This is a genomic window from Bacillus cereus group sp. Bce041 (assembly GCF_052646455.1).
The window spans coordinates 803574-861244 of the sequence record NZ_JBQXON010000002.1 but is presented as its reverse complement, the minus strand read 5'-3'; the positions used below and the strand labels follow the sequence as shown (position 1 = coordinate 861244).

Below are 57671 nucleotides of genomic sequence, written 5' to 3'. Positions count from 1 at the left end.
GAAAAAAGTAATTATTAGGTATATAGATGAAACGCTCAAATGAGCGTTTTTTTTATTTATATATTCGCAAGTAAAATAACATAATATTACTATGAATCCTTATAACAATATGAATTTTTGCATATTTTAAAATTTAATATATCCCTTAAAAACTTTTAATTGTATAATATATTTTGTCATATTTTTAGATTTTTCGACATAAACCAACAAAAATAGAGAACGTATTGGGAGAAGACATTATGTACACAAAACTATTAAAATCAATTACATCATTATCACTTATTGGTGGTGCGTTGTTATATACAAATGGCAGTGATGTGAAAGCTGCTGAAGTGGGTGTTTTTTCTGATGTGCCGACATCACATTGGTCATATCCTGCGATTAAAGATTTAGCAAGTAAGAATATTATTTCTGGTTATGGAAATGGGATATTTGGTTTTGGAGATGTTGCGACAAGGGAGCAAGTTGCGGCTTTAATTTATCGAGTGTTAGTACCGAATAAACAAGGCGGTTCGTTTAGTAATGATGGAACTCGTTACGTATTAAAGGATGGATCTACGTTTAAAAATCCTTACGGTGATATTAATCAAAATTCTACAATGTTCCCAGAAGAGGTATTAACTTTAACGAATTTAGGAGTTTTTAAAGGTGATGAAAATGGCCAATTTAGACCGAAAGCTTCTGTGAATCGTGCGGAAATGGCACAAATTCTTACGAATGCTTTCCATCTTGCGGCAAAACAAAAACATACCTTTAAGGATGTTCCAAATCCATTTTGGGCAGAAAATGCAATTAGTGCGGTGCAGTCAAATGGAATCGCAGATGGCACAGGGAACGGGAATTTTGAACCGTATGGCACAGTAACACGTGAACAGTATGCGCAGTTTTTATATAAAACTTTGAAGTATAAAAATGCTGATGTGAAAGATACAGGAGATGCGGCATTATTAACAGCGTTTAAAGAGGAAGTACAAAAGCGTATTAATACATACGAGACAAATATTACATTGCCATATAAAACGAAAAATAATAATACAAACGAAGTGATGAATACACTTTTTAACGCATATAAAGAAGTGGCAAGTAAAAATGAGTATACAAATAATAATAGATCGAATGTTTCATATGGGCTTTCTGGATCACCTGGAAATTATACGTTTACGCTTAAGATTACATATCGTGAAACGAAAGAACAGACGGAATATGTCATGAAACAAGCGAAAGCAATCGTTTCTTCTATTACTCAAGTTGGAATGGATGATCATGAAAAAGTGAAGGCGATTCATGATTACGTAGTAAAGCATGTTTCTTATGATACGTCTTATAAAGCTTACACAGCATATGAAGCACTTGTAAATCGTTCTGCGGTTTGCCAAGGTTACGCACTATTAACTTATCAATTATTAAAAGAAGCAGGAATTGAAAATCATTTCGTGACAGGAACTGGGGACGGACAACCTCATGCTTGGAATTTAGTAAAAATCGAAAACAAATGGTATCACCTTGATACAACATTCGATGATCCGGTTCCAGATGAGCAGGGCCGCGTAACGTATTCGTATTTCAATTTATCAGATGAACAAATCGCAAGAAATCATGAGTGGAACCGCGGAGACTATCCGCAAGCGACAACAAACTATTATAGTACACTGACAAATAAAATTGCGGCAGGTAGTAAGAAAACGCCTGCATATCAGCAAATATTAAAAGATACAAAGTTAAACTATCTAGGAAATGAATATATTGCAAATAACTATACTGAATTAAAAAATAAAATGCAGCAACGCTATAGTGCAAAACCAGAAAAGATAGAAGTACTTTATAAGCAATCAATGAACGGTGCTCTGCAAGATGTGAAAAATGCAATTGGGGAAATCGGTTATCCGCAAGGGTCCAACCGTGTTTCTTATAAAGCGGAGCCTTACAATGCGAAAGAAGGGTATTCTTTAGTGACGATTACGTTTACGTATTAAGAATGAGAAAAAGCATCTGTTTCAGATGCTTTTTTTATTATATTGATTCGACAAAATATGACAGGTGAAAGCGAATTGGTCTGTTATGATAATTTTTGGAATTTTACATTTTAGAGGATTAATCATGAATAAAAAGAAGATTTTCGCTGTGTTATTAGGAATTGTAGCCTTATTTGTAATTATTAATGTAGTTGTTACGAAAGAGAAAACGACATCAACCAGTGAAAAAATGTACTCTGAGAAAGAATATAATAAATTAGTAGATGAACATTTTGAAGAAACGCAAAAGTTGAAAAGTGATATGAGTGTGTTAGAAACTGAAAAAAAATCTCTTGAAGAGCAAATGAAGGCGAAGAATAAGCAAGGGTAAAACAAAAACGCTATCTTTTAAAAAGGTAGCGTTTTTGTTTTGGGTTATAAAGTTATTCCTACATTTGACATATACAGTCTGACTGTATAAAATTAAACTATACAGTTTAACTATATAGTTTAGCTATATAGTTATCGTTACATTGGAGGTCTTTATGAATAGAGATAAAAATTTACCATTAACGGAAACAACGTATTACGTTCTTTTAGCTTTATTAGAGCCAGCTCATGGATATTTAATTATGCAAAAGGTGGAGGAACTGAGTAATCATCAAGTGAAAATCGCAGCGGGTACATTGTATGGTGCGGTGGAAAATTTATTAAAACAAGGGTTAATAGAATCGGTAAAAAGTGAAGATAAAAGAAGAAAAGTGTATGTCATTACGGAACGCGGGAAAGAAGTATTGCATTTAGATTTTATGAGAATGCAGCACATTATTGCGGTTACAAAAAGTTTATTACACGTATAGTTAGGAGGAAACGATGATGTGGAGATTAAAATTCTTTTTAGACTTTGAGAAAGAGGAAAAATGGTTAGAAGAGATGGCTTGGAAAGGCTATCAACTAGAAAGCAATACATTTGGTTATACATTTAGATATACAGAACCGGAAGATGCGACGATTAAAATAGACCATAGAGTATTTAGTAGAAAAAGTGATTTTATTAATTACTGCACATTATTTGAAGATAGTGGTTGGGAGCATATAGCTGGTAATCGGTGGTCAGGTACGCAATATTTTAAAAAGGTAGATGAAGAAAGTGAAGATGACATTTTTTCAGATCCAATGTCACGAGCAGGGAAGTATAAGCGTCTATCTAAAACATTTTTAGAATTAGCGATCTGTTATTTGCCGATATTATTTTTATTTATGTATAGTAATACAATGAATTTAGGAGCCTTTGTAAATCCGAAAGAACTATACTTGACGCCAGGATTATGGGATAAGCAAGGTGCATCATTTCTATGGTCATTCTTATTTGAAACGCCATTTGCATTAATGAGAGGACTTTTTTTGATATTTATCCCCGTTGCGACATGTATGTTTTTCGTTTGCTCGTATAAAGCAAATCGATTGTATGAAGAGAGAAGATGATAGGAGAAATCCCCTTAAAGTAGCTGCTTTGAGGGTTTTTTGAATTTGTAAATGACTCTTCTTAAAATAGATATGAGATTAGAGAAGGACAATGATGTATTGGAGGTCACTATATCAAAAAAGAAAATTGTATGTCTAGACGCATTTTAAATACAAAATAACCGATTCCTTATATGTTAAGAAATCGGTTATTTATTTCCCCACTTTTTTAGAGATCTTTTTCTAGTAATGGTTTTAAATGATTGATTTAAGGTTATAAACTTAAATCATAAATAAAAGATAAAATAAAAACTATATAAGAAATAAATGTAACGAAAACAAGGAAACATATAAACTGAGAATTAGATACATATTGTTCTATTCTTTTTTTCATGTTAATTCGTATTATTTTTCAAATGTGAAGTATCAATTGGAATTTGAGCTTTCCAAGAACCAATTACTTTTCCAATTCTAGTTATATTTACGTCTAAAGTAAGAGGCTGTTTAAAAACGTCTTTTTCTTCAGTAGTTATAACAAATGTAGCAACACCTTCAGGTCTATCATTATCACGAATGCCTATTTTATCTAACTTTTTACCTGCTGCCATAAGTTCAAAAGGAAGATAATCATCTGAATCATGGATAAATGATAGTCTCCCGTCATTTTTAATCTCAGGGTTTTCCTCTTGTTGCCCATTAATTTTACCATCATTCTCAAGATCTAATCCTGATGTATCAAATTCAAATGGTACTAAACTTCCGTCCGCTTTTTCCATTCTATAATGAACTGATATACGTGAATCTGCGATAAATACTTCTTTGAGATGTACAGTAATACCTTGATCTGTAATTTTTTCATCAATAGGAATATATTTACCATTCTTCATCATATCTTGTGTGATACCATTTTCATCTTTTATTCCTTCATTTACAACCTTATCGTTTGTAACTGCATTAGAAAAATACGAGGCAACATTTGTAGCCGCCACTTGTACTTGTGGAATCATTGCTGTTGTGAAAAGTGCTGCTGCAGCTACTGCTGTATAAATAAAACGTTTTGATTTTTTACTCATGTTTGTAAAGAGTCCCTTCTTTTGTTGTTTTTTGTGATTTATATTAGAAACATTGTCTAACTTGGAACGACTTTCAAATGTTTTCCATGCTTGTTCTATATCAATTTTGATTTCTTGTGGTGAATTTGCAGATTCTTCATCTAGCATTACGTTTTCCCATTGATTTAATTTACTAATTTCTATTAATAAATCTTGGCATGCTTCACATGTATCTAGGTGTTTTGTGAATTCCTTTCTTATATCATGAGAAAGTTCTCCATCAATATATGTTTGAATAAACCCGATATCATAACATTTCATTTGTTATGCCTCCTCCATTTGTTTATAAATCTTGCGAAATTTCATTTTGGCTCGGACCAATAATGTTCCAATAGAAGATATTTCAATTTGAAGTACTTCTGCAATTTCTTTATATTGAAAACCAGAGAATTTCATTAGTAAAAGGGTTCGTTCTCGATCATTCATTTTATTTAGTATTGTTTGGACCTTTGTAATTTCTTCTTTTCTTATCCAATCATCGTCTAATGATGAAACATTTTGTACTTCATGGTATTGTATTTCTTTATCAATCTTCGCTTGCTGCCTTTTTTCAGATCGAAAATGGTTATAGGCTACATAAGTAGAAGATTTAATCAACCATCCAGGTATGTTTTCAATCCCTTTCCAATCACTACGATATAATTGTAAAAATACTTCTTGTGCTAACTCTTCAGCGATAGATTGATCTTTAACGATCCAGATGATTTGTTTCACAGCGTAAGCATAGTACTGCTTAAATAAATCTTCAAAGGTCATATCAGAAGCATGACTTTCTTCATTTTCTATGGTTAACATGTTCGTTTAAACCTCACTTTCAATTTGATACCTGTATTATAGAGAAACCAGAAAAACGGATTTTGTGACAGTTTTTCTGGATATTTTTTATTATGTACTAAAAAAAGCATTCGTCTAATTAAAAGAGAAATGCAAAAAGGAAATGAAAACATAAAAACTATAACTCTTGCAGTAGTTGTCTATTAATGCACAAGAAAACAGTTAGTTTGTTGCCAAACTGTATCTAAACGTACAATTTCACTTCTTCTATTTTCATGAATATGTATAATTACATAAAATTTCAAAGAAAAAGAGAGTATACTTTCATATTGTGTAATAAAGATAAAGCCCGCCTACGGAAATAGGCGGGCTTTTTTTACTTATAAAGAAAAGACAACCTTTAAGGTGTCTTCCTTTTGAAATCTAGGTTGTCCAGTTTGTTTTACTTTGGTGCAATAGCAATATTGTTTGGAATAAAGTTTCACCATATTGCTATTAAACTAAAATATTAAGATTGCACTTAAACGAAATTTATAGCATCGAAGTTCATTTTGGAGGGGGGAATGTAATACTACATTTTTAAAGTATTCGTTACACTTGAACCTCTGCACATTACGTAGGGCTTTTTTCATGAAGAAAGGACACTCACGTGAGTGTCCTTTCGATAGTTTTTAGCAGAAGCAAGCAGCTCCAACGATGATTAATAAAATAAACAATACAACTAATAAAGCAAATCCTCCAGCGAAGCCACAGCCGCCACAACTACCACCAAAGCCCATAACAGTTCCTCCTTTAAATAGGAGGAGAAAAACAAAGGTTCACTCATGTGTTTTAACGGATTCCATTTACTTTATGCTTTTTACGAATAAATGGAGCAGGTCCTTTTCAAAATATATTTATTCTTAGCAGGAGTTCAAAGGAAAAACAGGAGAATCCATATTATTCTTTAAGAGCGAATAGATAGAAATCCGCTTTTATACCTTTCATTAAAATAATACTAGCATTATATATTATAAGGAATACTTGTCCTTAATTGTAAATGAAAGGGGGGAATTGATATGAGCTATGGCTATGGTCATCCTCCTGGAAGATGTCATAAACATCACAATGAAACTTTGTCAACGGGTGTATTACGTAGACATTCCGCTACGTTATTTCTTACTGTTGAAGCTATGAATGTTGATCCAGATGATACTCGTAGAGTAACAGTTGAAATGTTTGATTGGTCATCTGGTTCTCCGGTATTGTTACCATTAATAGACCCTTCAACACAAACATTGCCACCTAATCGATATGTTACTTTTCGTTCAGCAGCTCTTCCTCCAGCACTTTTTGCTTATGAAGTAAGAATCATTCGTCCGAAAGATAGAGATGTTGTTACGAATGTTTTTGGTCTTAGTGCAATCGTATTTAACCCACAAGAAGGAAACAATGTTTTACAACATGATTTAGCAAAATTAGACCTTAAATAGATTTTATAAAGGTCTATTTATTGAGCATGATTAAAAAAAGAGTAGGATGTAATCCTACTTTTTTTTAACGTTAATTAGAATTTTAAAAGAAATCCTTCATTATTTTAGCATCTTTAATATTCACTATCACACCTTCTACCTTATCTTTCTTCTCATCTTTAGCAATCGAAATTTGCTCCTTATTATCAGCCCACACAAGAAATTCTTCTTTTGAGTCATCTTTATATGTAACAGTAATAGTAGAATGTGCAGATTCTCTCTTTTTTTGATCTAGTGTGATTTGTTTAGGAGTGCCTTTTTGGACTGCTGAAACGATAGATTGTATCATTTTTTCGTTGTCTGTTTGAGATTTGGAAGTAGTATGATTTGTTGTTTTCAGTATTTCAATGTCTGTAATATTAGCAGAATTTAATTGAAAGGTATTTTGTTTATGTTCTTGCTTAACTTGTGAAGCTTTATCTGTAGCCGAGGTACTTGTACAACCTATTAAAGTGAAAGATAAAGCGGTTAGAGCGCATATAGATATGATTTTTTTCATAGTATCCCTCCTTAAGTTTAATTATAACAATTTTCTGTTAATTTAGGTAGTTATTGTAAGGAGAAGATGTTTTAAAGTGGTAAATGATGATGTTCATTCTCTATTAAAATCAAAATTCACATAACTTTTTTCATATTTTATGTTTAACATTTCGAAAATGGGTGTACTACATATAATATAACAAATAATTCATTTTAAAGGAGGAAGTTAAAGATGGAAACGAAGTATAGTAAACCTTTTGTATATGAATTTATTACGGAGAAAGAGGTCATGAATGCGGCGAATGATCTCGTGAAAAAAGGAATAGACCAAAAAGATATTTACGTATTAACGCATGAGAAAGATAGGACAGATAGAATTGCGGACAATGCAGACGTGAATACAATTGGGATAAAAGAGGAGGGACTTGGGACAAGCATTATTAACGTCTTTCAAAAAACAGGAGATCAGTTAAGAAATAAAATGCAAGAGTTAGGGCTTAATGAGGAAGAAGCGAACTTTTATGAAGAAAAACTGGATGAAGGGAAAATCTTGTTATTCGTTAAGGATTTAGAAAGAGTCGGTGAATGGTTACAAGAAAGAAGATGCATGTATTCTATTTAAATTTGTGTCCTTTAAATCTATAAATCTATTACGAAAAGGAGATTGTAAATATGAGTGAGAACGGACTAAAAGAACAAGTTAAAGGTAAAGTTGAAAAGAAAAAAGGACAAGTAAAAGAAGGAATTGGTGAAGTTACAGAAGATAGAGAGTTGAAAAATGAAGGTAAGTGGGAAAAAACGAAGGGAACGATAAAAGAAAAAGTCGGAAAAGTGAAACAAAAGATAAGTAATGAATTGGATAATAAAGAATAATATATGTTCATTAAGCTTTAGTTACATACTAAAGCTTGATGAATTCAATATAAAACGAATATAGGAGGTTTAATTGTGGGACTTATTATTACGTGTATTGTAGGTGGACTTATTGGTGCGTTAGCTGGAATGATTACAGGAAAAGACTTTCCGTTAGGTATAGTTGGTAACGTGATTGCCGGATTAATCGGATCTTGGGTAGGTAGTGCGTTATTTGGTCATTGGGGTCCTGAATGGGGAGGCATTTTTGTTCTTCCAGCGTTATTAGGTGCAATCGTCTTTATTTTAATCGTTACATTCTTCTCTAGAATGCTGCGCAAAGCGTAAGTATGATAATAAATAGTAATCTTAAGTTTATTATATATAGTTATAAAGTTAATGAACTGATAAAAATACATAAAAAAGCATTCAATTAAACTAATTTGGATGCTTTTTTATGTATTTTACATAGGAATGAGTGGAGGATGAAGAACCCCCCACTCATTAACATTACACTTTCTATTATGTATTAAGCCATCGTTACCTTTTTACAATTATTTATTCTTACGACTTGCCTTGGTTCTATATGAGATAAGTCCTCGCTATTACTTATATCAACTACAATTGTATTCGTTAGTATGTTAATAATGGAACCAACTAATTTTGTAGCATGATCGTGTCGATAAGAAAATTGAACGAAATCTCCCTTTTTAAAGTTGTGCTCTTCCATAGATAGATCCCCCTAAAAATAATGTTTATACATTATACATACACAAAATTATAAGTTTTAAACATTTATTAGTACGATTTAAGTGTTAAGCCGAGAAAGGTGTAGAAAATTTATTTATAATGAAAATAAAAAAATATGTTTAAAACTAATTTTTATGGGTAATTAAATAGTAAAAGTTCGAGATAAGGGGGCGGAAATGATGAATTTGGCAATAAATATTTTGCAAAATGATGTAGGTTATACGGTACAACTTAATGGTGAGATTGATGCGTATACGGCATCAGATTTAAAAAATAAGGTAATGCCTATTACAAGCGAAAAAGAGGTTCATATTGTAGTAGATTTTCATAACGTAGATTATATGGATAGTACAGGCTTAGGAGTTTTTATAGCTTTATTAAAAGCAGTTAAGAAAAATGATGGGAAGCTAGAGTTTACTGGTGTGTCTAAAAGGCTAAAAAGATTATTTGATATTACAGGGCTAACAGAAATATTAAATTTGAATTCCGATTTTGAAAAAGTAGAAAGAAGGTGACTAGGGATGATGGAGAGATTTGAAAAGATAGAAATGAAAATTCCTGCAAAAGCAGAATATGTGGCTATTATTCGTTTAACAATGGCTGGTGTTGCGAATCGAATGGGCTTTGCTTATGACGATATAGAAGATATGAAAATTGCTATTAGTGAAGCTTGTACAAACATTGTACAACATGCATATAAAGAAGACGTTGGAGAAATTACAATTGTCTTTGGCTTATATGAAGATCGATTAGAAATTATGGCTGCGGATAATGGAGTTAGCTTTGATTTTAATAGCTTAAAAAGTAAAGTTGGTCCGTATGATATTAATAAACCAGTAGAACATTTGCCAGAAAATGGTTTAGGTTTATATTTAATCAATACGTTAATGGATGATATACAAATTATGCATGATGAGGGCATGACAGTTTTAATGACAAAATATATACAAAGAGAGCAGGTGGAGAATGATGGAAATCCAATCTCAACCTACAAATCTTACTAAAGAAGACGTTATTAAACTAATTGCAGACTTCCAACAAAACCAATGTGATGAAGCACAGGAAAGATTGGTTAATCACTATAAAAATCTTGTATACTCCATTGCATATCGCTATTCAAAAGGTGGGCCGATGCATGAAGATATTATACAAGTAGGAATGTTAGGGCTCTTAGGTGCAATAAGAAGGTATGATTATTCGATAGGGAATGCTTTTGAGCCGTTTGCAATACCTACAATAGTAGGCGAAATAAAGAAATATTTACGTGATAAAACTTGGGGTATTCACGTTCCAAGGCGAATTAAAGATTTAGGCGGGAAGATTAAACTTGCGATAGAGGAGCTAACAGATCGTTTCCAGCGTTCACCGAAGATTATAGAGATTGCAGATCATTTAGGACTATCCGAAGAGGAAGTGCTAGAAATTATGGATGCGAAAAATAATTATCGCGTATCTTCCTTAGATGATGTAGTTGAAAATTCATCTGATGGCAGTTCGGTAGCGAGGATTGAATCTGTAGGTGAAGTAGAGCAAGGATATGAAGAGACAGAAAGGCGTCTCGTTTTAAAGGATATTTTCAACGTATTAAATGACACAGAAAAGAGTGTTATTCATTATATATTTGGAGAAAATTTAAATCAAAAAGATACAGGGGAACGGTTAGGTATTTCACAAATGCACGTTTCTCGTATTAAAAGACAAGCGATAAGTAAATTGAAGCAAGCAGCATTTTTAGATACATAAAAATTTAAAATCATTATGTTTAAAACATGAGAAAAGGGGTAGTTATTAAATATAGGAGGAGATATAAAAATGTCACACGATGTGAAAGAACTAATCGAAGGATTGAATGAAGATTTAGCAGGAGAATACTCAGCAATTATTATGTATAACCATAATGCAGCTACAGTTTCTGGTATATATAGACCAGTGTTAAAACCTTTCTTTGAATCTGAAATTAGTGATGAACAAGGACATGCCCTATATTTAGCGGAGAAAATTAAGACGTTAGGTGGTACACCTACTACAATCCCTTTACCAGTGAAACAAGTAGAAGATGTTAGAGAAATGTTAGAGTCGGCTAGACAATCAGAATATGAGACAATAAAGCGTTATGAAACGAGAAAAGAACAGGCAGCGAAATTAAATATGACAGAGTTAGTTGTAAAGTTAGAAGATATGATTGCAGATGAAACAAATCATATGGAAGAATTAGATCGTCTTTTAAATGACAAAGCAATGGTGTTAAATTAATAGTGGAAATTTATAGAATGAAAGAACAAACTCTCATTTCTGGGGGTTTGTTCTTTTGCTGTATAAAAATTATGTTAGAGTAGGAAATTTTCATTTTGTAACTGAGTATGCAATACTAGAAAAATAGAAAATGATAATAGATTTACATTTTAAATAAGAAAAGGGGAAATAACTTGTGTCCATTTTAATTGTCGATGATAATCCGGTTAACATCTTTGTAATTGAAAAAATTTTAAAACAAGCCGGATATCAGGATCTTGTATCGCTGAATTCTGCACAAGAGCTTTTCGAATATATTCAATTTGGAGAAGATTCTTCCAGGTATAATGAAATTGATTTAATCTTATTAGATATTATGATGCCTGAAATTGATGGACTTGAAGTTTGTAGGCGATTACAAAAAGAGGAGCAGTTTAAAGATATTCCTATTATTTTTGTTACAGCTTTAGAGGATGCCAATAAATTGGCCGAAGCTCTTGATATGGGGGCAATGGATTATATTACGAAACCTATAAATAAAGTTGAACTATTAGCACGTATGCGTGTAGCGTTACGCTTGAAATCGGAATTAAATTGGCATAAAGAACAAGAAGAAAATCTTCGGAATGAACTAGATTTAGCTACGCAAGTACAAAGAAACTTATTAAGTACCCCATTAAGAGAAGATTATATAAAAATTGAAGCAAGTTACTTACCTTCATTTAAATTAGCTGGAGATATGTATTATTGGTATAAAATCGATGAAAACCGCTACGGTATTATATTATTAGACGTGATGGGACATGGTATATCTGCTTCATTAGTTTGTATGTTTATTTCGTCTGTATTACGTGAAACGATTAAATCTTTAATCGATCCAGAACTTGTCATTAAAGACTTAAATAAATATATGACTCTTTTACATAATGAGAATGACGATATTCCATATTATTTTACAGCGATATATTTAGTAGTAGATACAGAAAAGAGAACGATTGAATATGTAAATGCAGGGCATCCTTCTGGATACGTTTTAGTTGATGAAACAAATATGGTTGAACTAAATCGCGGGAGTTGTGCGGTAGGATTTTTTGATGAAATAAAAGTTAAAAAGACAGTTATACCTTTTGAGAAGAACGCTCAAATCGTATTGTTTACAGATGGTGTTCTTGAAGCAATTGCAAATGATGAATTTGAGGCTGAAGAGAAATTACGTACTTTTACAGAAAGAAAATGGGGAGATTTAGAAGGCGAGATAGAAGGGTTTTACAAGGAAGAACAAAAGAAAGCGCAATCAGATGATATGTGTCTAATTATGATACAAACGAATGCGAAATAAAAAGCGTATGAAATCCAAACAGAGGATTTCATACGCTTTTTATTGTATTTTTTGATAAATTTGTTCGCTAGGATTAAATTGGGTATAATGCGGCATTATATTTGAAAAACGAAGAGTTTCTTTATTTCCTAAACATAGAAAACCATTGTGACCTAAGCTTTCATAAAATAGTTGCTGCACTTGATTTTGAAGTTTACTTGTAAAGTAAATTAAAACGTTACGACAAAGTATAATATGAAACTCGTTAAAAGATTGATCGGTTACTAAATTATGCTGTGCAAAAATAATGTTTTGTAAAAGTGATGGATTAAAATAAGCAAAACGATTATCTGTTGAATAATAGTTAGAAAATGCTTGTGTACCGCCAGCTTGTAAATAATTTTTCGTATAAGTTTGCATTTTATTTAACGGGAGGATAGCTTGTTTTGCTTTTTCTAACACATTTGTATTCATATCTGTTGCGTAAATAACCGACTTTTCACTTAATCCTTCTTCGTGAAGTAAGATGGACATTGATAATACTTCTTCACCAGTTGCGCATCCAGCATGCCAAATTCTAATTTCAGGTTGCTTTTTTAATTCAGGAATAACATGCTCTCTAAGCGCTTTAAAAAAGGCAGGGTTACGGAACATCTCAGTTACATTAATCGAGAAATCATTTAATAACTGTTCTAAAACCCCTTCCTCGTGAATTACTTTTTCAATTAATTTTGAAATGGTAGGGATATTAGAGAGCTGCATTCTATTACAAATTCTTCTATAAATAGATGTGCGAGCATATTGGCGAAAATCAAATCCTGATAGTTTAAATACCGCTTCCAATAGTAATTCAATTTCTAAGTTCGTGCGCTCATCCGTATCTACTGATGGATCAAAATTATAATACTTATTTTCCACTCCAACTAAACCTCACTTATTTTATTAACCATACACTCATTACCGAATAGAGTTGATGTAGATTTAATGGTTTACTTATATAATCTGAAGCGCCAGCAGATAAACATTTTTCCTTATCATTTGGCATTGCTTTAGCAGTTAATGCGATAATAGGTATTTCATTTAACCCTAAGTTCATTCGGATATTTTCCATCGTTTCATAACCGTCCATATTAGGCATCATAATATCCATTAAAATAAGGTCAATATTTGTATTACTTTTTAGTATTTCTAAACACTCTAAGCCGTTTTGGGCAGTAATAATGTTGGCATTTTGTTTTTTTAATGCGTTTTGTAACGCAAATATATTTCGATGATCATCATCGACAATTAAAATGGTTTTCTCTTGGAAGACGTTATTTGTTTCGGGAGTAACGATAGTTTCTTCAACAACTTCAGCAGGAATAACATCTTCTATCGTTGCTGCGACTTCTAAATTGGATAACTGTATATCATGTAATCCATTTGGCAGGTTAGGAATATATACAGTGAAAGTACTACCTTCTCCTACATTACTCTCTAACGTAATCCAACCACCTAACAATCTAGCAAACTCTTTACAAATAGATAAACCTAATCCTGTACCACCATACTTCCGAATCGTTGCGCCATCTGCCTGTTGAAAGGCTTCGAAAATAAGTTGATGCTGTTCTTTAGCGATACCAATACCAGTATCTTTTACTGAAATTGTAATCCAATCTTTACTTATAGACTGCATATCATGACTTAAATTACTTGTTTCTATCGAATCGAAATGTAAAGAAACGGATCCTTTTTCTGTAAATTTAAATGCATTGGATAATAAGTTTTTAATAATTTGCTCAATCCGTTTTGCATCTGTATAAAACAGATCAGGAATCGTATCACTGTCTTCAATAGTAAATTCGACATTTTTTTGTGCAGCTATATGTAAAAAGTTTTGATGCATATTGGCTGCCATGTCACTTATGTTCGTTGCTTCAAAAATGATGTCTAGTTTGCCTGCTTCTACTTTAGATAAATCGAGTATGTCATTAATTAAAGTAAGTAAGTCTTTCCCTGATGAATGAATGACAGTTGCTAATTCAATCTCATCGTCGGATAAATTGTTATCATGATTTTCTCTTAACATTTCAGATAATAGTAAAATACTATTTAACGGTGTGCGTAATTCATGTGACATATTTGCTAGGAACTCAGATTTGTATTTTGAGCTGCGTAACAACTCGCTTGCTTTTTCTTCTAATTCTGATTTAGTAATTTGTAAGTCAGCTGTCTTCTGCTCAGCCTCTTCAGTTCTAGACTCTAATTGTTCATTCGTTGTTCGTAATTCTTCTGCTTGCATTTGTAGTTCTTCCGCTTGCGTTTGCAATTCTTCTGATTGAACTTGTAACTCTTCTGTCATTGCTTGTGATTCATGTAAAAGAGTTTGAATTCGCATACGTCCCATAATGCTATGGATTGTTAAACCTAGATTATCAACGGTTTGTTGAATTAAATCTTGATGTAAATCTGAAATCTCAGTTACACTTACTAACTCCATTACTGCGATTACTTCATCCTCAAATAAGATAGGGATGATTAATAGATTTTTAGGACGTATTTCTAATACTCCGCTAGTGACATAACGAAACTCTTCGGGTATATCCCTGAGAATAAAACTTTTCTTTTCTAAGGCAGACTGTCCAATGAAACCTTCACCCATTTGAATGGATTGTTTCCCAATATCAGCACCTTGATCGGCGAAAGAAGCTTTTTTCACATAGTAGACAGTTTCTTCATATTCTTCACGTACATAAAATGCACCGCAAGAAGTTTGCGTTTTTTGTATAATTCCACTAAGAATTTTTTTACCTAACATCTCAATAGAAGATACACCTTGATACATTAAAATTAATTCTGCAAGCTCCGTTTGTAACCACTCTCTTTTCGATATTTCGTCTAGTAGGTGATTCGTTGTATGAGCAAGATCTTTTATTTCATCACGTGTGTTTACATGAATTCTTTCCGTGATTTTTTCTTTAGAAGAAATGGATTTAATAGCTTGAATTACATTTTTAATCGTTTTTGTAATGGAATTCGAAATATAGAGTGAAATGATAATAGAAATACAAGAAAGTAAGAACAATAAACTGTATAACCAAATCTCTAATTTATTATTTTCAGTATCTAATTGTGCTGCTCTTTTTTTCGTTAATTGCTCCTCAGTGCTACGGAAGTTAGTTACCTGTGACTGTAATGACTGAATTTGAGTCGTGTCGATTGTTTGTACATTATTACTATTATGATTTGCAATTAACGGGTGAATCTCTTTATTTATCCAACTAATAATATTTTCGTTAATCTGTTTTAATTTTTCTTGCTGAGATGGGTTATCCTCTAATAATGAGAAAAGATCTTGATAATGCTTTTCGTAATCCTTTTCCGCAGAATTAAGAGATTGTACGTAATTTGGATTATTAGAAATGATAAACCCTTTCGCTTTATTTTCAATTGTTAGTAAATCTTTCTCCACTTGATTTGTTAAATTGAGAACTTTAAAATCGTGATCAATAATAAAATTACGAGATTTTTGTAAATTAGAAATCTCATTGTTCAACATAATGAAAGAAACAAGTAAGAACAAAATGATAACTAAATAACCAGCCATAATTTTGTAGCGAATACTAAATTTTGCTTTCGAGTTCATTAAAAATTCCTACCTTCAAGGTTATTAAAACTTTTCTATTTTAAAGAATGAAAAACGTAATATATATTATATCAGTTTTCATAAGGCTAAACTAGAAATCCCCCTATTGTATTAGGGGGTTCTTTTTTAATAGAGGAAATCATTTTGAAATATAAAACTATATATGAAAAGTAACAATCGAGGGAATAGGGGATAACAAAACTTTTAAGAAGGGAAGAGTGTTCTTAAAGCTCTTTTTGCATCTATTCCTTCAAAAATAAATAATACAAGATCTCTCTTTTTTACAGTAAGGAAAAAGGATACTAGAGTGCTTAAGTTTTTAATAGAAGTAAGTGTTCCGTGTTTACTTATAAATACATTCGTTTGAAATGTTGTCATTAAAGCATAAAAATGATGAATTTGAGTTATTGTAGGTGTTTCATTATAAGAAATAGTAGTAGAGTGAATGGCGTTCATCGTAATATTCCTTTCCATATAGTAAGCATAACAATATAAACATACCCGTTTTAAAAAATGTTAAACATATAAATAAGAAAAAATATAATTATAGTTTTTTACGTTTAGAAAAGGTTAGGAAGGGTATACATATACTACAAAGAGATTGACTGAAGATGAATTGTAGGATGTCTATGTTTAGTAGATTAGTCTATCAAAATATACTTTTACTTTAAATAAAAAGGAGCCTGGTATACATGAATGAAATGATGATTAATATTACATTTGATTTAATTTACTTGTTAAGTAGTTCACTTGTAGTGCTTTTACTATTCGCTTTTTTCATAAATGGTTATGTTAATAAGAAAATTAGTGTATACAGAAATGAAGAAAAATAAAAATACATTATATAAAACTTTAGGAGGTTAATAGTTATGAATGTAGATAGAAAAATAGTAGGTGTTTTTAGAACAATTGATGATGCGGCACTCGTTATTAATGAATTAAATGATAAAGGATATTCAGCAGATAACATTTCAGCTATTGCGAAAGATCAAAAGGAAATTGAACATCTAGAAGAAAAATCGGGTGAAAAAGTGAATAGCGAAACTGCACATAAAGCAGATATCTTTTCAGCGACAGGGCTTGTGGCTGGAGGAGTAGCAGGCGGGCTCGGTGGTTTATTAACAGGTCTTGGTATACTTGCCGTTTCTGGAATGGGTCCAATTGTAGCAGCAGGACCAATCGCAGCAGCTATTGGAGGAGCTGGTATTGGCGGAGGAGCTGGAAGTTTAATAGGAGCATTTATCGGCTTAGGAATCCCTGAAGACCATGCTAAAAAGTATGAAGAATATATTTACGATGGAAATATATTAATTTTAGTAGATGCAAAATTAGATGATAAGTTAGAAATCTATAAAATATTTGATAAGCATAATGCCTATAACTCTGATTTCTTTAAATAAAATGTAAACAAAGTGAATATCGTTTTTGATCTTACAACTTTGGCGCGGCCGAGGAGTCGTATGACTATAAGAGAGGAAGGGCTTATAGTAAAAGATCAAGTCCTATTATGATATTGAGAAGGGAAGAGGTGTCTATTCGTGATTGTAAAAATATTAAAGGATAGTAGTAATAGTTTCCTTTGCACAGTTCAAAGTAAAAATGGAGATCGGTATGTGAAAAAATGGTTTAGTAAACATGAAAATAATAAAGAATTAGGGCGACCAACTTTTAAAGAAGTAGAAAAGGATTGGAAAGAAAATAGAGACTCGTTTATGTATCCCAATATTAAAGCGCTTTATTAAAATGAAACATAAAGCGCGTTTTATTATTACAAAATTGTCACACTCCTGTAAGGTAATTCAATAGATTAGTTACTTTTTCCATGTCATAATAAAGACATAAGAAAGCTAATCAAAAATTATAATTTATAGGAGAGTGTCAGTCATGATTGTAACAACAACGTCTGGAATTCAAGGTAAAGAAATTATTGAGTATATCGATATTGTAAATGGTGAAGCTATTATGGGTGCAAATATTGTCCGCGATTTATTCGCTTCTGTTCGTGATGTTGTCGGTGGTCGTGCTGGTTCTTATGAAAGTAAGCTAAAAGAAGCTCGTGATATTGCGATGGACGAAATGAAAGAACTTGCAAAACAAAAAGGTGCGAACGCTATCGTTGGTGTTGACGTAGATTACGAAGTTGTTCGTGATGGAATGTTAATGGTTGCTGTAAGTGGTACAGCTGTACGTATATAAGTAAATAAAAAACAGGCTTACCCCTTGAAGTTTATGCTTTGAGGGGGTTTTTTGTTTTTAAGTTGTAGAAGTAAACTCCAGTTGCAAGGGTAAAATGAAAAAGAGACAGTGATGCTACATATATGTAGCGTGAGTGCAAACTTTATAATAAATAATAAAGTTGTTATTTGAGATAATGGAAGAATTAGTGGTATAAATAACTTTATAGATAATAATCAAAATAGAGAAGACAGAATGTTCATGGATGGAATGGTTAAGGGGATTTTCCAATCTGTAATAAAAAACGGAGGTACTGAGAACGGTTTACAGATGTCTACTACATAAAATTTATAATGGATTGGGGGCAATTTTTATGTTTTGGTTAGGATGTTTTTTAGGATACATTGTAGGTTCTGTTATTACATGTGCGCTACTTTACTTTGGATATAGATCCAATGAAAATAAAAAAGCGGATATGCAAAAAGGGGAGGAGAGAAAAATCAATCAAAGAGGTGTATAGTAGGCGAAAGGTAAGGTGATAACATTGATGCAAAAATAAAGGACAGTTACATATTTTATATGATTACTATGTACTGTCCCGCTTATTCCTTTTGGATTAGGAAAAATTGTTTCCTGTCTTGCTATAAATTTCATAGGCGAAAAAACCAAATAAATAGCCTATTCCGGATCCTAAACTAATTGAAAGTAGTGAGAAATCTGGGGAAAACATGCCGAAAATCAAACCAATTATACAGCCGACAAGCATTCCTATAGGTATGAAAATGTCTAATAAAATTTGAGCCTCATTTGATTTTTTCTTACCCAATTTGCCGTGCTTATATTTATGTTCCAATCTTTTTATTACAAATACTACAATTCCGCCGACTAGTATAATAGGCCAAATTGCCGAAATGAACCACATGTTAGAAGCTCCTTTCACCTTTCAATATAATTGTACCAAAAAATTACAATTATAGACTGCTAAACGTACTATCTAGTCTATTTAAAAGGTAAATGCAAAAGACTTCTTCTTTTGCATTTAATAACTCGTCAAAAACACTTTCCGATACGATAAACTTAACTAAATCTATACAATTCAATCAAATTTACACAAGTTAGTGCTTCATCGTGTTCTCGCAACCCCGAAGGGACGAGGGGTATAACACTCCACACGAGGCAGTATCGTTACCTCCTATTATCAAGCATTTATTTTACCCATCTTGATAAATTTATCGACGCATTTACATCCCTATCGTGATAGCTATTGCATGAAGCACAACACCACTCACGTATTTTTAAGCTCCACTGTCCTTCTGGTTGAACTGAATGGTCGTATTTTACTCCGCAACATGAGCAAATCTTGCTTGAAGCGAACCATTTATCAGCTTTTACATACGCAATGCCGTACTTCTCGCACTTGTATGACAAACATTGAAAGAAGAAGTGTAATTTTTGAAATGAAAATGCTTTCGATAGTTTTTTGTTTTTTAACAGGTTTGAAATAGATAAGTCTTCCACAACAATCCTCATTGGTTTGGTTTTCACCAATTTAGCTGTTGCTTGATGGATATGGTTATTTCGGATATTCATAATTTTCCTAGATAACCGCAGGTGCTCAGCTTTCGCTTTTTCATATCCAGCAGATTGAATTTTCACACCTTTTTTAAATCTCCTAGACATATCTCTTTGCGCTGACTTTTTCCTTTTCAAAAGTTTTTTAACCTTGGCGTCTTTGTTTATATTTCGTTCTTTCGTACCATTAGAAGCTACAAACAGCTCTTTTAAACCAACATCCACACCGATTGACTCATTGGTTAGTTCTTGTGATTCAAAGTCTTCTTGGAACCCCACACTAATCCACCAGTGACGACCATCAAAGGTAACTCTTGGATTGGATGGTTTTTTATTTCTTGGTAGTTGTTGGCTTGTTTTCACTTCTCTAATAGACTGAATATGAACGACTTTTTTTCCTATACTCAGTCTTTCATAATTGGCATAAAATCCTTGGATCAAATCTTTTTTTGATTTATAAGAAGTGTGAGAACCATTTTTGTACTTTTTGAACGTATTTTTTCTCGCCGTATCAAAATCTTTTGAAGCCTGTTTAGGAACTTGTGCATTAATGTCTTTTAACCACTCATATCTCTTTCGCTTCTTGATCTTTGTAAATCGTTTCTGTAAAGCTAACTGTGAAACAGATTTTCCAACTAGCTTATAGTATCTATCACTCATTCTTTTACAATAGTTATAAGCGAATCTTGCAGCACCGGCATGTTTTTTAAGCACTTGTTCTTGTTCAGGCGTTGGAATCAGTCTAACTTTCTTCGCCAATATCATCAGAATGTAACTCCTTTAATGAAAGATTTGTTCTTCTGAATCGTAGCGTGTTCCACCAGCATTCTCCTGAGACTACTCGGATGCAAACCTGTTAATTCTGATACTTGACTAACTCGTAAAAATTTCATTATTATTCTTACCTCATTGAATCCACCATAGCACATACGTTCGATATATTCAATGAGGTTTGATAGATTTAATTAAATTTATCTCGTTCAACTAAGGGCGCAATTCCTTAGCCAGTTCTCTTATGAACTTCTCATGTTTTCACATGAGCGCAGACTATATGTTTATCTAATTAAAGATAGAGGATTTTTCCACCACCATAGGCTTGTGATGTACTCTCGTCAGTTATACGAGATAGTCGTTGAACGTTCATCTTATCACTTTTGACTTAGATGATTCGAGGCGGAAGACCCATTGTTCTAGTGTTTAGGATTTAACCTTGCACCATCTGATTGATTTTTTCTGCTTTCGCGACATTCACGCTCACTATTTCTAGCCACGTTGTAGTTCAATCAGCTTTAGGGATTGCCCGCAGTTAACCCTCACTACTAGCCAATCACTTGACTAGCAGGGCTTACTGATATATTTAATTAACTTTCGTTATAATTGGTTAAATAAATCGTAACAGTTAGTTACCCTTTCGTTTTCTCAGCGGACTGCACAACATCAACTGCCGCTTTCACATCCGCTAAGTCATATGTAGAATGGACTTTCATAAAACGTAATTGCTCATTTTCTACTAAGCGAATTAAGTGACGAAACGTTTCTTGCCATTTATATGGTGATACCTCTTTATTCCAATGTCGTAAATGAAATATGTTTGCGTGCACTTTTGCTTTTGTGACAATCTCGGCCCAGTTCACTTGTATTCCTGATAGAAGACCGATCGTTAAAAAATGCCCGTTTGGACGTAAGGAAAAAGCTAATTCATTTCCATCCGGTCCTCCGATAGAATCAATCGCAGCATCCGCACCGAGCCCGTTTGTTAATGTCATAACAGTTTCATAAAGCGGGGCAGTGGAAGTATCAATTACATATGCAGCACCAAGGTGCAGTAATTCTTCTGTATGCTTATTATTTCTTGTAACGGCAATTAATCGGAAATTTAAAATTTGGGATAACTGCGCAAAAAGATGCCCAATAGCGGACCCACAAGCATTCACTAATAAAACGTCATTACTCTGTAAGTTTAACGTTTCTGTACAAGTAACCCACGCCGTAAGGGGATTAATATACATTTGTGCAGCTGTGAAATCATCAATGGAATCAGGAATAGGGACTACAAAATCAGCCGATGTCTTCACATATTCTTGCCAAGTACCTTCCCCGCGTAAAGGTAACACTCGTTTACCGATAAGCTCTCGAGAAACAAAAGCGCCAACATTTTCTACAATACCAACACCTTCATAGCCAGGTATGTTAGGTAAAGGAATTCTATGAGCGTACGCTCCTGTGATGGGAATTAAGTCAGATGGATTAATCGGTCTAACTAGCATACGGACGAAAACTTCATTATCTTTCAGTGGTTCTATATTTTTATATTCAATTTGTAATACGTCTTTTGGATTGCCAAACTTATGAAATTGAATGCATGTTCCAAGCAAAGTAATTTGCCCCCTTAGTTTGATTGGATTTATTATAGCATTTTTAGTTTGGGTGGTTACTTTGTTAGTGATAAATAGGGTTTTTAATTTACGTATTTATCAGAATCTTATAAAATGTGTATATAACTATAAAATGGGGGGATTTCTTCATGTGTACTAGTTTGACGTTACAAACTAAAAATTTCCAACATCTTTTTGCGAGAACAATGGATTTCACATTAGATATGAATCAGGAAGTAATAATCATTCCTCGGCGTTATCAGTGGAACAATATAACTGGTGAAACTATCCGAGCGAAAAAGGCTGTTGTCGGAATGGGAATTAATCATGAAGGAAGGGTCATTATGGCGGACGGAGTAAATGAAGCTGGTATGACGTGTGCCACTCTCTATTTCCCGGGATTCGCTACTTATAGTAACAGTATAGATAACCATAAAACGAATTTAGCGCCATTTGATTTTGTAGCTTGGAGCCTCACGCAATTTAATTCTGTTGAAGAGTTAAAAAAATCTGTTGATAACATTTCCCTTATAGATATACCATCACCAGTTTTAGGAATTACCCCACCGCTACATTGGATTTTAGCAGATAAATGGGGAGATTGTATTGTACTTGAGCCGACAACTGATGGACTAAAAATGTATGACAATCCATTAGGAGTGATGACTAATAGTCCGGAGTTTAATTGGCATTTACAAAATTTAAGACAATATATTGGACTTAAATCGCAGCCATTTGCGCCAACGGAGTGGGGAGATGTACCATTAAGTGCTTTTGGCCAAGGTTCAGGAACGATGGGACTTCCTGGAGATTTTACCCCGCCATCAAGATTTGTGCGGGCAGCATATGGAAAACAAAACATTCAAGGTATAGAGAACGAAGAAGAGGGGATATCTGCTATTTTTCATATCTTATCAAATTGTGAGGTCCCTAAAGGGGCAGTAATAACAGAAGACGGAACATTAGATAATACCATCTATACGAGTGCAATGTGTATGGAGTCTGGAACATATTATTACCATACTTACGATTGTAGACAAATTATAGCTATTCATTTATTCAATGAAAATTTAGATACAGCTGAGATTAAAACTTATCCGTTTCAGCGGAAACAAAAAATATTTTATGAAAACTAAAGAGCCCCTGAAAAAGCGAGATTGATAAAAACACCTCCATTTAATTTGCATACTTAGTATGCAAATTAAGGAGGTGCTTTTTATCATTTATCAATATTCAGGTTTACTTCTTGCTATTCTATTAAGCCGAAGCCTTCTTCATTCTCTCAAGTAAACTAGACAACACATGCGTACGATACGATTCTAGTTTTTTACCTTCATAAGTACGGATACCTAATTTTTTAAGTTCTTTTACATACCAACCTTTGCTTCCGAAATACATGTAATCGCTCCCCTTCAACTTTGTTTTATTTATTCTGATTGCATATGGAGGTACAGGTAATATAATGAAGGAAATGAATTTCGCGCGAAAATGGTTAACTTTGTTGCAAAAGACATATATACTAAAGATAGTATACAACGAGGTGGACAAGACGTGATTATAGAGAAGCACGAAATTCAAATTGACCAAATTACTAGCGGTAAAGTGAATATCTTTACTTTCTATCGAAATAGAAAGCAAATTGATGATCATTTTTTACGATTGCAAGAACCATCGCTTACAGCAAACTACTTCTTCCATTTTCATTTTGATGCAGAGAGCTTGCATCTAATGCAGAAAGAGTTTCCGAGCGTATATCCGTACGACGGTAGTGAAACGATTCACGACTGGACGGAAAAGATGAAAGCAGAATTGCAACATCAGATCCAAACAGGAAAATGGAATAAGCGCGTACGTATCGGTAATCGCATTCTAGATGTGGTGTTTACGTGGTGTGACGAAGATATAGTAGAGTGAAAAAGAAGCGGATGACGCTTCTTTTTTTAGCGCTGGAATAAAACGAGCTTACCTGCAGTAGATGTACAGCGATGTGTTTTTTCATACAATCCTTTTTCTTGTAAGATAGATTCACCTTTTGCTTTCGCTTCTTTTTCAGTTGCCGCCTCGAATGATTCGTCTAATGCTTTTGAACCATCTTTTTCAAAGACTGTTAGAACGTATACTCCCATGAAAATTCCCTCCAATATTTAAAATCAGAATCTTATAATTATTTTGACATAAAACGCTACAATATGCAAAGAAATATATGACATTGCGTGGTAAAATAGAATGAAACTTTAATCATCGAGAATATTTTTATTCTCGATGATTATTAGTTTTCAGCGATTTTAATTTTGATAAGATGAAACTTTTGAAAGATAGAAAGGATCGTTATTTGTGAAACAAGTAAAGTTTATACATGCGGCTGATTTGCATTTGGATAGTCCGTTTAAAGGGATGGAGATGAATGTTACGCAGCCTGTGTGGGAGAGAATGAAGCAAAGTACGTTTGAATCATTTGAGCGTATTGTTGATAAAGCGATTCAAGAGCGCGTTGATTTCGTATTACTAGCTGGGGATTTGTATGATGCGGAGACGAGAAGTTTGAGGGCGCAAGTGTTTGTGCGTGAGCAAATGAAGAGACTGTCGCAGTACGATGTCCCTGTTTTTATTATTCACGGTAACCACGATCATTTAGGGGGAAGCTGGGCAGCAATTGAGTTTCCAGAAAATGTTCATGTATTTACGGAGCCTTATGTAGAAGAGAAATCATTTTATAAAAATGGTGAATTGTTAGCTTCTATTTACGGGTTTAGTTATTTGCAGCAAGCGGTAACGGATAATATGACAGCGCAGTATACGAAAATGAGTGATGCGCCTTTTCATATTGGTATGCTTCACGGTAGTGTGGAAGGAGATGCAGAGCATAATCGCTATGCACCGTTTCAAATTCGTGAGTTGAAAGAAAAACAGTTTGACTATTGGGCCCTTGGCCATATACATAAACGTGAAATTTTATCAGAAGAACCATACATTATTTATCCAGGGAACATACAAGGTCGTCATCGTAAGGAAACAGGCGAGAAGGGTGCGTACCTTATTGAACTTACGAAACAAGGAACACAGTGTTCATTTTTCCATACGGCAGATGTTGTATGGGATGAAATCGAAGTTTGTATTGATGGACTTGAAACTGTTGATGAACTTATGACAAGCATATCTACTGCGATGAATGAATGCCGAAGAGAAGAGGAAGGTACGCTATTAACTGTCGTATTTACAGGACAAGGCCCACTTTCACCTTATTTGCGCGACGAAAAGCGTGTGGAAGAGATTTTTCACATTTTAGCATCTGGAGAAGAGCGAAAAGATTTCGTATATGCGATGAAGTGGAAAAATGAGACGGTTTCTTTTGTGGAAATCGAACGTTTGAAAGCGGAAAATCATTTCGTCGGTAGTGTGCTAAAGGAGTTAGAAGCTTTCACTAATATGGACGGAGTATTGCGCACTATTTGGACATCTCCTGTAGCGCGTAATAGTATTGAATCTTTTACAGAAGAAGAGAAGAAAGAGATTCAAAAGGAAGCAGAAAATATTATTTTAGAACAATTATTCCAGCAAGAGAGGGATAAAAAATGAGAATTGAAAAACTCCATATTTATGGGTACGGAAAATTAGAAAATGTGGAAATGGATCTTTCCTTGCTGACAGTGTTATACGGTGAAAATGAAGCGGGGAAATCGACAATTCGCTCATTTATGAAAAGTATTTTATTCGGTTTTCCGACGAGAGGACAGCGCCGTTATGAGCCGAAAGAAGGCGGGAAATATGGCGGTGCGATCACTGTGCAAACAGAGCAGTACGGTCGTTTGAAAATTGAGCGATTGCCAAAGACGGCAGCTGGCGAGGTGATCGTTTATTTTGAAGACGGGAAAACGGGCGGAGAAGAAATTTTAAACGATATATTAAGCGGGATGAATGAAAGTTTATTTGAATCTGTCTTTTCATTTGATATGCATGGCCTTCAAAACATTCATCAGCTCGGCGAAGCGGATATTGGCAATTATTTATTTTCGGCAAGTGCAGTCGGAAGTGATGCGCTATTGCAGTTAGATAAAAAGCTAGAAAAAGAAATGGACCAGCGCTTCAAGCCGAGTGGTCGTAAACCAGAAATTAACGTGTCACTGCAAGAGATGAAGAAACTTGAAGAGAAGATGAAAGAGTGGCAAGGGAAAATTGGCACGTATGAAAAACAGGTCGAGCAGTTAAAAGAAAGTGAAGAGAAACTTGCTTCTGTTCGCGTGGAAAAAGAGAATGCAGAAAAGCGGAAGCAAGATTATGAAATATTAGCAGCGCTTGAGCCTCTCGTTATTGAAAAGCGTGCGCACGAGAAAGTGTTAGAGAACGAGAGCGGGCAGTTTCCTGTAAACGGAATGGCGCGTTATGAAGCAATTAAGGCGAAGATGGAGCCGCTTCAATTACAAGTTGATTCGCTCCACAAGAAAATTGAGACAGTGCAATCGGAAATTGCCTCGATTCAAATAGATGAAGAGTTTTTACAAAAAGAAAGTTATGTAGAAGAACTTCGTATGCAGCATATGTCTTACGAAAATGCACGCCAAGAAATGCGTGATTTGACAGGAAGTATTACGAATATAAAAGAAGAACTGGCAGAACTAGAGCAACAAATTGGTGCTACTTTTGAAAAGGAAACAGTTCTGTCGTTTGATATGAGTTTGGCAACGAAAGAGTTAATTACGCAAACAGTGCAAAAGGCGCGTGAATTAGAAACGCAAAAAGCACAGCTTGATGATCGTTTTAAAGTAGCGCAGGAGCAATTAGAAGAACAAGAAGAGAATATAAGACAGATTAAGCAACAAATGTTAGCGGATGAAGAGCGAAATGCGTTAGCTGAGAAAGAGAAGTCGTTCCAAGATGCGGCGTTTATCGGTATGGGCGCAGAGAGAATGAAGCGCAAGTACGAGGAAAAAGCAGGAGCGGCTATGCAAAAGAAAAAGCAGTGGCAAAGAGTTTGTCTTCTGTTACTCCTTATTAATACAGGCATTTTATTCACGAGCTTATTTATAGACAATCGCCCGCTTTTATTTATTAGTGTCATCGTATTTGTAGGGATTGTTCTCGCCCTTGTTTTATATAAAGATCCATCAAGCGGATTACAAGAAGAGCTTCTTACTCTTCAGCAAAGTGCCGGCGGGAGACAAAGTGAAGAAGCGATGTCTGTACGCTATGAGTTAGAAAAAGATGAAGAGATTCGGAAGTTATTTGAGCGCGAGTCTTATAAGTTACAGCAATTGGAACGAGCGTATGATAAAGTTGTTTCATCGTATGAGGAATGGGAGAGAGAAACGTTCCAGGCGGGAGAACAAGTCGATGCATATAAAACGCGCTATATGTTTCCTGAATTTTATACGTATGCACACATATTGCCGGCGTTTGAGCGTATTGAAAAAATGCAGCAATTATATCGGGAGTTAGAGAAGCAAGGTACGCGAAAATCTTCATTATATGAAATGATTTCGCAATTTGAACATAAACTAGAAACTGTTATCGGTAGTGCGGAGTATAGTAAGCTACACGAGGCACAAAGCCGTATGCAAAATGAGAAAGAGAAGCGCCAAACTTGTAAGCAGTTAAAAGAAAAACTGGCGGAATGGCAAGAAGAATATGAGTTTATGCAAGAACAATTAAAGCAATTACTAATAGAACGAGATGGTTTATGGCATATTGCAGAGTCTACAGATGAAGAGATGTTTTTAGAAGCAGGTAAACTGGCGGAAAAACGTGAGGATGCAGAGAAACAAGTGGGGCGTTTATTACCGCAAATTGATCTGTTGGAACAGCGTTTAACGAGTTTATCATTAGCTGAACATTATGAAGCTGACGGGTATGAAGGAAAATTAAAGCAAGAAATTACAACTGTCCAAAACTGTCTTACGAAAGAGAAAGAACTGACAGAGCGTATTGCGAAACATCGTATGGAAATTGCGAATTTAGAAGAAGGTAGTACGTACGGCGATTTAATGCATGAATGGGAAATGAAAAAAGCGCAAGTGCGTGAACAAGTGAAGAAGTGGGCTGCTTATGCGGCCGCAAAGACAGTGTTAACGAAAACGAAGCACTATTATCATGAAGTTCATCTTCCTCGTATTTTACAAAAATCAGAAGAGTATTTCGTCTATTTAACAGGCGGACGCTATAGTAAAATCTTTTCACCGTCAGAGGCAGAACCGTTTATCGTTGAACGTAACGATGGTATGCGTTTTTACAGTCATGAACTAAGCCAAGCGACAGCGGAGCAGTTATATTTATCGCTGAGATTTGCACTCGCGAAAACATTCGAACATGATTATCCATTTATTATTGATGATAGTTTCGTGCATTTTGATGCGGTAAGGACGAATCGTACGATTGAACTTATAAAGGAAATTGCAAAGGATAGACAAGTCATATTCTTTACATGTCATGCGCATTTACTTGCGTATTTTACAGAAAAACAGATTATAAAATTAACACATATGCGTAAAGAAAATGAGTTGTAGTGTGCTATACTAAAAGTAACTGATTTGGTGGAGGAATTCGAATGAAAAAGAAAATTGCAGAGTATGAAGTTGGTGAACAAGTCGATATTTTCTTGTTAATTAAAACAGCGACAAAAGGTATCGCAAGCAATGGAAAGCCATTTTTAACAGTAATCTTACAAGATCCAAGTGGAGACATTGAAGCGAAATTGTGGGACGTATCACCAGAAGTTGAGAAACAATATGTAGCGGAAACAATCGTGAAAGTAGCTGGTGATATTTTAAACTACAAAGGACGTATTCAATTACGTGTGAAACAAATTCGTGTTGCGAATGAAAATGAAGTAACAGATATCTCAGACTTCGTAGAAAAAGCACCAGTGAAAAAAGAAGATATGGTTGAGAAAATTACGCAATACATATTTGAAATGAGAAACCCGAACATTCAGCGTCTAACAAGACATTTATTAAATAAGCATCAAAACGAATTTTTAGACTATCCAGCAGCGACAAAGAACCATCACGAGTTCGTATCTGGACTAGCTTATCACGTCGTATCAATGCTTGATTTAGCGAAAGCTATCTCAAATCTATACCCATCGTTAGATAAAGACTTACTATATGCAGGCGTTATTTTACATGACCTTGGTAAAGTAATCGAACTATCTGGCCCAATTTCTACAACGTATACGTTAGAAGGAAATTTACTAGGCCACATTTCTATTATGGTGAACGAAATTGGTAAAGCAGCAGACGAATTGCAAATCGATGCAGAAGAAGTATTAATTCTTCAACACATCGTCCTTTCTCACCACGGAAAAGCAGAATGGGGTAGTCCAAAACCACCATTAGTAAAAGAAGCAGAAATTCTGCATTACATCGATAACTTAGATGCAAAAATGAACATGATGGACCGCGCATTAGGACGCACAAAACCAGGCGAATACACAGAGCGTGTCTTCGCACTTGATAATCGTTCGTTCTATAAGCCGACGTTCCATAATTAATAATGTGAATAAAGTGGCCTCATTAAGTGTTAATACACTTAGTGAGGCTATTTTTATAGGAAGTAAATAATACTTTATAAAAAAATATCTTGAACTCGAGATAAAATACTTGCTTTTTAATCACTTGAGTTGTAAAGTGATAGTAACGAAAGTAATTGAGCCATATGAAAAACATACACTCAGTTGTTTTCGATTAAAAAACAAAGTAACTTATACAGTAAAAACTAAGATGAATTTACAAAAACATAATGAGAATAAATTGAACAGCTAAAAAGCATATTATTTTTTCATCATCACTTGACTAGTAAAACGAAGCGGAGGAATTAAAAATGTATAAAATTAAAGGGCATCATCACATTTCAATGGTTACGAAAAATGCAAATGAAAATAATCACTTTTATAAAAATGTGCTTGGATTACGTCGTGTGAAAATGACAGTGAACCAAGATGATCCGTCAATGTACCATTTATTTTACGGAGATAAAACAGGAAGTCCGGGTACAGAGTTATCATTTTTTGAAATTCCTTTAGTAGGAAGAACATATCGCGGTACAAATGCGATTACTCGAATTGGATTACTCGTTCCTTCAGAGGAAAGCTTACATTACTGGAAAGAACGATTTGAGAAATTTGATGTGAAACATAGTGAGATGACAACATATGCAAATCGTCCTGCTTTACAATTTGAGGATGCTGAAGGTCTTCGCTTAGTACTACTCGTTTCAAACGGAGAAAAAGTAGAGCACTGGGAAACTTGGGAGAAATCAGAAGTTCCTGCAAAGCATCAAATTCAAGGAATGGGTTCAGTGGAAATGACAGTGCGTAGACTTGATAAACTGGCGAGTACACTTACAGAGATGTTTGGTTATACAGAGGTTAGCCGAAGCGAAGAGGAAGTAATTTTTCAGTCCATTAAAGGAGAGGCTTTTGGAGAAATCGTTGTGAAATATTTAGATGGTCCTACTGAAAAACCGGGCCGCGGTAGCATCCACCATTTAGCAATTCGTGTGAAAAACGATGCAGAGCTTGCCTATTGGGAAGAACAAGTGAAACAAAGAGGCTTCCATTCTTCAGGAATCATTGACCGTTTCTACTTTAAAAGCTTATATTTCCGTGAATCAAACGGAATCCTTTTTGAAATTGCGACAGATGGACCAGGGTTTACAGTTGATGGAGATGTAGAACATTTAGGAGAAAAACTTGATTTACCACCGTTCTTAGAAAATCAGCGTGCAGAGATTGAAGCAAATTTAGCACCTATTGAAGAGAAAATATAAAATTTAAAACCATTGGAGGAATATAAAATGAACCAATTAAAAGGAATTCACCACGTTACAGCGATTACAAGTAGTGCAGAAAAAAACTATGAGTTTTTCACTCATGTTTTAGGAATGCGTTTAGTTAAAAAAACAGTAAACCAAGATGACATTCAAACGTATCATTTATTCTTTGCAGATGATAAAGGTAGTGCAGGAACAGATATGACATTCTTTGACTTCCCAGGTATTCCAAAAGGAGTACACGGTACAAATGAAATTTCAAAAACTTCATTCCGTGTACCAACTGATGCAGCATTAGAGTATTGGGTGAAACGCTTTGACCGTCTTGAAGTAGAACATACAGGAATTAAAGAGCAATTTGGTAAGAAAACTCTTTCTTTCGTTGACTTTGATGACCAACACTATCAATTAATCTCAGATGAACTTGATAAAGGGATCGAATCAGGTACACCATGGCAAAACGGACCAGTTCCATTAGAATATGCAATTACTGGTTTAGGCCCTGTATTCATCCGTATTGCAAACTTTAGTTTCTTCAAAGAAGTGCTAGAAAAAGTTTTATTATTTAAAGAGGTTGCGCAAGAAGGAGAATTCTATTTATTTGAAGTGAATAAAGGTGGAAACGGTGCTTCTGTCATTGTAGAACATAATACAGTTCTTCCTGAAGCACAACAAGGTTTTGGTACAGTGCACCATGCGGCATTTCGCGTAGAAGATCGCGCTGTATTAGAAGAATGGATTGAGAGAATCAGTAGCGTTGGACTTCCTTCATCTGGCTATGTAAACCGTCACTTCTTCGAATCATTATACGCAAGAGTTGCACCACAAATCTTATTTGAATTTGCAACAGATGGCCCAGGATTTATGGGAGATGAGCCATACGAAACACTTGGCGAAAAATTATCTTTACCTCCATTCCTAGAGCCAAAACGTGAAGAAATTGAAAAATTAGTGCGTCCAATTGATACAGTGAGAAGTACGAAGGAATTTATTAAAGAGTAAAAATAGAGATAGTAAGTAGGAGAGCAAGTAGTTTTAGCGGAGTGCTGGAACTGCTTGCTTTTTTATTTATCCTAGTAAGTTTTCTGACAATTGTTTCTCAAGTTATCAAAAAGGAAAAGTTTGGTATAATTAATTAAAACATTAAATTTTCTGATAATTACTTTTCAATACATAGAAAAGGAGTGGTAATATACAATTTTGATAATTGTATAAAAATCCTAATTTTGGAGAAAAGGGGATGCGAGTTTATGGGAGCAGATGTAGTAACGCGGGAGCAAATGAGACACTTATTGGATGATTGGTATCATTCAATGTTAAAACAAGATGTGGTTAAAGCGAAAGTACTAAATGAGGAAATAGAGTCCAAGGTTATTTATATTAAAGAAGATCAGTATGCGGCATTTTATCACGCATTATTAAAATTCCGTTATCATGTGCTAATTGATAGTTTGAGTATTACAGAGAATAGTTTTGATGAAATTAATACCTTTATAATTCCTGATGACGCACTTTTAACACATTATTATCACTTATTTAAAGGTATTCATGCAATGTATATATCAAATTACATTGAGTCACAAAATCACTTTGAAGAGGCTGGGAAATTACTTAAATATATAACATCTTCGTTGGAACATGCTGAATTCAATTATAGATTTGCATATTTGTCTTATCAAACGTATAAACCATTGATGGCGATTGATCAAATACGTTTAGCAAAAGATGAATATGAAAAACATCCTGGCTATGAAGTTTGTATTGCTTTGTGTGAGAATATTTTTGCAATGGCTTGTATTGATTTAAAGCAATATGAACAAGCCGAAGAGAAGTTGAATTTGGCATTAGATGTATTTCAAAAGATAGATAATGAAAGATTTATTACAATGGTTCGTCATAATTTAGCATGGTTATATGCAAGTCAAAACCTTTCGAGTTTAGCAATTCGACATTTAGTAGAAGTAATAAAAAGTAATCCCAAACATTTCAAAGCAATGTTTGTATTAGCACGTGAATATTACAAAATTGGAAAAATCGATACTGCCGCTGAATTAATTGAAAAAGGATTAGATATATGTAATAAGATACAAAATAAAGAATTTCAGCACCGTTTTGTAATTTTAAAGGAAATGAATCAAAAGACGTCTAGTGTATTATTAGAATCCACTATTTTAAATGGGATTTTATATTTTGAGAAAGAAGGTTTGTTGGATTGTATTCAAGAATATACTGAGATTTTAGCTATGCAATTTTATAAAGAAGAAAACCATGTAAAGGCAAGTAAATATTTTTATATAAATAATCAAGCACAGAAAAAACATTTAGAAAAAGGGGCGTTGAAATAATGAAAAAAGTAGGCGTAATAGCAAAAGGATTAATTTTTGTAGGGATTCTTTCATTGGGACTTAATTTTTCTTCTACTACACAGCAAGCAGTTAATATTGGTGACGGAGGAGCACCAGCAAGACCAGACTACGTTAACATTGGCGACACAGGCGGAGCACCAGCAGATAATAGAGGCGACGGCGGAGTAAGCCAACTATAATAACAAAGAAAGGGACTTCAACATGAAGTCCCTTTTTCTATTTTCAGGCCATGTAGAGAAAAGAATTGACTTACTTTAAATATGTAACTATAATAGTTACAGAATAACCATTAGTAATAGAAATGAGTTATATTTTTTTAGTATAATTGTAACTGTTTTAGTTACAATTAAAAAGAGAACATAAAACAACCAAAAAATGTAAAAACTTTAAATAGCAACTCAAGAAAGGAGACGGGAACTTTGAAACGGTTTAAGTTTTATTTGATTAGCGGTATTGTGCTTGTTTTGCTTATCGTATGTAACTTCGTTGATAAGCCGATTGCGAAGGTTGAAGAAGTGAAAGATACTGTTATGATGAAGCTGAATACGAAAGAGAGTATGGCGCAAATTGATGGGCAGACGATTTATTTTAAGCAAATTGGTGAGGGGAAACCTCCGTTACTCATGTTGCATGGGTTTGGTGGTTCTTCTGATGGGTTTAGTGATATTTATCCGGAACTAGTGCGAGATCATACGATTATTGCGGTTGATATTTTAGGGTTTGGGCGTTCTTCTAAGCCGGTTGATTTTCAGTATTCGTTTCCTGCGCAAGTGAATTTATATTATAAGTTAATGAAGAAGCTTGGATACGATCAGTTTGCGGTGCTCGGCCATTCAATGGGCGGAGAGATGTCCCTTAATTTAGCGTATTTATATCCGGATGCAGTGACGCATCTCATCTTGGCGGATGCTACAGGGATAGAGTCTTTCCAGCAAAAAGAAAGTTATGAAGTACCACCGCTATCGACGGACTTACAAACTGTAACCGAGATTACGAAGTATAATAAAAATGAAGTGAAAAATAGTCGTGATGATAAAGAGCATTATGATCAGCTTACGAAAATGAGAGAGCGCCGCATCGCGATGGAAGCCGATAAGATTAAGGTGCCGACTTTAATTATATGGGGACGACACGATAAGAGCGTTTCTTGGAAAAATGGTGAACTGTATCATGGGCTATTTGCAAATAGTACGTTTCATATTATTGAAAAAGGATACCACGCACCGTTTCGTCAAGAACCAATTGAGTTTATGGAATATGTACAAGCATTTTTCGCGAAGCATCCACAATAAAAATTTTAAGCATAAATCCACTTCTTTCCTCATAAAGTGAAACTAATAAGGCTTGTCTAAGGAAAGGAATGAAGTGATTTGGAAACTTTACCATGGTGGGTGTATCTTGTGATTGTCGGGATTGTACTAAGTGGCTACATGGTTTTATATACTTCGAAAAAAGAGCAAGATATGGATAATGAGTTTATTGAAAAAGAAGGCGAAGTATATATGAAGCGTTTAGAAGAAGAGCGTGAGAAACGTAATCAGGAAAGTGATAAAGATTCGGTATTGCTTTAATAGAAATTTTGAAAGGTTACCACCTAGTAGGATTTTACATCTCGGTGGTAGCTTTTTTTCTTCTGCGGGAGCAGTATATGTTCATCAAGCTAAGGTTATATTAGTTTAATTTTACATGTATAAGAGAGTCATCATAAACTTTTATTGATGGTATTTATATATTTTTTTACTCATAAGAATGGAACTAGTGGGGATTTTACTGGGGGGGATTAACAATGCATAGGGATGAAACTTCATTACATCCGGATACAGGTGTTACATCTGTAATGTTTGTTGAGCGTTCATTAAATGAAATTCGTTTTTGGTCTAGAATCATGAAGGAGCATTCTTTTTTTCTTCGTTTAGGATTTAGGTGCGAGGATACTCAACTAATCGAAGAGGCGAATCAATTTTATCGATTGTTTGAACATATTGAACAAATAGCGCATTCCTATACAAATGAAACAGATCCTGAGCAAATAAAAAGATTTAATGCAGAAGTACAACAAGCCGCAACTAATATTTGGGGATTTAAACGAAAAATTTTAGGATTAATTCTCACATGTAAATTGCCAGGACAAAATAACTTTCCACTTTTAGTTGACCATACAAGTAGGGAAGCTGATTATTTTAGAAAACGTTTAATACAATTAAATGAAGGTAAATTAGATGCGCTTCCTGATGCTATTATTAAAGAAAATGTTTTCTTTTTACGGATTATGGCAGACCATGCTAAATTTATTGGCCATCTTCTTGATCCATCGGAAAGAAAGCTTGTAGATACAGCACGGAATTTTAGCAATGATTTTGATGAATTGATGTATCAAGCAATTGACTTAGAATCTATGAAACCACAATCCCAAACAGCCCCTCTTTTAGATCAATTTTTAGATCAAAATCGTGTGTCGGTTGCATCTCTTCGGGATTTTAAGAAAACAGCACGTGATTTAATTGAGCAATGTAAAATAAAGAGTATCATTCATCCGTTATTAGCAGACCATGTTTTCCGTGAAGCTGATAGATTTCTTGAAATCATTGATATGTATGATGTTCATCTTACAAATATTCAATCACAACCTAGATATTAGAAGATAAGGAAAGATAGTATTTTACTTTCGATTGAGAAGTTAACAATTTATTGTTAGCTTCTTTTCTTTGTGATTAAAATTTTCTTTTAAGGACTACATAAATCCCTTTGACCAAATATGTAATTCTTTGTAAAATGATATATATGGAAATATTATGAATATACAGGAAATCTATGGATAGTAGATTTTAATAAATTATTCGGGGGAAATTTATTAGTTAAGTATATTAACTTGTTTGCACTACATTTTACAAATAAAGGGGTATTAGTAATCATGAAAGCAAAGAAATTAGTAAGTTTAGCGTTACCAGTTATGTTATTGAGTGGTTGTATTACAATTGAAACTGATGGTAAGAAAGCTGAGCCAAAGAAAGAAGAAACGCAAAAGGTAGAGAAAGAGAATAAGACTTCTGAAAAAGAGAGTAAGTCAACTGATAGCAAGAAAGAGGATAGCTTATCTGTAGCGAAAGGTGAAGGTACAAACAGTAGTTCATCAAGTAGTCAACCAAGTTCTTCTTCAAATAATTCAACTTCTTCTAGTTTTTCAACTGGTAAGGTAACTGGTTCAGATGTTGAAAGGTACAAGGCAGATATCATAAATAGTGCTACTCAAATTGAAGATACAATGAAATTAATTGAAGGAATAGCAGATTCAGACGTAAAATCATACAAACAAAAGAAAAGTGAAGTACAACTGAGTTTAGGTGGAGCAAAGGCAACTGCAACGAAACTGAAGAATCTACAAGCGCCTCCTGAGTTACAGGGAGAACAGGCGAAGATAAAGCAGTCGATGGAACTGTATGCGGATTGTTTTCAACTTCTCTTTGATGCATTAGATCAAGAAGACGAAAGTAAAATGCATCAATCAGTAAGTAAAGCACAAGAAGGTTCGAAACTGTTTGAAGAGGCAGCGAAGAGTATCGGTAGTAAAACCAACTAAGAATAAATTATTTTAAGAGGTACTTGTGGGTGCAGTTGGTGCAAGTGAAGAGTTAGGAATTAGTTATGGGAACACATTACAAATTTATCAAATGGACGATAATGTTCGTATTCGATATATAAAACAATAAATAATTGGTGAAAAAATCTGTAATAAATTTTACAGGGTTTTTTGTTAGTTCTAGTTTATTTTTTTGTCTTCCTAAGCGCTAAGCATACTAGTATAAGTTGAGAAATGAACAAAACGATAATGATAGGCAGATGATGTAACTCCATAGTAACTGTAACCATCCAAAGCCCAATTCATACACTATGATGGAGGCTTTTTACTTACTAATTGGATGAAAAAGGAGTGTAATCATGAAGAAACGTACTGTTAATGAAGCGGGAGGGAATGTGCCACAACCAATCCGCAGCGACGGAGCAGGTACGATTGATTCTGGACCTCGTAATGTTATGCGGGATATTCAAAATCCGAATATGCTTGTTCCGCCTATAACGGATGCAGGATTAGTTCCTAACTTGAAGTTTTCATTCTCGGACACTTCTATGATTTTGAAACAAGGCGGGTGGTCTCGGGAGATTACTGTTCGAGAACTACCGGTTTCGACGACGATTGCGGGAGTAAATATGAGTTTAACGGCCGGTGGAGTACGAGAACTACATTGGCATAAAGAAGCGGAATGGGCGTATATGCTTTTAGGACGGGCACGCATAACGGCTGTTGATCAAAATGGACGGAATTTTATTGCTGATGTTGGACCAGGTGATCTTTGGTATTTTCCGCCTGGTATTCCGCATTCCATTCAAGGATTGGAACATTGTGAATTTCTACTCGTTTTCGATGATGGGCATTTTTCTGATTTATCTACTTTAGCTATTTCTGATTGGTTTGCGCATACGCCAAAAGAAGTGTTGTCGGCTAATTTCGGAGTACCTGAGAGTGCTTTTCGTTCTATCCCTTCAGATCAAGTTTATATTTATCAAGGAGAGGTGCCAGGTTCGCTTGAAAGTCAGGAAATTCAATCGCCGAAAGGAGAAGTTCCTTTAACATTTAAACATGAATTGTTAAAACAAAAGCCGATTAAGACGCCTGGTGGTAGCGTTCGAATTGTAGATTCTACAAATTTCCCTATTTCCAAAACAATCGCAGCAGCGCTCGTTGAGGTTGAGCCTGGCGGAATGAGAGAACTTCATTGGCACCCGAATAATGATGAATGGCAATATTATTTGACAGGGGAAGCGAGAATGACTGTGTTTCTTGGAAATGGTACCGCTCGTACATTTGATTATAGAGCTGGCGATGTCGGATATGTACCGTTTGCGACGGGGCATTATATTCAAAATACAGGTACCGAAACATTATGGTTTTTAGAGATGTTCAGAAGTAATCGTTTTGAAGATGTATCGTTAAATCAATGGATGGCACTGACCCCTAGAGAAATAGTGGAGAGTAATATACATGTTGGCCCGCAAGTAATGGATTCCCTGCGTAAGGAGAAGAGGCCTGTTGTGAAATATCCGGGGTTTTCATATAGTCCGAAAAATGATGAGTAAAAATGAAAATTTGCGTTATTCTTTCTGGAGACTGATAAGAAGGGATGGCGTATTTTTTATGCCTAATCTAGTCTTTATCCCGCTATTTGCCGGGCAGTAAGACCCCACCTCAAAATTCAGCGGAAGCAAAGAAGTTAGGTGGGGGCGGGCGGTCCGTAAAAGCCCGATTGGTGAGGGTTGATTAAAGTTTCACTTTATTAGTATCCGTCCCTTGTATTATTGTTCGGGAAATTATTATTGGAGCATAGTATAGGGAAGATACATATAAAAGAGCGCCATTATAAGCTGTAACGTATAAGTTGCGCAGGAAATGCAACGATAACTAGCTTTACTCTTCATCATTTATTTGAACATAATGGGCGTAGAGAGGTGATAAACACAGTATGATTTTTAGTGAGCGTTTAAAAGAAGAAAGGGAAAAAAGAAATTGGTCGCAAAATGATTTGGCTGAAAAACTTCATGTGAGCAGGCAATCTGTTTCTAAATGGGAGACGGGAAAGAACTATCCGAGCATTGAAATTATTATTCATTTAAGTGATCTGTTCGGTATTACAATTGATGAACTGCTAAGGAGTGATGAAGAATTGACGCAGAAAGTAATTGAAGATAGTAAGCAATTGGCGTATCCAAAATGGAAGGTGTTTTTTGATAGTCTATTTATGATAGGGGTATTTTTGTTTATTGCAAAAATCGTTGTATGGATGCTAAATAAGTTTGCAGGAGCAAGTATTACAATTGTAGCAGATGCGCCATATGTAATGAATCTTTTACCCCTTGCATTCATGATTATAGGTGGTATGGGATCGGATAAGTTGAAGAAAATATATAGATAGAGGAAAGATTTGAAAGAAATCCCCTACACTAGCTGTTCTTTTCACTTAAATTGTGTACTATAAAGGATAGGATGACATAAAGAAGGGGATATAGAGAATGGAATTTCATGAACAGAAGATTTTGCCGGCAGTGAGGCAAATTAAAGATTTGGAAAAGCTATTACATAGTTCGTATGAATATATTGTTATTTTAGATATTCATGTCGGCCAATTGAAGAGTGTTATATCGCTTGCGAAGCAATATTGTAAAAAGGTGTTTTTACATGTGGATTTAATTCATGGTTTGCAGAGTGATGGGCATGCGACGGAATATTTATGTCAGGAGTTTAGACCGTACGGGTTACTTTCAACAAAGGCGAGCGTTATTATGAAGGCGAAGCAAAAAGGTGTTGTGGCAATACAACGCATCTTTTTAATCGATTCGAGTGCGATGGAGAAGAGCTGCAATCTTTTAGATAAGACGAAACCGGATTATATTGAGGTACTTCCTGGAGCATTAACGGACGTTATCGCTGAAGTGAAAGAGCGTACTGGTGTACCGATTTTAGCAGGTGGTTTTATTCGTACTGTAGAAGATGTGGAAAGAGCTTTAAACGCTGGTGCGACAGCAATTACGACATCAAAACGCGAACTATGGAAACATTACCAAAAAAAGTGACGAAAATGTGAATTTTTTCGTTGACACCGCTTTCATTTACGGTTAACATTATAGACAAGTTAATAAACGTGACGGAGAAAAGTAGAGATCCACATTTCATTGTTTCTATATAAATTTATATAGAAGCGTGCAAGCTGTGGGTCTTTTTCTTTTGACAAAAACGAATGGCCATTCATTTTACCTCTATCACATTTGGAAGCGTTTAAATTGATTGTGGAGGGATACTATGTCAGCATTTTTAGGAGAGTTAATAGGGACTGCGTTGTTAATCGTACTTGGTGGCGGCGTTTGTGCTGGTGTAAGTTTAAAGAAGTCGTTTGCGAAAGATTCTGGTTGGATTGTAATTACAATGGGCTGGGGCTTAGCGGTAGCGGTTGCAGCATATGCGGTTGGATCAATTAGTGGGGCACATTTGAATCCAGCTTTAACAATAGGATTAGCATTTAAGGGAGCGTTCCCATGGAGTGACGTACCTGGTTATATCGCAGCACAAATGATTGGGGCAATTATCGGGGCAGTTATCGTATATTTACATTACTTACCACACTGGAAAGAAACAGAAGATCCAGGAACAAAGTTAGGTGTATTTGCAACAGGTCCAGCAATTCCGAACACATTTGCAAACCTTTTAAGTGAAATGATTGGAACATTCGTTTTAGTATTTGGTATATTAGCAATTGGTGCAAATAAATTTGCAGATGGATTAAATCCATTTATCGTAGGTTTCTTAATTGTAAGTATTGGTTTATCATTAGGTGGGACAACAGGATACGCAATTAACCCAGCACGTGATTTAGGTCCGCGTATCGCACACTTCTTCCTTCCGATTGCAGGAAAAGGCGGTTCAAACTGGAAGTATGCATGGATTCCAGTAGTTGGTCCAATTTTAGGTGGATCACTTGCAGGTTTATTCCATCAAGTTGTATTTGAAGGAAAGCAAAATTCAGCACTTATTTATGTGATTATCGCAACTGTGATTGTACTAGCAATCTCTTATATGACAAGTAAAAAAAGCGGAAGCAATACAAATAGTAGAAAAGTAGCATAAGGGGGAAACCGATATGAAAAAATATATTCTTTCATTAGACCAAGGAACAACAAGCTCACGCGCAATTCTTTTCAATAAAAAAGGTGAAATTGTTCATTCAGCTCAAAAAGAGTTTACACAACATTTTCCAAAGCCGGGCTGGGTAGAGCATAATGCACAAGAAATTTGGGGATCTATTTTAGCAGTTATCGCAACTTGCTTAAGCGAAGCAGATGTAAAACCGGAACAAATCGCAGGTATCGGTATTACGAACCAACGTGAAACAACGGTTGTCTGGGATAAAACAACTAGTAAACCAATTTACAACGCAATCGTATGGCAATCTCGCCAAACAGCTGAAATTTGTGATGAGTTAAAAGAAAAAGGTTATAGCGAAATGGTTCGTGAAAAAACAGGTCTTTTAATTGATGCATACTTCTCTGGTACGAAAGTAAAATGGATTTTAGATAATGTTGAAGGTGCAAGAGAAAAAGCAGAAAACGGCGATCTATTATTCGGAACAATTGATTCGTGGCTTGTATGGAAACTATCTGGTGGTAAAGCACACGTAACAGATTACTCAAATGCATCACGTACGTTAATGTTTAACATTCACGACTTACAGTGGGATGATGAGCTTCTAGAAATGTTAACAGTACCAAAGAGCATGCTTCCAGAAGTACGTCCATCATCTGAAATTTACGGAGAAACAATTGATTACCACTTCTTCGGCCAAAATGTACCGATTGCAGGTGTAGCTGGTGACCAACAAGCAGCTTTATTTGGACAAGCTTGTTTCGGTGAAGGTATGGCGAAAAATACTTACGGAACTGGTTGCTTCATGTTAATGAACACAGGTGAAAAAGCAGTAGCTTCTGAGCACGGTCTATTAACAACAATTGCATGGGGAATAGATGGTAAAGTAAACTACGCATTAGAAGGAAGTATTTTCGTAGCGGGTTCTGCAATTCAATGGTTACGCGACGGAATGCGCATGTTTAAAGATGCGAGTGAGAGTGAAGTGTACGCGAATCGCGTTGAATCAACTGACGGTGTATACGTTGTACCAGCATTCGTTGGACTAGGAACACCTTACTGGGATAGTGAAGTACGCGGCGCTATGTTTGGTGTAACACGCGGTACGACGAAAGAGCACTTCATTCGTGCAACGCTAGAATCTTTAGCTTACCAAACGAAAGATGTATTATGCGCAATGGAAGCAGATTCAGGTATTGAACTGAAAACATTACGCGTTGATGGCGGAGCGGTTAAAAATAACTTCTTAATGAAGTTCCAAAGTGATATTTTAGATGTTCCTGTAGAGCGTCCAGTAATCAATGAAACAACGGCTCTAGGTGCAGCATACTTAGCTGGTCTTGCGGTTGGATATTGGAAAAACCAAGATGAAATTAAAGAACAGTGGCATATGGACAAACGCTTTGAACCAACGATGGAAGCGAAAACAAGCGAAGAGCTATATGCTGGATGGAAAAAAGCAATTGAAGCAACAAAAGCTTTCAAATAATCATAAACAGTGTTATAATGGTGACAAGTTAATAATTCGGTAGGAGATTTGGAGAGACCACAACGCGCTATAGAGGCGAAATCTATAGCGGAGTTTGTGGTCTCTTTTTTCGTTATCAAAGGGAGGAATTACCATGAAATTTTCAAGTAAACAACGTAAAGACGTATTAAACGGAGTAAATAAACAAGAGTTAGATGTGATCGTAATTGGTGGAGGTATTACTGGTTCTGGTATTGCATTAGATGGAGCAACACGCGGGTTATCAACAATTGTGTTTGAAATGCAGGACTTTGCAGCAGGTACATCAAGTCGTTCAACGAAGCTTGTACACGGTGGTCTACGTTATTTAAAACAACTTGAAGTGAAAATGGTAGCAGAGGTGGGTAAAGAGCGTGCGATCGTATATGAGAACGGTCCCCATGTAACAACACCAGAGTGGATGTTACTTCCGTTCCATACAGGTGGTACGTTCGGATCATTTAGTACATCAATTGGTCTTCGTGTATACGACTTCTTAGCAGGTGTAAAACGAAGCGAGCGCAGAAAGATGTTTAACCGTGAAGAAACATTAAACAAAGAGCCTCTTGTAAAAAAAGAAGGATTAAAAGGCGGCGGTTACTACGTAGAATATCGTACAGATGATGCGCGTCTTACAATTGAAGTAATGAAAGAAGCAATTGAGCACGGCGCAAAAGCTGTTAACTACGCAAAAGTAGACAGTTTCTTATATAAAGATGGAAAAGTATGCGGTGTACGTGTAATCGATTTACTAGACGGTGAAGTATATGAAGTGTATGGTAAGAAAATTGTAAACGCAGCTGGCCCTTGGGTAGATACACTTCGTGAAAAAGATAACTCGAAAAAAGGGAAAGTACTTCAGTTATCAAAAGGTGTTCACTTAGTAATTGACCAAAAACGTTTCCCATTAGGTCAAGCGATTTACTTCGATACACCAGATAAACGTATGGTGTTCGCGATTCCTCGCGGCGGAAAAACTTATGTAGGTACAACAGATACGTTCTACGATAAAGACGCAGCTGTACCACAAATGACAACAGAAGATCGCACATACATCATTAATGCGATTAACTACATGTTCCCAAGCGTGAAAATTACAGAGAAAGACATTGAATCAAGCTGGGCTGGTGTACGTCCGTTAATTTATGAAGAGGGTAAGAGTGCATCTGAAATTTCTCGTAAAGACGAAATTTGGACTTCTGAATCTGGTTTAATTACAATTGCAGGTGGTAAATTAACAGGATACCGCAAAATGGCTGAAATGGTAGTAGACTACGTAACGAACTTACTACAAAAAGAAGGTCATAGCGCATATCCGAAGAGCGACACGAAACATATGCCAATCTCTGGTGGACATGTAGATGGTTCACACGGATTCCCAGCATTCGTTGCGAAAAAAGCTGGCGAAGGTACGAAATATGGTTTAACAACAGCACAAGCAGAAGAATTCGCGAAATTCTATGGTTCTAACGTTGACGTACTATTTGACTTAGCGAAAAAACATAAAGACGAAGCGAAAGAATACAACATGCCGCTTGACGTTCTAATCCCGCTTGTATACGCAATGGATTACGAAATGACAGCAAAACCAGTTGACTTCTTCGTACGCCGCAGAGGCGCTGTATTCTTCAACATTCACTGGGTATATGAGTGGAAAGAAGCAGTAATCAACTACATGGCTGCGAAACTAGGCTGGAGCAAAGAAGAACAAATGAAATATACAGCAGAACTAGAAAAAGCACTAACAGACGCTGTTATTCCTGTAGATCAACAAGAACAGGCAGCTGCGTTAGCATAAAATAGAGAACCACCTGAAGGGGAGCCTTTAGGTGGTTCTTTTTTTATGGAATATTCTTCTAACTATATTGCATAACGACATATGTTGTTATACGATGTATATAAGGTGGTGGTATTGTTGGACAAAGAAATCTTGAAGGGAAGTATAGATATTTTATTACTTTCTATCATTGCAAAACGTGATACATATGGATATGAAATAGCTCAAAGTTTAAAGGATGCAAGTGAAGATTTGTATAGTATGGGGCAGGGAACTTTGTATCCTGCTTTAAAGAGATTAGAGAAAAAGGAGTTTCTTGAATCTTATTGGAATGAATCTGAGAATGGGATGAAAAGGAAATTCTATACTATTACAGATAAAGGGAAAAAAGAATTGCAGAAGAAAGTGAATTCTTGGGAGAGTGTAACAGCATTAATTCAAGCTTGTCAGAAAGGAGTTATTTATGAGTGAATTTGATGAGTATATTAAGTCTATTTTAGCCTATTCAGAACTTAGTGATATTGAACAGGATGAGTTATTTCTAGAAATGTATGATCACTTGAACAGCTTGAAAGAAGAATATATGGAACAAGGTATGAATGAAAAAGAAGCGATTTATAAAGCGATTCAAAGTTTTGGAGAATCAAAAGTTATTGGCGTAGAGATTAATAAATCGGTATACGAAGTTCCTAGACCATTAAAGGTATTATCAAAAATTTTATGTATTCCTTATATAATCATTTGTTTTATTGTCTTTTTAGGAACGTTTATTTCAACTTCTACATTTGACTCTGTTCGCAGTTTGACAGGTGGGACTGTCTATCATCCCATTGAATTTTGGCAGCAATTTTTACATATATCTGATTTAGAAACGTTATTACAACTTTTTGGAATAACACTTTGGCAAGTTAAAGGTTTTATTGCACATCCAGGTCCTTGGGGAAACTCAACTTATTGGTTAAGTGTTTTACAACATATAATATTAGTAGTTCCATTCGGATTTTTCGTTCCAGTGCTGATTAATAAAGTGACTAACTATAAGAAAGCTCGTAAGTGGTATGTTATGACCTTTCTTGTTTGGGAGATATTACATTTACTAACTTTGTCTGATGTTTTTGATGTGTGGCGGATTGCTATAAATATGCTCGGTGCGTCGGTAGGATATCTTTTATTTATAAGCATGATACAAATAGATAATAAATTTAGGATAATGCGCAAGAAGATATTTGAAAATTAGCTTGCTATTCTGTAGTTTAAATTATACAAATTTAGTTTGATGGTAATAGAGTATTGCTGAAAACATAAGTGCTATATAGTGAGAGGATTTTTTATATTCGTAATAGGTGTTGTTCCTTGTTTACTCATACTGTTATGAAGCGGGTACATAATCCGTCTTTATTGGTGCTATAAATGATGAGAGCGGCACAGCTGAACTTGAAAAAGTCTAGCTGCGTTAGCGTAAAATAGAGAACTACCTGAAGGGGAGCCCTTTGGGTAGTTTTTCTCTTGACTAAAAATAAATAAAATGTGTTACAATGATGATAGAGTATGTAGTGTGAATTTTACATAAAATAAAAAAAGACAGAAGCCTGAGAAACTTCTGCCTTGTGTAACCTAACTTGCTATTGTGGTGGTAGTAGGTGCGGTTATAAGACAATTACATTAATGTTTTAGCCGAGAACCGCCCTTACCTTTTCCACGAAGCAGGGTGGTTCTCGCTTTTTTGTATACAGAAATTAGCCACGGACCGACGTATCTTCTACCGATGACAACGCCAGCTCCGGTTAGGATACCATACACTAATTTAATTATAAACATCGCGATTATATTATCACCTCCCCCTTTTTTCAAAATGGAAGAGATGATTGCCACACCTACTAGTTATAGCTTATTAAGTTACGTATTCATTGTATTATGTTTTAAAATAGGGAACAAGATATATGGATGAAAATTCCTGTTTTTAAGCAGAGCATTAGTGTCAGGGGACAAGAAGTAAATAAATATTCATAAAAACGGTATGGACATTACCATCCGTATTTTTTTATGTATTTATAAAACTTTTCCATACAGTGCGTCGTCTAATATATGGGAAGGAGGAAATGATGTGGATGAATTAACGATAGAAGCGTTTGAAATAGAGGATAAGGAGGACCTTATCGACGAAATAATGAACAAGTATGGGCAAGAAGTCCTGCAGCTTGTGTATTCGTATGTGAATAATAAAGAGGTTGCGGAGGATTTAACGCAAGATATATTCGTGAAATGCTATAAATCTCTTCATACATATAAAGGGAATTCGAATTTGAAAACATGGTTATGGAGAATTGCAATCAATCAATGTAAGGACTATTTAAAAAGTTGGTATAACAAAAAAGTTATCGTGACAGAGGATGACTTTACGTATATGGAGAGTCAAAAAGAAAGTGTGGAACAAACTGTCATTCAAAATGCGGAGGATCGTGAACTGGCTTCTGCAGTAATGAGTTTACCGATAAAATATCGAGAAGTGATTTATCTATTTTATTATGAGGAATTATCAATTAAAGAGGTGGCTACGGTAATAGAAGTGAAGGAAAACACGATAAAAACGAGACTGAAAAAAGCGAAGGAGCTTTTGAAGAAAGGATTGGAGGGATAATCAAATGGAAGATCGATTAAAAGGTTTGCGAAAATCAATGGAGAACACAACGTTTAAACATTTGAGTTTTTCTGATCAGCACCAGAAGCAGGTGCGCGAAAAAATTAAGCAATCGTCCGAAAAGGAAGAAGATATCCTTTTAGCAGTGTTACAACTTCTTATGAATGAAAAAACGGGTTATGAATTGATGCAGTTGCTAAGAGGGAGAGGGATTCAAAAATTCGAAGGTGGTGAAGGGTCTCTATACACTTTATTACATCGTCTAGAACAAAATCGCTTTATCCAATCTAGCTGGGATCACGCGGGAGCTAAATATTATCAATTAAATGATAAAGGAAATAAAATGCTGCGAAAGGCAGAGAAGAATGCTACGAAGGCACGATTTATATTAAAAGGATTAGTACAGGAGTGAGAAAAAATTGAGCAAAAAAGGGGAGCGTTTTTTAAAAGAAGTTACGAACCATATTAAATCAAAAGAAGCGAAGGACTTGGTGGCAACAGAACTAGACTTTCACTTGAAACAGACGAAGAATATGTGGATAGAGAAAGGCTTAAGTGAGGAAGTTGCTGAAGATAAGGCTGTTGAACAAATGGGAAGTCCAATTAAGCTTGGCCAGGAACTTAATAAACTACATAAGCCAAAGGTTGATTGGTTCTTAATTGGTTTATTAGTGGCTGCGATGGGGCTAGGATTTTTGCCAGTTATAGCGCTTGGACATGCTGACTTATTAATGAATAAGGTGATATTTGTAATTCTCGGTGTTACAACAGCGATTGGGATGATGCTATTTGATTATCGGAAGTTAGAGAGACTCGGGTGGCTGTTTTATACAATTGGTGTACTTATCTTGTTAATGATAAAGTGTTTTCCGACTGCTTATTTGAATGGTGAGCCATTAATGAAAATTGGTTCCATCATAATTGACTGTCTAATGACAATACCATTCTTCCTTCTAGCCTGGGCTTCTTTTTTCAATAACAGTAGATTAAAGTTTATACATCTTCTCATGTTGTATTTATTTTCTTTATATTTATTTCTAACTACATCAACTCTTTTACCACTGTTCATCTATATCACGATGGTATTTGTTATGCTTTGGTGGAGTAAGTTAGGAAAGAAAACGGCCTGGCTCATTACAATGTTACCGATTTGTTTCTTTATTATTAGGGATTTATTTTCCTGGTCTGCCGTAAAAGAATACCGGATAGCTAGAATTTTAGGGTTTTTAAACCCAGAGCATGATCAATGGTATTTACGTTTAAAAGAGGCAATGGCATCGGCAGGTTGGTTTGGTACATATGGAAATATAAAGTCTATCCCTGCTACTCATACTGATTTTGTATTTGCAAGTTTGACTTACTATTATGGATATGTGCTTGCGCTAGTTCTTGTCTTGATTTTGTCTCTTTTTGCAGTAAGAATAATGAATATAGCTTATAAAATAAATGATGGTTATGGTAAATTACTCCTCGTTGGTGGAGTAACTCTTTTTGTATTCCATTTCGTTTATAACGTTGGCATGATTCTTGGGATATTACCACGTGTCTCTATATCATTACCCTTTATTAGTTACGGCTTGATACCAACTCTATTTCACGCATTTATAATGGGGATCGTGCTAAGTGTATATCGACGTAAAGATATTCCTTTTAGAATGAGAAAAACACCTTGATGATTATCAAGGTGTTTTCATTATAAGCTCAAAACTCTCCGAATCAGCCCCAAGCACAAAAGGACTAACCTCGCCAACGCTATAAAGTTGCAACTCATGCATCGCCCGCGTACAAGCAGTGTAGAACAATCTACGTACGCTCTCATCACTGTACACAGCTTTAGAAGCATCGTAAATAATAACAGCGTCAAATTCAATACCCTTCGCTAAATAAGCAGGGATCACGACGATGCCTTGCTCATACTCGGCTGAGTTACTTTTCACAAGTTTAATATTGTCGATATGACGAAGTGCTTCGTAGGCAGCGGCGCTTTCAGCTGCAGATTTACATATAATTGCGATCGTATTATGCTGCTCTTTTTGTAGTTCCGCAACTTTGGCAGTAATGTGTTCGTGCAGTTCGTTGACATTCGATACTTTCGTCACTTTAGGTTTCTCGCCGTCACGTTCAAAGGCGTGAATGTTCTTGCCCTCCGGGACGAGAGTGCGTGTAAATTCAATAATTGGTTTTGTTGAGCGATAGCTACGAGTTAAGTTGATGCCGTTCGTTTCGTCTGGTCCGTATAAGCTAGTAAGTGTGTTGAAATTCACTGCTTCACTCGCATGAGCAAATATCGCTTGGTTAAAGTCTCCGAGTACAGTCATTCTTGCAGCAGGGAAGAGACGTTTTAAAAACTCGAACTGAAACGGCGAATAATCTTGCGCTTCGTCTACGAGTACGTGTTTAATCGACCTGTTCGTTTGGAAGCCTTCAATTAATTCTTTTAAAAGTAAGAATGGAGTCGCATCCTCGTAATATAGTTTTCCTTCATCAAGCATGTTTACTGTTAAGGAGCAAATGTCATCCCACTCTTTCGGTTTTTTCTCAGTAACCCATGATGCATCTGTGAAAAGTTGTTTATATATGCCTGTGAAATTGATAAAGCGTAATGTTTGAACGCCTTTACGCAGTGGCTTCAATTTTTTACGGACAATCATACGTCCAAGTACTCTCGTTTCTTTTTCAAAATCATTAAAGGAGTTGTCGTCAAACTCGCCTTTTTTCTGTAAATATTTATAAGCTTTTTGGTATTCATCTTTACTAAGTAATTCAATTTCTTCTTCTACCCAAGGCTTTTTCAGTTCTGCTTTTTCAAGTGCATCTATTTGCTTGTTTAGCCAATCCGTTAACTTCTCAATTCGACTATGGAAGCGGAGGGAGGAGTCGGTATTGTAAAATTGTTCTGTAATTTCTTTCGCAGAAACAATCAGTTTTCCTCTAAATTTCATTCCTCTAAATAGCATGCCTGAAGATTCAAGAGATTGTCTGTACGCTCTAATCATCTCGAAAAATTGAGTGGATGCTTTAAATCGGATACTCGCATTTCTCGTTTTATAGGTAGGATTATTCGTTTCAGTTAACATATATTCTAATTGTTCATAAGGATCTTCAACTTCAAATGACTTACTTAGTCTATGATTTAAATATTCTTGGAATGTAACTTGCTGCATATTTTCTTCACCGAGTTCAGGTAGTACGTTAGAAACGTAGCTATTGAACATAGAGTTAGGAGAGAAGAGAATAATTTGATCTGCTTTTAGCCATTCGCGATATTTATATAGTAAGTAGGCGATTCGTTGCAATGCAGCTGATGTTTTACCACTACCAGCGGCTCCTTGCACGATAAGGAGTCGGCCTTCATCGTGACGGATAATTTCATTTTGCTCGCGCTGAATCGTAGCAACGATGCTTTGCATATGTTTGTTCGTGCCTTTTCCAAGCGCTTGTTGCAAGATTTCATCACCAATTGTAAGGCTCGTATCGAACATAGAATCAATCTCGCCATTTTGAATAATGTATTGTAATTTTTTCTCCACATTACCGTGGATTACGCCGCCTGGTGTACTGTATTCAGCCGGTCCTGGTGGATAATCGTAGTACACACTCGAAATAGGTGCGCGCCAGTCATATATAAGGAAGTTTTCTCCGCTTGCATCAGTAAGTGTAGCGACGCCGATATAAATTTGATCCGCGGCAGATTCTCCTTCTTCTTTGAAATCAATTCGTCCGAAATAAGGTGCTTTATGCATGCGTCTTAATGCGGCAAGTCGATTAAAGGTGTGCTTATGGGTAATTTGTGTGACAGCTAGTGACTGAGCTTGTTGTCTTAAGTTGATAACTGTTTCAAGATAATCATCGAAAGTATCAGTATTCACTTTCACATCATCCCAAAAGTGTTTACGAATATTGATTACTTCTGCTCGGCGTCTGCCAGTTTCGTTTTCCAGTTTATCAATTTTCTCCGTAATTGTTTCAATTACGGTATCCAATCTTTTTTGCTCTAGATCAAGTTTTTTGTTCATACGGTAAGCACTCCTTTAAAAGTGAAAAATAGAGGTTGACTGAAGATGTGTTTTGGTGTACAATTAAGATACGGATAAATACGTTCCTTTTGTTTTGTAAAACGTGTTTCTGTTCTAATTTAACATAGTTTTTTCATTTAATCAATGATAATAAGATAAACCTTGGCTCTACGTGGCGTGGATCAAGGTTTTTTTGTGTTTGAAGAGGAGTCACGCTTGTTGTCGTTTTTTGTCGGTAAGTCGATATATTTCGAAAATCGCTGATATAATTGGAGTTGCGCTGATATATTTTGAAAATCGCCGATATAATTTCATTTACCGAATCTAGATATAACTACCGGGAGAAGAGGGGATAAAAAAAGCTCGGGCCGAAGCCCAAGCTTTTTTTACTTCATTATTTCTTTTCGTCTTTTTTATCGTCAGCTTTTTGCTCTTTGAAAAGATCTTTTAAATCTTTATCGTCAACTTTTACGTCAGCTTTTTTGATTTCTTTCATCATAAGATCGTTCATAAATTGAGCATCTTGTGTTTTTTCTTGAACTAGTGCTTTTTTAATATCAGCTTTTGCTTTGTCGAAAGTTGCATCTGCGTGATTATCAGTTACTTTAATAATATGGTAACCAAATTGTGTTTTTACAGGTTCGCTTACTTCACCTTTTTTCAACTTTTGAGCTGCTTCTTCAAATTCTTTTACCATTTTTCCTGGTCCGAAGAATCCTAAGTCGCCACCTTTTTCTTTTGAGCCTGTATCTTCAGAGTATTGTTTTGCTAATTCTTCGAAAGATTTACCTTGAGCAAGTTCATCTTTTACCTTTTTAGCAGTTTCTTCATCTTTTACAAGGATATGACTTGCTTTAATTTCTTTTTTATAATCCTCGAATTTTGCTTTTACATCTTTATCAGTAATCGATTGTTCAACCGCTTTTTCTTGAGCTAATTGAGCACGCACACTATTTTTAATAGTTTCTTCTTTAATACCTTGTTGTTTCATTAGTGTATCGAATTGATCACCGTATTGTTTTTTCATTTCATCGAACTTTTTGTCTACATCTTTGTCTTCAACTTTGTAGTTTTTAATAAGTACTTTTTCCATAACCATGTTGTTTAGTACTTGTTTACCAGCTTGTGTCTTCATTTGATCGTAGAATTCTTCTTTTGTAATGTCACCAGCTTTAGATGTAACAATTTTGTCTGATGATGATGTTCCACATGCTGATAATGCGATTACACTTGTTGCGGCTAAGGCAAGCATAGCTTTCTTCATTCAATAAACACTCCTACTATTATGTATTTTTAATTTATCCTACACCAATGAATTTTAGTTCATAAGAGCCCGATTAAGTCTCACTGATACTTTTGCTTTTTTATATTGGTAAAGCGCGCTTAACAGGGCTTACCGTGGCTGAGGATAAAGTTTTGATGAATGTTTTGTTCTATAGTATAAGCAATATGTACAAAATTTAATATATCATATTTCGAACCGTTTTCATATTGATAAAGAAAAATTAACCAGCACGTGTCAGATTTTGAAAGTGTGCCATATTGGGCGTATGCCGCATATACAGAATAGAGGAGGGGATGGGGATGAATTCTCAACTTATTTTATTACTTGTACTGTTTATTTTATTGGTTATTGTAGGTATAATTTGCTTATAGAGGAAAAAAGTGAGGAAGGGGCTTTCCTTCCTCACTTTCCATGAAATATAATTTCTATATAACTAGAAATTAATAAAATTGTTATACATACATTAATAACCCGAAAGACACCGGGCTGGCGGCTCGCAGCTATTTGTTTTCGTTCACACAGTGTATGTGTCATGAAATTCGTGTAAAATATAACAAGAAGTGCGAATGCGACAAAAACAACTGTTATAAGTGTCATGAGGCGAGACCTCCTTTTGGCTAAAATACATATACATATATTGTATCACACGATATTTTGTTCGTGTTACAAAATTCAGAAATAGAAGACTTTGTGTTAGAAAGTGAGGGAGAAAATGGACGTTGTTAGAAGATTAGAACAAGCTGAATACTATGTAGACCTATTATTTAAAATGATTGATGAAGAGAAGTGTCCATTTTATTCTTTGATCATAAAGAAAAAAGCTCGTAAAAAAGATATTGAACGTATACTAAATCTTTGTGAAAAACTGAACGGGCAATATGTAGTGGAGAAAGCAGAAGGGCTTCTTTTGTTCGATGCGCTGTTAGATCAATTTGAAAAAGCGCTTCCACATCAGCTCGAAGTACACGAAACTGCGGAAGCGCTAGCAAAACAAGGTTTATTTAAGCCGCTTATGAATGAATTCTTAAGCATGATTGCGAAAAAATAAATAGATTATTTCTTAACTAACTTTTGATCGGATTCTGTAAAGTTCTCTTCAATATCTTCTAATGATTTCTCAAAAATATCGATAAAGTCTTGTCCGTAAATGTTACGCAGGATTGCAATCAGTTCGATATTTTCTGGGAACTTCCCATAAAAATTACGAAGTGCAAGAGCCCCATTAAACACTGAATTATTTTCAGGATCATACTCTTCCATTAAGCGAAGTAGTAATTCTTCCCCTTTGTCTGTAATTTCAATGTACGTATTTCGTTTATCATCTTCCTTTTTTGAGAATACAAGATAGCCGCGTTCTTCCAGCTTTTTCGAGAAGTTAAACGCTGTTGATACGTGCATAACTCCAAACTTAGCAATCTCAGAAATAGAAGCCCCTTTTAAATGATAAGCGATTGTTAAAATATGATGTTCATTAATATTTAAATCGTAAGGTTTAATCCACTGCTGCCAATCTTTCTCTACACATTTCCATAACGCTTTCGATAATTGAGCAATGCGTTGGCTGAAAATCATCGCTTCTTTTACCGAGTAATCTTTTTCTCCACTTTTCATTTACTCACCCACTTTAACATTCTTTTTTCATTACTATCTATTATGCCAGTAAAATAAAAATTAATAAAGTCTTTTTGTGAGAATTGTGAAAATTTTTCGGAAAAATGACATTCTATACAAATCATGCATAACTATGGAAGCGTTTTATGAGTCGTAAATACATACGTTGTCCTTACATGTTAAGTGATAACATATATTGTAAATGCATAAAAACACGGCATATCTATACGATATGCCGTGTCAAGGTCAATTTATATAAAAAATATTTGTTATATGCAAAAAACTAAGCAGGAATTTGTTTACGCTTTTTCTGGAACAGCTTCTTGTAGTTTCTCAATTGACTTTTGGATGTCCAAAATTTCTTTCTCAATATGGCGCTTGTTTTGAGAAATATCTTGCTTCCAGTTAGAAAGCGTGTCTTGCATGTCATCTTTTAATTCTTGAAACACTTCTTTACCTTCTGAAGCAGTTTCAACAATTTGACGCTTTAATAATTTCGTATCAGCTGTAATATCAGCTAAAGTCTTTTTAATATCATTTCCTTTTTCTTTTAACTTGCCGCGCATGTCTTTACCAGAAGAAGGAGTTGAGAAAAGAACAGCTAGTCCAGCAACTGCTCCGCCGCAAATAACACCTGTAATAAAGGATTTAGCTTTTGACATAAAAGGAGACCTCCTTATTTTTTGTTCGTATTCATGATGGGAAAAATATGCATATCTTTCTTATATGTGCTATGCACAAACAATCATCCCTGAGCATTTTAAGTAAAGAAACAAGCCATGCGGAATTTGATGACTTCAGGGAAGTGGCTTGTTATGTATTACGCCTTCTTATAGTGTCATTATTTCACACTATTTGCAATTGTACTTGCGATGTTTTGTAAATTTTCCATAGTGTATTCATTTTGATGTGATTTCCAAACAGCACCGAAACCATCTTTTTCACCGTAGCGTGGAATTAAATGAAGGTGGAAGTGGAACACAGTTTGTCCAGCTTTTTCACCGTTATTGTTAAGTAGGTTAAAGCCAACTGGATTAAACTCTGCTTTAATCGCATTTGCGATTTTTGGAACGACAGAAAAAATGTGTGATGCGATTTCTGGCGTTAACGCAAAAATGTCTTGTTTGTGAACTTTCGGAATAACAAGAGTATGTCCTTTTGTTACTTGACTAATATCTAAAAATGCAAGCACATGTTCATCTTCGTATACTTTTGAGCAAGGGATTTGCCCGTCAATGATTTTACAAAAAATACAATTGTCTGCTGTATGATTCATTGATCTCATCCTTTCAAATATCCTTAGCCGTATTTTACCATAATTACATAAGAGAACAAACACGAAAAACAGGAAGCTGACTCAGCTTCCTGTTTTCTGAAGAGGGATTGAAAAAGCATTATCGTAATTTACGTTTCGCAGACACCTCATTTATTTAAGAAATGCACGGTAAATCGGCTAAAGTTTCTGCCGTAGACACCCCATTTTCAAGTGAAATGAATTGCAATCTTTTTTAAAATGAAATTGTTTATTTTTTAAAACAGTATATGCTCTTTCAGAGACACCCCGTTTCGAAAATGAAACAAATGATCTGGTTATGTGTAAATTTCATTGTCCAACTTGGACACCCCATTTCATGATGACTTCACTATGTTGTTGTACTCATCAATTGGTGGTTGCTTTTTCAATGTGTTCCTTCTTCAATAATTATGATGTCCGCTTTCGGAAAAATATATGCTAATAAATTAAAAAATTTTTTTTGAGTACATGGATACTATGTAGTACAGCATAATTTTTGGTAAGATGAATATAGAATGAATACTAATGAAGAAAGTGGTGTCGTATGAGCGAGTTATTGCGTGTAGAAAATGTTACAGGAGGATATACGAAACGACCTGTATTAAAAGACGTTTCGTTCTCTGTTAATAAAGGCGAACTTGTCGGCTTAATCGGTTTAAATGGAGCTGGTAAAAGTACGACGATTAAACATATTATCGGTTTAATGGAACCGAAAAAAGGAACTGTCACAATTAATGGGAAAACAATTCGTGATGATATGACAGCGTACCGTTCTAGCTTTTCATTCATTCCGGAAACGCCAGTATTATATGATGAATTAACGTTAGAAGAGCATTTGAAATTAACAGCTATGGCGTATGGCGTTGATGAAAAACAATATGAAGAACGTGTAGGACAACTACTACAAGAGTTTCGTATGAAAAATCGTTTAAAATGGTTTCCATCTCATTTCTCAAAAGGAATGAAACAAAAAGTAATGATTATGAGCGCATTTTTAGTGGAGCCATCTCTTTACATAGTAGATGAACCTTTCGTTGGATTAGATCCGTTAGCGATTCAATCCCTTCTTCAAATGATGGACCAAATGAAAAAGAGTGGTGCCGGTATTTTAATGAGCACACATATTTTAGCGACGGCAGAGCGTTATTGTGATTCGTTCATTATTTTGCATCAAGGTGAAGTAAGAGCGAAGGGAACGCTATCTGAACTGCAATCACAGTTTAATATGCCAGGTGCAACGTTAGATGATATTTACATCGCGCTAACAAAGGAAGAAGATTATGAATAGCACAGCGTTATGGAAAGAACGATTTCGTCACTTTCTAAAAGAAGTTCGTACATATAGTAAATACGTATTTAATGATCATTTGAAATTTATTTTCGTGTTCATCATCGGTGCGGGAGCGTACTATTACCAGCAATGGTTACAAACGTTAACATCTTCGTTTCCAACTGCGCTCGTAATGGCAGTATTAATTGGACTCGTGTTAACGGCTGGATCCATTCAAACGTTATTAAAAGAAGCGGATCTCGTTTACTTGCTGCCAGTTGAACAAAAATTAAAACCATACTTTACAAAGGCGTTTCTTTTTACGTTTATGATTCAGTTGTACATAATCGCAATTGTAGCGGCAGCGCTTGCTCCGTTATACTTTCAGCAAATGAAACAAACAGGAGCGGCTTACATATGGATTGTACTCGCGTTTGTCATCGTAAAAGCGTGGAACTTATTCGTAGCATGGGAAAAGTCATTTTTAACAGATCAAAATATACAAAGAGCGGATTGGTTCATTCGTTTTATCCTAAACGGTTTATTTGTATATTTCCTTGTAGAACGTACTTCAGTTCTTTTCATTGGTGGAATCGTCCTTCTCATGGTGTTATACCTTGCTATCATGCATCAAATGGTAAAGGGAAAGCCACTAAACTGGGAGTATTTAATTTCTGAAGAAGGTAAGAAGATGATGCTGCTGTACCGCATCGCGAACATGTTCGTTGATGTACCAGCATTAAAAGAAAGAGTAGCACGCAGAAAATGGCTCGATTTCATTCTTTCGATGATTGGTGAAAAGCGTACATATTTATACTTATATACGAGAACGTTTTTAAGATCAGGTAACTATTTTGGATTATATGTGCGTTTGCTCGCTCTTGGAGGAGTTATTTTGTACTTCATTCCGTTTTTATATGGACGATTTATCGTAAGCCTTATTTTCCTATACTTAATCGGTTATCAGCTCTTAACTTTATGGAAACATCACCGCATGAAGATTTGGCTTGATTTGTATCCGGTAGGGGGAGAAGAGAAGAAGAAAGATTTTCTTACTTTATTAAACGCGATTCTAATCATCGGGAGCGTAATCTTTACAGTTATATTTGCACTAGCAACGAAAGATTTCATGATGACAGGAATTTTACTTATCGTAAGCATATTATTTAGTATCGGTTTCGTTTACCAATACGGGGCGAAGCGCATTGAGCGTTTAAATTGAAGGGAATGAACCTATGATTACATATGAAGAAAAGGTTATAAAA

The 57671-nt window shown here is 35.1% G+C and carries 65 protein-coding genes and 1 pseudogene (1 of these 66 only partly in view); 46 read left to right on the top strand and 20 right to left on the bottom strand.

Annotated elements, in window-relative coordinates:
* The first annotated feature begins 239 nt into the window (after positions 1-239).
* From ACUN13_RS10435 to ACUN13_RS10420, 4 genes and pseudogenes are all read left to right on the top strand, one after another.
* On the top strand, positions 240-1973 hold the full coding sequence (locus ACUN13_RS10435) for an S-layer homology domain-containing protein (RefSeq protein WP_246962223.1): 1734 nt from the start codon (positions 240-242) through the stop codon (positions 1971-1973).
* Positions 1974-2097: 124 nt separating this feature from the next.
* Positions 2098-2322: pseudogene (locus ACUN13_RS10430) on the top strand (hypothetical protein); the annotation flags it as partial.
* A gap of 175 nt (positions 2323-2497) precedes the next feature.
* Positions 2498-2812: a PadR family transcriptional regulator gene (locus ACUN13_RS10425; RefSeq protein WP_001078063.1), complete on the top strand. Its 315-nt coding sequence runs from the start codon at positions 2498-2500 to the stop codon at positions 2810-2812.
* 13 nt (positions 2813-2825) lie between these two features.
* A complete protein-coding gene (locus tag ACUN13_RS10420) occupies positions 2826-3437 on the top strand; it encodes a DUF2812 domain-containing protein (protein ID WP_002060866.1) in 612 nt (203 codons plus the stop codon).
* Positions 3438-3811: 374 nt separating this feature from the next.
* On the opposite strand, the gene ACUN13_RS10415 is transcribed toward ACUN13_RS10420, so the two are convergent.
* From ACUN13_RS10415 to ACUN13_RS10405, 3 genes are all read right to left on the bottom strand, one after another.
* Positions 3812-4789: a DUF4179 domain-containing protein gene (locus ACUN13_RS10415; protein ID WP_098022793.1), complete on the bottom strand. Its 978-nt coding sequence runs from the start codon at positions 4787-4789 to the stop codon at positions 3812-3814.
* A 3-nt stretch (positions 4790-4792) separates the two neighbouring features.
* Positions 4793-5323 (bottom strand): RNA polymerase sigma factor SigX, encoded by a 531-nt coding sequence (locus ACUN13_RS10410; protein WP_000955505.1) that lies wholly within the window; start codon positions 5321-5323, stop codon positions 4793-4795.
* A gap of 650 nt (positions 5324-5973) precedes the next feature.
* A complete protein-coding gene (locus ACUN13_RS10405) occupies positions 5974-6081 on the bottom strand; it encodes a YjcZ family sporulation protein (RefSeq protein WP_000505670.1) in 108 nt (35 codons plus the stop codon).
* Positions 6082-6360: 279 nt separating this feature from the next.
* On the opposite strand from ACUN13_RS10405, the gene ACUN13_RS10400 reads away from it, so the two are divergent.
* A complete protein-coding gene (locus ACUN13_RS10400) occupies positions 6361-6774 on the top strand; it encodes a hypothetical protein (protein ID WP_000120204.1) in 414 nt (137 codons plus the stop codon).
* 82 nt (positions 6775-6856) lie between these two features.
* On the opposite strand, the gene ACUN13_RS10395 is transcribed toward ACUN13_RS10400, so the two are convergent.
* Complete coding sequence (locus tag ACUN13_RS10395) at positions 6857-7312, bottom strand: hypothetical protein (protein WP_000720857.1); 456 nt, start codon at positions 7310-7312, stop codon at positions 6857-6859.
* 213 nt (positions 7313-7525) lie between these two features.
* Here ACUN13_RS10395 and ACUN13_RS10390 point away from each other — a divergent pair, with 213 nt between their 5' ends.
* The 3 genes from ACUN13_RS10390 (at position 7526) to ACUN13_RS10380 (ending at position 8493) form a co-directional block, all read left to right on the top strand.
* The gene (locus ACUN13_RS10390) at positions 7526-7915 is read left to right on the top strand and encodes a general stress protein (RefSeq protein ID WP_000448802.1); all 390 of its coding nucleotides are present in this window, start codon (positions 7526-7528) and stop codon (positions 7913-7915) included.
* Positions 7916-7965: 50 nt separating this feature from the next.
* The gene (locus ACUN13_RS10385; RefSeq protein WP_342761682.1) at positions 7966-8166 is read left to right on the top strand and encodes a CsbD family protein; all 201 of its coding nucleotides are present in this window, start codon (positions 7966-7968) and stop codon (positions 8164-8166) included.
* Positions 8167-8241: 75 nt separating this feature from the next.
* Complete coding sequence (locus tag ACUN13_RS10380) at positions 8242-8493, top strand: GlsB/YeaQ/YmgE family stress response membrane protein (RefSeq protein ID WP_000522903.1); 252 nt, start codon at positions 8242-8244, stop codon at positions 8491-8493.
* Positions 8494-8674: 181 nt separating this feature from the next.
* On the opposite strand, the gene ACUN13_RS10375 is transcribed toward ACUN13_RS10380, so the two are convergent.
* Positions 8675-8875: a hypothetical protein gene (locus ACUN13_RS10375; protein ID WP_000391011.1), complete on the bottom strand. Its 201-nt coding sequence runs from the start codon at positions 8873-8875 to the stop codon at positions 8675-8677.
* 196 nt (positions 8876-9071) lie between these two features.
* Between ACUN13_RS10375 and ACUN13_RS10370 the strand changes: the two genes are divergently transcribed.
* From ACUN13_RS10370 to ACUN13_RS10350, 5 genes are all read left to right on the top strand, one after another.
* Positions 9072-9410: an STAS domain-containing protein gene (locus ACUN13_RS10370; protein WP_002060869.1), complete on the top strand. Its 339-nt coding sequence runs from the start codon at positions 9072-9074 to the stop codon at positions 9408-9410.
* Positions 9411-9416: 6 nt separating this feature from the next.
* Complete coding sequence (gene rsbW, locus ACUN13_RS10365) at positions 9417-9899, top strand: anti-sigma B factor RsbW (RefSeq protein WP_000970580.1); 483 nt, start codon at positions 9417-9419, stop codon at positions 9897-9899.
* Entirely contained in the window at positions 9862-10638 is a 777-nt protein-coding gene (gene sigB / locus ACUN13_RS10360; protein ID WP_002093898.1) for an RNA polymerase sigma factor SigB, read from the top strand. Before rsbW ends, sigB begins: the two co-directional genes overlap by 38 nt.
* A 69-nt stretch (positions 10639-10707) precedes the next feature.
* The gene (locus tag ACUN13_RS10355) at positions 10708-11148 is read left to right on the top strand and encodes a ferritin-like domain-containing protein (RefSeq protein ID WP_257115895.1); all 441 of its coding nucleotides are present in this window, start codon (positions 10708-10710) and stop codon (positions 11146-11148) included.
* A gap of 175 nt (positions 11149-11323) precedes the next feature.
* Positions 11324-12466, top strand: coding sequence for a fused response regulator/phosphatase (locus ACUN13_RS10350; protein ID WP_257115896.1), 1143 nt, complete (start codon positions 11324-11326; stop codon positions 12464-12466).
* 39 nt (positions 12467-12505) lie between these two features.
* Here ACUN13_RS10350 and ACUN13_RS10345 read toward each other — a convergent pair whose 3' ends face one another.
* From ACUN13_RS10345 to ACUN13_RS10335, 3 genes are all read right to left on the bottom strand, one after another.
* On the bottom strand, positions 12506-13363 hold the full coding sequence (locus ACUN13_RS10345; RefSeq protein ID WP_000429042.1) for a CheR family methyltransferase: 858 nt from the start codon (positions 13361-13363) through the stop codon (positions 12506-12508).
* Between the two features lie 16 nt (positions 13364-13379).
* Complete coding sequence (locus ACUN13_RS10340) at positions 13380-16070, bottom strand: ATP-binding protein (RefSeq protein WP_257115898.1); 2691 nt, start codon at positions 16068-16070, stop codon at positions 13380-13382.
* A 204-nt stretch (positions 16071-16274) separates the two neighbouring features.
* A complete protein-coding gene (locus ACUN13_RS10335; RefSeq protein ID WP_000991357.1) occupies positions 16275-16526 on the bottom strand; it encodes a hypothetical protein in 252 nt (83 codons plus the stop codon).
* A 236-nt stretch (positions 16527-16762) separates the two neighbouring features.
* On the opposite strand from ACUN13_RS10335, the gene ACUN13_RS10330 reads away from it, so the two are divergent.
* The 5 genes from ACUN13_RS10330 (at position 16763) to ACUN13_RS10310 (ending at position 18765) form a co-directional block, all read left to right on the top strand.
* Entirely contained in the window at positions 16763-16903 is a 141-nt protein-coding gene (locus tag ACUN13_RS10330) for a hypothetical protein (RefSeq protein ID WP_001004570.1), read from the top strand.
* A gap of 36 nt (positions 16904-16939) precedes the next feature.
* Entirely contained in the window at positions 16940-17470 is a 531-nt protein-coding gene (locus ACUN13_RS10325; RefSeq protein ID WP_001100090.1) for a general stress protein, read from the top strand.
* A gap of 138 nt (positions 17471-17608) precedes the next feature.
* Positions 17609-17812, top strand: a complete 204-nt coding sequence (locus ACUN13_RS10320; RefSeq protein ID WP_098283705.1) for a DUF4028 family protein — start codon at positions 17609-17611, stop codon at positions 17810-17812.
* 142 nt (positions 17813-17954) lie between these two features.
* Positions 17955-18266, top strand: coding sequence for a YbjQ family protein (locus ACUN13_RS10315; RefSeq protein ID WP_000637511.1), 312 nt, complete (start codon positions 17955-17957; stop codon positions 18264-18266).
* A gap of 352 nt (positions 18267-18618) precedes the next feature.
* Complete coding sequence (locus ACUN13_RS10310; RefSeq protein ID WP_257115899.1) at positions 18619-18765, top strand: hypothetical protein; 147 nt, start codon at positions 18619-18621, stop codon at positions 18763-18765.
* A gap of 96 nt (positions 18766-18861) precedes the next feature.
* Here the strand turns inward: ACUN13_RS10310 and ACUN13_RS10305 are convergent, their stop codons facing one another.
* From ACUN13_RS10305 to ACUN13_RS10295, 3 genes are all read right to left on the bottom strand, one after another.
* Positions 18862-19167, bottom strand: coding sequence for a hypothetical protein (locus ACUN13_RS10305; RefSeq protein ID WP_114159516.1), 306 nt, complete (start codon positions 19165-19167; stop codon positions 18862-18864).
* Between the two features lie 284 nt (positions 19168-19451).
* Positions 19452-20582 carry an RNA-guided endonuclease InsQ/TnpB family protein gene (locus tag ACUN13_RS10300; protein ID WP_257115900.1) on the bottom strand — a complete coding sequence of 377 codons (1131 nt, stop codon included), beginning with the start codon at positions 20580-20582 and terminating at the stop codon, positions 19452-19454.
* A 638-nt stretch (positions 20583-21220) separates the two neighbouring features.
* Positions 21221-22192, bottom strand: coding sequence for a zinc-dependent alcohol dehydrogenase family protein (locus ACUN13_RS10295; RefSeq protein WP_257115901.1), 972 nt, complete (start codon positions 22190-22192; stop codon positions 21221-21223).
* 149 nt (positions 22193-22341) lie between these two features.
* Between ACUN13_RS10295 and ACUN13_RS10290 the strand changes: the two genes are divergently transcribed.
* Positions 22342-23328, top strand: a complete 987-nt coding sequence (locus ACUN13_RS10290; RefSeq protein WP_257115902.1) for a choloylglycine hydrolase family protein — start codon at positions 22342-22344, stop codon at positions 23326-23328.
* Positions 23329-23449: 121 nt separating this feature from the next.
* Here the strand turns inward: ACUN13_RS10290 and ACUN13_RS10285 are convergent, their stop codons facing one another.
* Positions 23450-23590, bottom strand: coding sequence for a YflJ family protein (locus ACUN13_RS10285; protein WP_000273536.1), 141 nt, complete (start codon positions 23588-23590; stop codon positions 23450-23452).
* Between the two features lie 153 nt (positions 23591-23743).
* Here ACUN13_RS10285 and ACUN13_RS10280 point away from each other — a divergent pair, with 153 nt between their 5' ends.
* Positions 23744-24106, top strand: a complete 363-nt coding sequence (locus ACUN13_RS10280; protein ID WP_141558804.1) for a hypothetical protein — start codon at positions 23744-23746, stop codon at positions 24104-24106.
* 26 nt (positions 24107-24132) lie between these two features.
* Here the strand turns inward: ACUN13_RS10280 and ACUN13_RS10275 are convergent, their stop codons facing one another.
* Positions 24133-24318, bottom strand: a complete 186-nt coding sequence (locus ACUN13_RS10275; RefSeq protein ID WP_000539552.1) for a YhzD family protein — start codon at positions 24316-24318, stop codon at positions 24133-24135.
* Between the two features lie 208 nt (positions 24319-24526).
* On the opposite strand from ACUN13_RS10275, the gene ACUN13_RS10270 reads away from it, so the two are divergent.
* The 19 genes from ACUN13_RS10270 to ACUN13_RS10180 all read left to right on the top strand — a co-directional run bounded on the left by ACUN13_RS10270 (position 24527) and on the right by ACUN13_RS10180 (position 45529).
* On the top strand, positions 24527-25768 hold the full coding sequence (locus tag ACUN13_RS10270) for a metallophosphoesterase family protein (RefSeq protein ID WP_098567544.1): 1242 nt from the start codon (positions 24527-24529) through the stop codon (positions 25766-25768).
* Positions 25765-28689, top strand: coding sequence for an ATP-binding protein (locus ACUN13_RS10265; RefSeq protein WP_134995099.1), 2925 nt, complete (start codon positions 25765-25767; stop codon positions 28687-28689). The genes ACUN13_RS10270 and ACUN13_RS10265 overlap by 4 nt, the downstream gene beginning before the upstream one ends.
* Positions 28690-28730: 41 nt before the next feature.
* Positions 28731-29675, top strand: coding sequence for a 3'-5' exoribonuclease YhaM (gene yhaM / locus ACUN13_RS10260; RefSeq protein WP_000726639.1), 945 nt, complete (start codon positions 28731-28733; stop codon positions 29673-29675).
* Between the two features lie 329 nt (positions 29676-30004).
* Entirely contained in the window at positions 30005-30952 is a 948-nt protein-coding gene (locus ACUN13_RS10255; protein ID WP_098567546.1) for a ring-cleaving dioxygenase, read from the top strand.
* Between the two features lie 27 nt (positions 30953-30979).
* The gene (locus ACUN13_RS10250; protein ID WP_098138432.1) at positions 30980-31957 is read left to right on the top strand and encodes a ring-cleaving dioxygenase; all 978 of its coding nucleotides are present in this window, start codon (positions 30980-30982) and stop codon (positions 31955-31957) included.
* A gap of 248 nt (positions 31958-32205) precedes the next feature.
* Entirely contained in the window at positions 32206-33300 is a 1095-nt protein-coding gene (locus tag ACUN13_RS10245) for a response regulator aspartate phosphatase (RefSeq protein ID WP_098567547.1), read from the top strand.
* Positions 33300-33500 carry a Phr family secreted Rap phosphatase inhibitor gene (locus ACUN13_RS10240; protein ID WP_000755466.1) on the top strand — a complete coding sequence of 67 codons (201 nt, stop codon included), beginning with the start codon at positions 33300-33302 and terminating at the stop codon, positions 33498-33500. The genes ACUN13_RS10245 and ACUN13_RS10240 overlap by 1 nt, the downstream gene beginning before the upstream one ends.
* A gap of 240 nt (positions 33501-33740) precedes the next feature.
* Positions 33741-34613, top strand: a complete 873-nt coding sequence (locus ACUN13_RS10235) for an alpha/beta fold hydrolase (RefSeq protein ID WP_000819468.1) — start codon at positions 33741-33743, stop codon at positions 34611-34613.
* A 78-nt stretch (positions 34614-34691) separates the two neighbouring features.
* Entirely contained in the window at positions 34692-34892 is a 201-nt protein-coding gene (locus ACUN13_RS10230) for a sporulation YhaL family protein (RefSeq protein ID WP_000449225.1), read from the top strand.
* Positions 34893-35107: 215 nt separating this feature from the next.
* Complete coding sequence (locus tag ACUN13_RS10225) at positions 35108-35959, top strand: DUF2935 domain-containing protein (RefSeq protein WP_000554479.1); 852 nt, start codon at positions 35108-35110, stop codon at positions 35957-35959.
* A gap of 273 nt (positions 35960-36232) precedes the next feature.
* Positions 36233-36898, top strand: a complete 666-nt coding sequence (locus ACUN13_RS10220; RefSeq protein ID WP_000644834.1) for a DUF7018 domain-containing (lipo)protein — start codon at positions 36233-36235, stop codon at positions 36896-36898.
* Between the two features lie 359 nt (positions 36899-37257).
* On the top strand, positions 37258-38454 hold the full coding sequence (locus ACUN13_RS10215; protein ID WP_098283711.1) for an oxalate decarboxylase family bicupin: 1197 nt from the start codon (positions 37258-37260) through the stop codon (positions 38452-38454).
* Between the two features lie 383 nt (positions 38455-38837).
* Complete coding sequence (locus ACUN13_RS10210) at positions 38838-39287, top strand: helix-turn-helix domain-containing protein (RefSeq protein WP_000577656.1); 450 nt, start codon at positions 38838-38840, stop codon at positions 39285-39287.
* Positions 39288-39384: 97 nt separating this feature from the next.
* Positions 39385-39945: a glycerol uptake operon antiterminator GlpP gene (gene glpP, locus ACUN13_RS10205; RefSeq protein ID WP_000394285.1), complete on the top strand. Its 561-nt coding sequence runs from the start codon at positions 39385-39387 to the stop codon at positions 39943-39945.
* Between the two features lie 226 nt (positions 39946-40171).
* Entirely contained in the window at positions 40172-40993 is an 822-nt protein-coding gene (gene glpF / locus ACUN13_RS10200; RefSeq protein WP_001272195.1) for a glycerol uptake facilitator protein GlpF, read from the top strand.
* A 13-nt stretch (positions 40994-41006) separates the two neighbouring features.
* Entirely contained in the window at positions 41007-42497 is a 1491-nt protein-coding gene (gene glpK / locus ACUN13_RS10195; protein ID WP_000760009.1) for a glycerol kinase GlpK, read from the top strand.
* Between the two features lie 133 nt (positions 42498-42630).
* A complete protein-coding gene (gene glpD, locus ACUN13_RS10190) occupies positions 42631-44313 on the top strand; it encodes an aerobic glycerol-3-phosphate dehydrogenase (RefSeq protein WP_000672831.1) in 1683 nt (560 codons plus the stop codon).
* 117 nt (positions 44314-44430) lie between these two features.
* The gene (locus ACUN13_RS10185; protein ID WP_000356630.1) at positions 44431-44763 is read left to right on the top strand and encodes a PadR family transcriptional regulator; all 333 of its coding nucleotides are present in this window, start codon (positions 44431-44433) and stop codon (positions 44761-44763) included.
* On the top strand, positions 44756-45529 hold the full coding sequence (locus ACUN13_RS10180) for a permease prefix domain 1-containing protein (RefSeq protein ID WP_445423767.1): 774 nt from the start codon (positions 44756-44758) through the stop codon (positions 45527-45529). The genes ACUN13_RS10185 and ACUN13_RS10180 overlap by 8 nt, the downstream gene beginning before the upstream one ends.
* A gap of 425 nt (positions 45530-45954) precedes the next feature.
* Here the strand turns inward: ACUN13_RS10180 and ACUN13_RS10175 are convergent, their stop codons facing one another.
* The gene (locus ACUN13_RS10175; RefSeq protein ID WP_409531659.1) at positions 45955-46110 is read right to left on the bottom strand and encodes a hypothetical protein; all 156 of its coding nucleotides are present in this window, start codon (positions 46108-46110) and stop codon (positions 45955-45957) included.
* Between the two features lie 286 nt (positions 46111-46396).
* On the opposite strand from ACUN13_RS10175, the gene ACUN13_RS10170 reads away from it, so the two are divergent.
* Genes ACUN13_RS10170 through ACUN13_RS10160 form a run of 3 tightly spaced genes read left to right on the top strand, consistent with a single transcriptional unit; the run spans position 46397 to position 48603 of the window.
* A complete protein-coding gene (locus ACUN13_RS10170; RefSeq protein ID WP_098327205.1) occupies positions 46397-46930 on the top strand; it encodes a sigma-70 family RNA polymerase sigma factor in 534 nt (177 codons plus the stop codon).
* Between the two features lie 4 nt (positions 46931-46934).
* Positions 46935-47342 (top strand): PadR family transcriptional regulator, encoded by a 408-nt coding sequence (locus tag ACUN13_RS10165; protein ID WP_000390151.1) that lies wholly within the window; start codon positions 46935-46937, stop codon positions 47340-47342.
* Between the two features lie 7 nt (positions 47343-47349).
* The gene (locus ACUN13_RS10160; RefSeq protein WP_257115904.1) at positions 47350-48603 is read left to right on the top strand and encodes an FtsW/RodA/SpoVE family cell cycle protein; all 1254 of its coding nucleotides are present in this window, start codon (positions 47350-47352) and stop codon (positions 48601-48603) included.
* 6 nt (positions 48604-48609) lie between these two features.
* On the opposite strand, the gene helD is transcribed toward ACUN13_RS10160, so the two are convergent.
* The 3 genes from helD to ACUN13_RS10145 form a co-directional block, all read right to left on the bottom strand.
* Positions 48610-50946, bottom strand: coding sequence for an RNA polymerase recycling motor HelD (helD, locus tag ACUN13_RS10155; RefSeq protein WP_342761683.1), 2337 nt, complete (start codon positions 50944-50946; stop codon positions 48610-48612).
* Between the two features lie 394 nt (positions 50947-51340).
* Complete coding sequence (gene prsA / locus ACUN13_RS10150) at positions 51341-52210, bottom strand: peptidylprolyl isomerase PrsA (RefSeq protein WP_030023723.1); 870 nt, start codon at positions 52208-52210, stop codon at positions 51341-51343.
* Between the two features lie 423 nt (positions 52211-52633).
* Positions 52634-52828, bottom strand: a complete 195-nt coding sequence (locus ACUN13_RS10145; RefSeq protein ID WP_000172690.1) for a hypothetical protein — start codon at positions 52826-52828, stop codon at positions 52634-52636.
* A gap of 115 nt (positions 52829-52943) precedes the next feature.
* Between ACUN13_RS10145 and ACUN13_RS10140 the strand changes: the two genes are divergently transcribed.
* A complete protein-coding gene (locus tag ACUN13_RS10140) occupies positions 52944-53279 on the top strand; it encodes a YhaI family protein (protein ID WP_257115905.1) in 336 nt (111 codons plus the stop codon).
* Positions 53280-53284: 5 nt separating this feature from the next.
* Here ACUN13_RS10140 and ACUN13_RS10135 read toward each other — a convergent pair whose 3' ends face one another.
* The 3 genes from ACUN13_RS10135 to ACUN13_RS10125 form a co-directional block, all read right to left on the bottom strand.
* Positions 53285-53842 (bottom strand): HTH-type transcriptional regulator Hpr, encoded by a 558-nt coding sequence (locus ACUN13_RS10135; protein WP_000834924.1) that lies wholly within the window; start codon positions 53840-53842, stop codon positions 53285-53287.
* Positions 53843-54141: 299 nt separating this feature from the next.
* Positions 54142-54504, bottom strand: a complete 363-nt coding sequence (locus ACUN13_RS10130; RefSeq protein ID WP_000030302.1) for a YtxH domain-containing protein — start codon at positions 54502-54504, stop codon at positions 54142-54144.
* 179 nt (positions 54505-54683) lie between these two features.
* Entirely contained in the window at positions 54684-55118 is a 435-nt protein-coding gene (locus ACUN13_RS10125; RefSeq protein WP_001016835.1) for an HIT family protein, read from the bottom strand.
* 562 nt (positions 55119-55680) lie between these two features.
* On the opposite strand from ACUN13_RS10125, the gene ecsA reads away from it, so the two are divergent.
* The 3 genes in view from ecsA to ecsC are tightly spaced (at most 13 nt apart) and all read left to right on the top strand, a layout consistent with a single transcriptional unit that may run on beyond the window.
* The gene (ecsA, locus tag ACUN13_RS10120) at positions 55681-56424 is read left to right on the top strand and encodes an ABC transporter ATP-binding protein EcsA (RefSeq protein WP_001292603.1); all 744 of its coding nucleotides are present in this window, start codon (positions 55681-55683) and stop codon (positions 56422-56424) included.
* Positions 56417-57628 carry an ABC transporter permease EcsB gene (gene ecsB, locus ACUN13_RS10115; RefSeq protein ID WP_001089127.1) on the top strand — a complete coding sequence of 404 codons (1212 nt, stop codon included), beginning with the start codon at positions 56417-56419 and terminating at the stop codon, positions 57626-57628. The genes ecsA and ecsB overlap by 8 nt, the downstream gene beginning before the upstream one ends.
* A gap of 13 nt (positions 57629-57641) precedes the next feature.
* Positions 57642-57671 carry the 5' portion of an ecs operon protein EcsC gene (gene ecsC / locus ACUN13_RS10110; protein WP_000634139.1) on the top strand. The gene runs 678 nt beyond the window's last position, so only the first 30 of its 708 coding nucleotides appear in the window; it begins with the start codon at positions 57642-57644; its stop codon lies beyond the right edge, outside the window.

What these genes read in the sequence shown, in the direction of transcription:
- glpD (WP_000672831.1), top strand. Translation starts at nt 42,631, where the DNA reads ATGAAATTTTCAAGTAAACAACGTAAAGACGTATTAAACGGAGTAAAT.
- ecsB (WP_001089127.1), top strand. Translation starts at nt 56,417, where the DNA reads ATGAATAGCACAGCGTTATGGAAAGAACGATTTCGTCACTTTCTAAAA.
- ACUN13_RS10335 (WP_000991357.1), bottom strand. Translation starts at nt 16,526, where the DNA reads ATGAACGCCATTCACTCTACTACTATTTCTTATAATGAAACACCTACA.
- ACUN13_RS10395 (WP_000720857.1), bottom strand. Translation starts at nt 7,312, where the DNA reads ATGAAAAAAATCATATCTATATGCGCTCTAACCGCTTTATCTTTCACT.
- ACUN13_RS10340 (WP_257115898.1), bottom strand. Translation starts at nt 16,070, where the DNA reads ATGAACTCGAAAGCAAAATTTAGTATTCGCTACAAAATTATGGCTGGT.
- ACUN13_RS10315 (WP_000637511.1), top strand. Translation starts at nt 17,955, where the DNA reads ATGATTGTAACAACAACGTCTGGAATTCAAGGTAAAGAAATTATTGAG.
- ACUN13_RS10135 (WP_000834924.1), bottom strand. Translation starts at nt 53,842, where the DNA reads ATGAAAAGTGGAGAAAAAGATTACTCGGTAAAAGAAGCGATGATTTTC.
- ACUN13_RS10210 (WP_000577656.1), top strand. Translation starts at nt 38,838, where the DNA reads ATGATTTTTAGTGAGCGTTTAAAAGAAGAAAGGGAAAAAAGAAATTGG.
- ACUN13_RS10125 (WP_001016835.1), bottom strand. Translation starts at nt 55,118, where the DNA reads ATGAATCATACAGCAGACAATTGTATTTTTTGTAAAATCATTGACGGG.
- ACUN13_RS10140 (WP_257115905.1), top strand. Translation starts at nt 52,944, where the DNA reads ATGGACGTTGTTAGAAGATTAGAACAAGCTGAATACTATGTAGACCTA.
- ACUN13_RS10325 (WP_001100090.1), top strand. Translation starts at nt 16,940, where the DNA reads ATGAATGTAGATAGAAAAATAGTAGGTGTTTTTAGAACAATTGATGAT.
- glpP (WP_000394285.1), top strand. Translation starts at nt 39,385, where the DNA reads ATGGAATTTCATGAACAGAAGATTTTGCCGGCAGTGAGGCAAATTAAA.
- ACUN13_RS10220 (WP_000644834.1), top strand. Translation starts at nt 36,233, where the DNA reads ATGAAAGCAAAGAAATTAGTAAGTTTAGCGTTACCAGTTATGTTATTG.
- glpK (WP_000760009.1), top strand. Translation starts at nt 41,007, where the DNA reads ATGAAAAAATATATTCTTTCATTAGACCAAGGAACAACAAGCTCACGC.
- ACUN13_RS10370 (WP_002060869.1), top strand. Translation starts at nt 9,072, where the DNA reads ATGATGAATTTGGCAATAAATATTTTGCAAAATGATGTAGGTTATACG.
- ACUN13_RS10375 (WP_000391011.1), bottom strand. Translation starts at nt 8,875, where the DNA reads ATGGAAGAGCACAACTTTAAAAAGGGAGATTTCGTTCAATTTTCTTAT.
- ACUN13_RS10265 (WP_134995099.1), top strand. Translation starts at nt 25,765, where the DNA reads ATGAGAATTGAAAAACTCCATATTTATGGGTACGGAAAATTAGAAAAT.
- ACUN13_RS10225 (WP_000554479.1), top strand. Translation starts at nt 35,108, where the DNA reads ATGCATAGGGATGAAACTTCATTACATCCGGATACAGGTGTTACATCT.
- ACUN13_RS10410 (WP_000955505.1), bottom strand. Translation starts at nt 5,323, where the DNA reads ATGTTAACCATAGAAAATGAAGAAAGTCATGCTTCTGATATGACCTTT.
- ACUN13_RS10175 (WP_409531659.1), bottom strand. Translation starts at nt 46,110, where the DNA reads ATGTTTATAATTAAATTAGTGTATGGTATCCTAACCGGAGCTGGCGTT.
- ACUN13_RS10405 (WP_000505670.1), bottom strand. Translation starts at nt 6,081, where the DNA reads ATGGGCTTTGGTGGTAGTTGTGGCGGCTGTGGCTTCGCTGGAGGATTT.
- ACUN13_RS10390 (WP_000448802.1), top strand. Translation starts at nt 7,526, where the DNA reads ATGGAAACGAAGTATAGTAAACCTTTTGTATATGAATTTATTACGGAG.
- ACUN13_RS10245 (WP_098567547.1), top strand. Translation starts at nt 32,206, where the DNA reads ATGGGAGCAGATGTAGTAACGCGGGAGCAAATGAGACACTTATTGGAT.
- rsbW (WP_000970580.1), top strand. Translation starts at nt 9,417, where the DNA reads ATGATGGAGAGATTTGAAAAGATAGAAATGAAAATTCCTGCAAAAGCA.
- ACUN13_RS10300 (WP_257115900.1), bottom strand. Translation starts at nt 20,582, where the DNA reads ATGATATTGGCGAAGAAAGTTAGACTGATTCCAACGCCTGAACAAGAA.
- ecsA (WP_001292603.1), top strand. Translation starts at nt 55,681, where the DNA reads ATGAGCGAGTTATTGCGTGTAGAAAATGTTACAGGAGGATATACGAAA.
- ACUN13_RS10385 (WP_342761682.1), top strand. Translation starts at nt 7,966, where the DNA reads ATGAGTGAGAACGGACTAAAAGAACAAGTTAAAGGTAAAGTTGAAAAG.
- helD (WP_342761683.1), bottom strand. Translation starts at nt 50,946, where the DNA reads ATGAACAAAAAACTTGATCTAGAGCAAAAAAGATTGGATACCGTAATT.
- ACUN13_RS10355 (WP_257115895.1), top strand. Translation starts at nt 10,708, where the DNA reads ATGTCACACGATGTGAAAGAACTAATCGAAGGATTGAATGAAGATTTA.
- ACUN13_RS10290 (WP_257115902.1), top strand. Translation starts at nt 22,342, where the DNA reads ATGTGTACTAGTTTGACGTTACAAACTAAAAATTTCCAACATCTTTTT.
- ACUN13_RS10310 (WP_257115899.1), top strand. Translation starts at nt 18,619, where the DNA reads ATGTTTTGGTTAGGATGTTTTTTAGGATACATTGTAGGTTCTGTTATT.
- sigB (WP_002093898.1), top strand. Translation starts at nt 9,862, where the DNA reads ATGATGGAAATCCAATCTCAACCTACAAATCTTACTAAAGAAGACGTT.
- ACUN13_RS10145 (WP_000172690.1), bottom strand. Translation starts at nt 52,828, where the DNA reads ATGACACTTATAACAGTTGTTTTTGTCGCATTCGCACTTCTTGTTATA.
- ACUN13_RS10425 (WP_001078063.1), top strand. Translation starts at nt 2,498, where the DNA reads ATGAATAGAGATAAAAATTTACCATTAACGGAAACAACGTATTACGTT.
- yhaM (WP_000726639.1), top strand. Translation starts at nt 28,731, where the DNA reads ATGAAAAAGAAAATTGCAGAGTATGAAGTTGGTGAACAAGTCGATATT.
- glpF (WP_001272195.1), top strand. Translation starts at nt 40,172, where the DNA reads ATGTCAGCATTTTTAGGAGAGTTAATAGGGACTGCGTTGTTAATCGTA.
- ACUN13_RS10130 (WP_000030302.1), bottom strand. Translation starts at nt 54,504, where the DNA reads ATGTCAAAAGCTAAATCCTTTATTACAGGTGTTATTTGCGGCGGAGCA.
- ACUN13_RS10275 (WP_000539552.1), bottom strand. Translation starts at nt 24,318, where the DNA reads ATGGGAGTATACGTTCTAACAGTCTTTGAAAAAGATGGTTCAAAAGCA.
- ACUN13_RS10215 (WP_098283711.1), top strand. Translation starts at nt 37,258, where the DNA reads ATGAAGAAACGTACTGTTAATGAAGCGGGAGGGAATGTGCCACAACCA.
- ACUN13_RS10305 (WP_114159516.1), bottom strand. Translation starts at nt 19,167, where the DNA reads ATGTGGTTCATTTCGGCAATTTGGCCTATTATACTAGTCGGCGGAATT.
- ACUN13_RS10250 (WP_098138432.1), top strand. Translation starts at nt 30,980, where the DNA reads ATGAACCAATTAAAAGGAATTCACCACGTTACAGCGATTACAAGTAGT.
- ACUN13_RS10240 (WP_000755466.1), top strand. Translation starts at nt 33,300, where the DNA reads ATGAAAAAAGTAGGCGTAATAGCAAAAGGATTAATTTTTGTAGGGATT.
- ACUN13_RS10180 (WP_445423767.1), top strand. Translation starts at nt 44,756, where the DNA reads ATGAGTGAATTTGATGAGTATATTAAGTCTATTTTAGCCTATTCAGAA.
- ACUN13_RS10285 (WP_000273536.1), bottom strand. Translation starts at nt 23,590, where the DNA reads ATGTATTTCGGAAGCAAAGGTTGGTATGTAAAAGAACTTAAAAAATTA.
- ACUN13_RS10400 (WP_000120204.1), top strand. Translation starts at nt 6,361, where the DNA reads ATGAGCTATGGCTATGGTCATCCTCCTGGAAGATGTCATAAACATCAC.
- prsA (WP_030023723.1), bottom strand. Translation starts at nt 52,210, where the DNA reads ATGAAGAAAGCTATGCTTGCCTTAGCCGCAACAAGTGTAATCGCATTA.
- ACUN13_RS10330 (WP_001004570.1), top strand. Translation starts at nt 16,763, where the DNA reads ATGAATGAAATGATGATTAATATTACATTTGATTTAATTTACTTGTTA.
- ACUN13_RS10415 (WP_098022793.1), bottom strand. Translation starts at nt 4,789, where the DNA reads ATGAAATGTTATGATATCGGGTTTATTCAAACATATATTGATGGAGAA.
- ACUN13_RS10165 (WP_000390151.1), top strand. Translation starts at nt 46,935, where the DNA reads ATGGAAGATCGATTAAAAGGTTTGCGAAAATCAATGGAGAACACAACG.
- ACUN13_RS10255 (WP_098567546.1), top strand. Translation starts at nt 30,005, where the DNA reads ATGTATAAAATTAAAGGGCATCATCACATTTCAATGGTTACGAAAAAT.
- ACUN13_RS10435 (WP_246962223.1), top strand. Translation starts at nt 240, where the DNA reads ATGTACACAAAACTATTAAAATCAATTACATCATTATCACTTATTGGT.
- ACUN13_RS10420 (WP_002060866.1), top strand. Translation starts at nt 2,826, where the DNA reads ATGATGTGGAGATTAAAATTCTTTTTAGACTTTGAGAAAGAGGAAAAA.